Raw genomic sequence first — 56,360 nt, forward strand, 5'->3', positions numbered from 1 at the left:
CCCTGCGCAACGCGAATGGCGAGGTGGTGCAACTGGCGGACTACCAGGGCGGCCCGCTGGTGATCAACCTGTGGGCCACCTGGTGCCCGCCGTGCCGCCGGGAAATGCCGGTACTGGAACGCGCCCAACGCCAACGCCCCGACGTGACCTTCCTGTTCGTCAACCAGGCCGAAAGCATGCAAAGCGTCAGCACCTACCTGGCCACCCAGGGCCTGACCCTGGACAACGTCTTGTTCGACGCCAGCGGCCGCCTCGGCCAGGCCGTGGGCTCCATGGCCTTGCCGACCACGCTGTTCTACCAAGCCGATGGACGCCTGATCAACAGCCACCTCGGTGAACTGTCCCAGGCCAGCCTGGCCCGCGCCATGGAACCCTTCGACATCGCCACTGAAAGGAAACCGACATGCCTCGCCTCCGCCACTTGCTGACCCTGCTGCCACTCACGCTGGCCGCCACCCTGGCCCAGGCCGAAGACTGGCCGGCACCGATCAAACAGATCGAAGCCAAGGGCGCCAAGATCCTCGGCAAGTTCGACGCTCCCAGCGGCCTCACCGGCTACGCCGCGCAGTACCAGAACCGCGGCATGGCGCTGTACCTGAGCGCCGACGGCAAAAGCGTGCTCGCCGGCACCCTGTATGACGCCCAGGGCAATGACCTGAGCAACGCGCCCCTGGAAAAACTGGTGTACGCGCCGATGGCCAAGGAAGTCTGGGCCAAGATGGAAAAAAGCAGCTGGATCCAGGACGGCGACACCAACGCGCCGCGCACGGTCTACCTGTTCAGCGACCCCAACTGCCCGTACTGCAACATGTTCTGGGAACAGGCGCGGCCGTGGGTCAAGGCCGGCAAGGTGCAGTTGCGCCACATCATGGTCGGCATCATCCGCGAAGACAGCCCAGGCAAATCCGCCGCCCTGCTGGCCAGCCAAGACCCGCAAAAAGCCCTGCAAGCACACGAAGCCGCCGGCAAGGGCAGCAAGTTGCAGGCGCTGGACAAAATCCCTGCCAATATTGAAGCCAAGCTCGATGCCAACATGAAGTTGATGGAGGAACTGGAGTTGTCGGCGACGCCGGCGATTTTCTATCTGGATGACAAGGGCGGGTTGCAGCAACAGCAAGGGGCGCCGTCGCCGGATAAGTTGGTAAAAATATTGGGTGTCAAAGAATAACGCATCGCCCTGTATTAAACGAATACCCGCAAAAATGCGGGTATTCACTTTGGGGATATTTAAACTTCCTCAACCAAAAAATCATCCATATAGTAGTCATTCCCTGACAGTTCTGCAGCGGCTTCATGGCTGTAAATATCCAGTAACACAGTCGCAGAGGCAGCCACGAAAGTGAAACTGAGCGTGTGCCATGCCTGATCGACCAACTCTGTGACGCCGGTTTTTTGCACAGAATCTTGACGCAAGGACAACTTCGGCCAAGGATTATTATGGTTAATTCGGCGGGCCTTGACTGAAAAACGATAGGCACGCCCCGTTTCAAGATCCCTAAACGTCCTTTGCAAGATAGGGCCGATATTATTCGTTGAATACGTGTAGTTTTTCACAACAAAGCCATTACCCGCCGGCTCCAGGCTAATATCCCTTGGGTCCGGAGCCCCTGTCCCGACTTCCCAACCGCGAAAATCTCTATCATTGAAGTCAGTTAAATCCCGGTACTCTCTCCCAACCCTAAGACTCAACGTTGGAAAAACCACCGCATCAGTCTCAAGTGAACCTTCATCTGTCGCCACTTTGAAAGTAATAGTCAACGTAGAATTTATAAGCAACTTCTCCAATTCAACGCGAGGCAAAATCCGCGACACTCCGTTCAAGTCGTCTCTTTTTATCGGTTCCCGGGTCATGACTTTTATTGTGTATGGCGAACCGTCCGTTTTGGTCCCCGAACACTGTAACCAGCCATTCTGCCCAAGCAGAATGAACCACCACGGATCGATAGTGATATCAACATCCCCAGGGAAATTACGCAGATCCAACATAGCGCCTTGAACGGCGGGAGGTGTAGCCTGCGGCACAACCGGCATCGGCAGACGCACCGGAACCGGAACGCTGACGTGCAAGTTCAAATCAGCCGAGGTCTGCATCTGGCAGACGCGGGTCACGGTGTAATTGATCTTCACCGTTTTGCCGATGCTCTCGATCACCGCTTCGCGCGGCACGAAGAAGATGACCGCGCCCGCCGTGCTGCCAGGCTCGGCGGCCAACGGCCAGCGACTGCCGTCGGGTCGGGTCCAGTCCACGCTGATGCTCTGGCTGGGGTGGCTGCCGACATAATCCACCGCCACATGTACACCGTCGCGTCCGTTCCAGGCGGTCAAGTCGCTGCCCACCGCCTCGATGACGGTGGGCGCCAGCAACACCATGTATTCCGGAACAAGCTTGAAAGACTTCGGTGTAAATTCGAGGGCCGTCGCCCGATTGCACACGCCATCAAAGCTCGCGGCAAAGTGCAGGACGAACTCGCCGCAGTCCGCCAGTTTTTTCAGTTCTGCCCGTGGGATGGACGCATCAACCCCACCCCTGAGCCACTGCGCCGTCAGGGGTTCATCCCTCAGGATGTCGAACTGGTAAGGACTGTCGTCGGCACTCATACCGCTCACCCACATCCAGCAACATTGCCCCTGCACGGCATAATCCCAGATCGGCACCAGCCCCGTGGCGTTACCCTCAAACGTGGTGAGGTCGACTTCGCCCGCCGTTGCCTCTTCGATACTCGGGGTGGTCAGTTGAGGCGACAGTACTTTGATCGCACGGTCAGGAGAAAACCGAGGCAGGTTATTGTTGAATTGGACGCTGTAGTTCAGCGTCATCGTCTGATTGAACAGGGCTGCGATGATATCGGGAGCCAAATCAAATGACAGGCTCGAATCTTCCGCCGTCACGTCCTGGCAACCCAGGGATACAGGCCCATAACTCGGCCCATAAGCGTGAGCACAAACATGATCACCTTCGGTCATACCTTCATAGGTGATGAATACGTGCCCCCCACTGACCGTATTGATCGGATTGACCTGCCAGTCATCAGGATGCACCTCCACCGACTCGCGCAGGTGAGGCGCAGACAAATCGAGCTGCGGATCAACACGCAGCAACGTCGTCGAGCGCTGGTGGAAATCCTGAGCGTTTTCAGGCAACGGGTTATCAGTCGACACCGGGGCAGCCGGCCCGGTGCCGTCCCAGATAACCCCACAATGGCAGGTCAGGGACGAGTAATCTTCCAGGCGTGAGAGCCAGTCACGCAACAAACTGAACTCGAACACAAACCCCAGATGCGCTTCCGCCTCGGTCACAAGGTGGTCATAGGCCGCCCAGGTAAATCTGAACGGCACCTGATGCTGATTGCCGGCAACCACCACAAACAAACGCTGCCCGGCCTGGATCATCGGCCAGGCTTTGATCCGGATGGTTTCATCGCCCTCGAAGGTGAACATGTTCAGCCACAACGTACTCCACTCCAACTTGGCATGCGCAAACTCAGGCATTGACTCACGCAGATCCTCTTCGCGAACTTGCTGAATCTCAAGCTCAAGCACCAGCGATTCTTTGCGCACGCCACCGACGACGGCCTCGTACCAGATCAACACCGTATGCCCGATGCAGGTACTGATCCATTGCCAGGGAATTTCGGCCACGTCGCCGCTCGCCACATTGATCGGCGGGAATGTCGGGCTGGCCTGGTCTTTGATCGCGAAATGCACAACGACCTGTGTGCTGCCGGCCGGCAGCGTCAGCGTCGCGGTCGTACCTTGGGCCGCCTCCAGGGGATAAAGCACACTGTTGTTCTGGGCGAATTCGATTGTCGCAACGGGCAACTCCGCAGCGGCTGCGTTGGCTGTCGGAGGAGACGCAACCCTCGCCGTTTGCGCGGAAGGTGTAGTTTTAGGGATCGGTTTTTTAGCCACAATAAGACTCCTGTCCAGCGTTATATAAGCATCGGGGCCGGCCCTCGCGGGCCAGAAACTCTGTTTATCTAACGCTTGGATCAAGCACCTTGCCTACTGTCAGAATTGACAGTTGTGCCGCTGACCCACGGTCTTGCCGACAGACGGCTGCTTCAAAATCCCTCCAGCCCCACCATCAAATCACTCAACCAATCCGTTTATTGGATTAAATTCCCATTTGACAATAATTATCATTCATCATAATTTACTGCCCTATGTGTAGGAGGCCTCAGCAAGGACGCCCTCCCCTAAGCTCTTTTTGGCAAGGTGATTTCCATGACGGAACAAGTATCCACAGGCAGGTGCGACTCACCGCTGCTCCAGGCATTCGTCGATAATCGGCTGATTCTGGTGAAGATCGCAGCACGTATTACCGGCTGCCGCTCCCGGGCCGAAGACGTCGTGCAGGACGCCTACTTCCGGCTGCAAGCGGCGCCGACGATCACCTCATCGTTCAAGGCCCAATTGAGTTATCTGTTCCAGATCGTGCGCAACCTGGCGATCGATCACTATCGCAAACAGGCCCTGGAGCTCAAATATTCGGGGACCGAAGAGGAAGGCTTGAATGTGGTGATTCAGGGCGCGTCACCGGAAACTTCGCACATCAATTTCAACACCCTGGAGAACATCGCCGACGCCCTGACGGAACTGCCCCAGCGCACCCGCTATGCGTTCGAGATGTACCGCCTGCACGGCGTGCCGCAAAAGGACATCGCCAAGGAACTCGGCGTCTCACCGACCCTGGTCAACTTCATGATTCGCGATGCGCTGGTGCATTGCCGCAAGGTGTCGGGCAGTCACAGCGATACGTTTGCGCGGCGGATCTGAAGCGCGCCCTTGCACATTTTGATCGCCTGCAACCTCAGGGTACTGCGGTCACATCGATGCGGTAGGGCTCGAATATCTTCAGCAACTCGCCGTCATCGCGCAAACGTTTGAGTAATTCGGCAAACGCCGGCCCGCTGATCGGCGCCTTGGGCCGTAGCAAGGCGTAATGGTGGTACACCTGGTCGACGCGCTGCGAGATCAGGAATTGTGCAGCCATATCGGCGTTGCGCACCAGAAAATCACTCAGGTACGAGCGGGTCACCAGGGCGATATCGGCGCGGCCGCGAGCGACCATCAGCAGGTTGCTGTCATGGGAATAGGTCAACGTCGCGTTGAAGTGCTCGGCCATGAACTTGGGGTCGGCATTGAAGTGGGCGAAGGCGTAGTGATAACCGCTGAACACCGCCAGGCGCTTGCCGCCAAGGCTGGCGAAATAACTCTGGTCGCGATCGGGCTCACGCTGGGCGACGAAGATTTCGGCATCTTCCAGGCCCATGTCGACCGCAGTGTGGGGGATTTTCTGCCAGCCCCAGTCGGGGTTTTCGAAAATCGCCACGTCGACCCGGCCCTGCTCAAAATCGCGAAAGCGCCGCGGGATCGAGGTCGGCACCAGCACGAACTGATAATCGCCTTGCGAGGCGTTCAGGGCTTCGACCAACTGCGGCAGCAACCCGGTGTCGGCGCCCTGTTCGGGGCGCACGGTGTAGGGTGGAAAATGCGCAGCGCCGATCCTCACCAATTGCGCAGCCGAAGCCGGCATCCACGCCGCCGTGCCCAGTGCCCATAAAGTAAGTCCTGCAGCCAATCGCAATGGCGAAAACATTAAGGCACACACCGTTTAACATGCTGATGGCAGTAAGCTAGGCGTTTTCGCCGGTCGAGACAACTTTCCACCGCCAAATTAACAGCCTGCGCCTCAATCAGCCTTCAAAACCATCAACAACGCCTCTTCGGCCAACTGTTCCAGGGTCAGGCTGCCCTCGGCGCGGAACCAGGTGGTGGTCCAGGACAAGGCGCCGGTGAGGAAGCGCCGGGTGATAAACACGTCCCCCTTGATGTAGCCGGCGGCCTTGGCCTCGCCCAGCACCTGCAGCCAGATCGCCTCATACACATCACGCAAGGCGAGCACCTGGGCCTGGCCTTCGGCCGACAGCGAACGCCACTCGTACACCAGCACCGCCATGGCTTCGCCGCTGCCGCCCATAATCGACTGCAATTCGCAGCGAATCAGCGCCAGCACCCGTTCGCGCACGGTGTTCGCTTCTTCCAGCGAAGCACGCATCAGCGCGGTGTTGTAGTGGATGGTTTCTTCCATGACCGCACGCAGGATCTCGTCCTTGCTCTTGAAGTGATGAAAGATGCTGCCGGACTGGATGCCTACGGCGCCGGCCAGGTCGCGCACGGTGGTACGTTCGAAGCCCTTGTTGCGAAACAGGTGAGCCGCGGTTTGCAGCAACTTGCCCCGGGCACTCTCGGGGTCGGTCAATTGGCCGCCGTCGACCATGGTGCGCATCACCCGCAGGGCTTTTTGCTCATCCATGCTGCTCTCCTCTACTTCTACTGACGTCTTGGGCGGCAATTTAGGCCGTGACTGCCAGCCAAGCAAGCGCTTGGCCGAAAACTGTGCCTGGAGTTTACAAACCAAGCGCTTGCTTGGTAGTCTCATCACCTGCCATTCGAGGAAGGATTTCTCATGAGCAAGACGGTTCGTATCGGCTGCGCCAGCGCCTTCTGGGGCGACACCTGCACCGCCGCCGCCCAGTTGGTGCATGGCGGCAAGCTGGACTACCTGGTGTTCGACTACCTGGCGGAAGTCACCATGTCGATCCTCGCCGCTGCGCGGATGAAAGATCCCCAGGCCGGCTACGCCACGGACTTTGTCGACGTGCTGACGCCGCTGCTGGCCGAGATCCAGCGCCAGGGCATCCGCGTGATCAGCAACGCGGGGGGCATCCACCCCCAGGCTTGCGCCGCCGCCCTGCAAGCGGCCTGCGATGCGGCGCAACTGCCGCTGAAAATCGCCGTGCTGCTGGGCGATGACCTGCAACCCCAACTCAAACACCTGCACGGCACCGCCGACATGTTCAACGGCGCGCCGCTGCCGCCGCTGTGCGTGTCCGCCAATGCTTACCTCGGCGCGCCGGGCATTGTCCGCGCCCTTGAGCTGGGCGCGGATATCGTCATCACCGGGCGGGTGGTCGACAGCGCGGTGGTCAGCGCCGCGTTGGTACACGCATTCAACTGGTCGTGGCAGGACTACGACCGCCTCGCCCAGGCGGCCCTGGCCGGGCATATCATCGAATGCGGCGCGCAGTGTACCGGCGGCAACTTCACCGATTGGCGCGACGTGCCAGACTACGAACACATCGGGTTTCCCATCGTCGACGTCAGCGCCGACGGCCAGTTCAGCGTGAATAAAGTCGCGGGCAGCGGCGGGTTGATCAGCGAGCTGAGCGTGGCCGAACAACTGCTCTACGAAATCGGCGACCCGCGTGCCTACTTGCTGCCCGATGTGATCTGCGATTTCAGCCAGGTCAAATTGCAGCAGCAAGGCAAACACAGTGTGCGTCTGCACGGGGCCAAGGGTTTGCCGCCGACCGACCATTACAAGGTCAGTGCCACCTACCCGGATGGCTTTCGCTGCACCGCCAGTTGCCTGATTGCCGGGATCGATGCGGTGGCCAAGGCCGAGCGGGTCAGCCAGGCGATTATCAACAAGACCTCGGAACTGTTCAGCCTGCGCGGCTGGGCGCCCTACACCGAGGTGAATATCGAACAGCTCGGCAGCGAAGCCACCTACGGTGCCCATGCCCAACGCCAGGACTGCCGCGAGGTGGTGGTGAAGCTGGCGGTGCGCCACCCGAGCAAGCCGGCGCTGCTGCTGTTCGCCCGCGAAATCGCCCAGGCCGCGACCGGCATGGCGCCGGGGCTGACCGGTATCGTCGGCGGGCGGCCGACGGTGTATCCGTTGATTCGGCTGTTTTCGTTTCTGATCGATAAATCGTCTTGCGAGCTGGCGATTGATTTCCAGGGTGAGCGTCACCCTTGCGCCCTCCCGGCCACCCACGTACTGGGCACGCTGGCGGCCGCCATCGATCCGCCCAAACCCCAAGGCCGCGCCGACGCCAACGTGCCGCTGGTGAAACTCGCGGTGGCCCGCTCCGGCGACAAGGGCAACCACAGCAATATCGGGGTGATTGCCCGCGACCCGGCATACCTGCCGTGGATTGCCGAAGCCCTGACCCCTGAAGTGGTCGTCGACTGGATGCGCCACGTACTCGATCCGATCCACGGTCGCGTCGAGCGCTGGTACCTGCCCGGCAGCCACAGCCTCAACTTCCTGCTGGAAAACGCCCTGGGCGGTGGCGGCATCGCCAGCCTGCGCATCGACCCGCAAGGCAAGGCCTTCGCCCAGCAGTTGCTGGAGATCCCTATCGCCGTGCCGCAACACATCGCCGATCAACTCACCTAAAGGAGCGTTGCCGTGGCCTTCGACTCGATCTTCAAAGCCGACCTGTCGGATGTCCTCAAAGGGGAGTCATAAACCATGCCGGTGATCGAAACCCTGATCGACGCCCACAGCCCCGACTTCGCCCGCAACCGCGACGCGCTGCTGGCGAGCCTGCAGCACCTGCGCCTGTTGGAGCAGAACCTGTTGAGCAAGGCGCAGCAAGCCAAGCCCAAGTTCGACAAACGCGGGCAATTGCTGCCGCGCGAGCGCCTCAACCTGCTGCTGGACCCTGGCGCACCGTTCCTGGAACTGGCCAGCCTGGCCGGCTACAAACTGCATGATGACAAGGACGGCAGCGCCGCCGGCGGCGGGTTGATCGCCGGCATCGGTTACGTCAGCGGCGTGCGCGTGCTGGTGGTGGCGAATAACAGCGCGATCAAGGGTGGCACCCTCTCCCCCACGGGCCTGAAAAAATCCCTGCGCCTGCAACAGATCGCCATGGAAAACCACCTGCCGGTGGTGACCCTCGCCGAAAGCGGCGGCGCGAACCTCAACTACGCGGCGGAGATTTTCGTCGAAGGCGCGCGCAGCTTCGCCAACCAGGCGCGCATGTCGGCTATGGGCTTGCCACAGATCACCGTGGTCCACGGTTCGGCCACGGCGGGCGGCGCGTATCAGCCGGGGCTGTCGGATTACGTGGTGGTGGTACGCGGCAAGGCCAAGCTGTTCCTGGCCGGCCCGCCGCTGCTCAAGGCCGCGACCGGCGAAGTCGCCACCGATGAAGCACTGGGCGGCGCCGAGATGCACGCGCAAACCGCTGGCACCGCCGAATACCTGGCGGAAAACGACGCCGACGGGGTACGCATCGTGCGCGAGATCGTCAGCCTGCTGCCGTGGAACGAGCGCCTGCCGCTCATCCCGAAACGCACGTATGCCGAGCCGCTGTACCCCATCGACGAACTGCTCGGGCTGATCCCCGACGACCCGAAAAAACCCTACGACGTCCGCGAAATCCTCGCGCGCCTGGCCGACGGTTCGAACGTCCTCGAGTTCAAGGGCGAGTTCGACGCGCATACCGTCTGCGGCCACCTGCACATCCAGGGCCGCGCCGTCGGCGTGATCGGCAATAACGGCCCAATCACGCCCAAGGGTGCGAGCAAGGCCGCGCAATTCATCCAACTGTGCGACCAGAGCCGCACGCCGCTGCTGTTCCTGCACAACACCACCGGCTTCATGGTCGGCACCGAGGCGGAACAGCAAGGCGTGATCAAGCACGGCGCGAAGATGATCCAGGCGGTGGCCAATGCCCGCGTGCCTAAACTCACCGTGGTGGTCGGCGGCTCCTACGGCGCCGGCAACTACGCCATGTGCGGCCGCGGCCTCGACCCGCGCTTCATCTTCGCCTGGCCCAACAGCCGCACCGCCGTGATGGGCGGCGCCCAGGCCGGCAAGGTGCTGCGCATCGTCACCGAAGCCAAACAACTGAAGGACGGCCTGGTACCCGACCCCAAGATGCTGGACATGCTGGAACAGGTCACCGCACAGAAACTCGACAGCCAATCCACCGCGCTGTACGGCAGTGCGAACCTATGGGATGACGGCCTGATCGACCCACGGGATACCCGCACATTGCTGGGATTCCTGCTGGATATCTGCCATGAAGCCGACATGCGCGCGTTGCAGCCGAACAGCTTTGGCGTAGCGCGGTTCTAAAGTAATCAAGACAACGAAACACTGCGTTTGCTCTGCTGTTGCTCTGCTTTTGATTTTGATTTTGATCTTAGGCGCCCCGTTAAACCACGCTGGCCGAACGCAGGCTTGAATCCGTGGGCAACCCGGCAGGACGCCGGGTTAGCCGTCCTGGGCCAGGGATGGCCCATGACGGCGGCCCACGGATTCAAGCCTGCGTTCGGGCACACCGAGCCTAGGCGAGGTGCCGAGTGGTGGGGCAAGAGCCCATTTGGTTACTTTTGGGGCTCTTTTCCAAAAGTGACCCGCTGTAAGAGCGGAACCTATAGCAGCCGTTACCAAAGAAACGGATATGTACTCAACCCAAAAAAATGGTCGGCCCAGAGGCCGCCATCGGGGGCAAGCCCCCTCCCACATTTGGAGCGAGGTGAGCCCAATTTCGAGCGAGGTGAGCCCATTGGATATCTACCCGCTGTAAGACCGCCAGCAAACCAGCTCCCGCAGATGGAGCCATGCACGCCCGAAGAACGCCCACAGGGAGAACAATAAAAATGATCTTCACCCAAGAACACCAGGCACTGCGCCGCACCGTCCGCGCCTTCGTCGACCGCGAGATCAACCCCCACGTCGACGCATGGGAAAAAGCCGGCCGCTTCCCCATCCACGACCTCTTCCGCAAGGCCGGCGACCTCGGCCTACTGGGCATCTCCAAACCCGAACAATTCGGCGGCATGGGCCTGGACTACAGCTACTCAATCGTCGCCGCCGAAGAATTCGGCAGCATCCACTGCGGCGGCATCCCCATGTCCATCGGCGTACAGACCGACATGTGCACCCCCGCCCTCGCCCGCTTCGGCTGCGACGCACTGCGCGAAGAATTCCTGCGCCCGGCCATCCGCGGCGAGCAAGTCGGTTGCATCGGCGTCTCGGAAGCCGGCGCCGGGTCCGATGTGGCCGGGCTGAAAACCCAGGCACGCAAGAACGGCGACGACTACGTGATCAACGGCAGCAAAATGTGGATCACCAACTCGCCGAGCGCCGACTTCATGTGCCTGCTGGCCAACACCTCCGACGACAAGCCGCACATCAACAAATCGCTGATCATGGTGCCGATGAACACGCCGGGGATCAGCGTCAGCCCGCCCTTGGAAAAACTCGGCATGCACAGCTCCGAGACCGCCCAGGTGTTCTTCGACGACGTGCGCGTGCCGCAACGCAACCGCATCGGCCACGAAGGCGCCGGTTTCATGATGCAGATGCTGCAATTCCAGGAAGAACGCCTGTTTGGCGCGGCCAATATGATCAAGGGCCTGGAGTCCTGCATCGACAGCACGATCGAATACTGCAAAGAGCGCCAGACCTTCGGCAAAGCACTGATCGACAATCAGGTGATTCACTTTCGCCTGGCCGAACTGGCCACCGAAATCGAATGCCTGCGCGCCCTGGTCTACCAGGCCACCGAGCAATACATCAAGGGCCAGGACGTCACGCGCCTGGCCTCCATGGCCAAGCTCAAGGCCGGGCGGCTGGGCCGCGAAGTCAGCGACAGTTGCCTGCAATACTGGGGCGGCATGGGCTTTATGTGGGACAACCCGGTGGCCCGCGCCTATCGCGATGTGCGCCTGGTGTCGATTGGCGGCGGCGCCGACGAAATCATGCTGGGCATTATCTGCAAACTGATGGGCACCCTGCCGGGGAAAAAACCATGAACACCCTGCTGCTCGAACCCCATAACGGTGTGCTGCACATCACCCTCAACCGGCCGCAAAGCCGCAACGCGATGAGCCTGGAGATGGTCAATGAACTGCGTGCGGTGCTGGCGCAGTTGGACGATCAGGTCCGCGCCCTGGTGATCAGTGGCGCGGCCGGGCATTTCTGTGCCGGGGCGGACGTCAAAGACCTGCTCAGCGCTGACGACAAGGCGCAATTGCAGGCGTTGAACCGCGCATTCGGCACCTTGCTGCAGGAAGTTGAAGCCGTGCCCCAAGTGGTGATCGTGGTGCTGCAAGGCGCGGTGCTGGGCGGCGGCTTTGGCTTGGCGTGCGTCAGTGATATCGCGCTGGCCGATCACCAGGCGCAGTTCGGTTTGCCGGAGACCAGCCTGGGCTTGCTGCCCGCGCAGATCGCGCCGTTTGTGGTCAAGCGCATCGGTTTGACGCACGCACGCCGGCTGGCGCTGACGGCGGCGCGGTTTGATGGGGTCGAGGCTGAACGGTTGGGCGTGGTGCATTTTGTCGAGCGCGATCCGCAGGCGTTGGCCGAACGCCTGGATGAAGTACTGGGCCAGGTGTTGCGCTGCGCGCCGGAGGCCAATGGGCGGACCAAGGCGTTGTTGCTGGCCAGCGTGGAGCAACCAACGGGGGCGTTGTTGGACCAGGCCGCCGCGTGGTTCGCTGAAGCGGTGACGGGCGAAGAAGGGCTCGAAGGCACCCAGGCCTTTGTGCAAAAGCGCAAGCCACGGTGGGCCGAATGAACAAGATCCTGATCGCCAACCGCGGCGAAATCGCCTGCCGCATCCAGCGCACCGCCCAGGCATTGGGCTACCGAACCGTGGCGGTCTACAGCGACGCCGACGCCCAGGCCGCGCACGTGCAGATGGCCGACGAAGCCGTGAATATCGGCCCGGCGCCGGTGCAGCAGTCCTATCTGAATATTCCAGCGATCCTCAGCGCGGCCCACCGCACGGGCGCCGACGCGGTCCACCCCGGCTACGGCTTTCTCTCTGAAAACCCCGATTTCGCCCGCGCCTGCACAAGCGCCGGGCTGACCTTTATCGGCCCCAGCGTCGAGGCCATTGAGCTGATGGGCAGCAAACGCCTGTCCAAACTCGCCATGCTCGAGGCCGGCGTACCGTGCATCGCCGGCTATCAAGGCCGCGCCCAGGACGACGCCACGTTGCAAATAGAAGCCGAACGCATTGGCTACCCGCTGATGATCAAGGCCAGCGCCGGGGGCGGCGGTCGCGGAATGCGCCTGGTGCATCAGCGCGAACATTTGCATGAGCAACTGCGCACCGCCCGCTCCGAAGCCCTGAATGCGTTCGGCAGTGACGAACTGATCCTGGAACAGGCGCTGATCGAGCCGCGCCATGTCGAAATCCAGCTGTTCGGCGACAGCCACGGCAACCTGATCTACCTCGGCGAACGCGACTGCTCGGTCCAGCGCCGCCATCAAAAAATCATTGAAGAAGCGCCCTGCCCGGTGATGACCCCAGCCCTGCGCCAGGCCATGGGCGACGCGGCGCTCAAGGCCGGGCGTGCGGTGAATTACGTCGGCGCCGGCACGGTGGAGTTCCTGCTCGACCGCGACGGCCGGTTCTACTTCCTGGAAATGAACACGCGCCTGCAAGTCGAACACCCGGTCACCGAGTTGATCAGCGGCCTCGACTTGGTCGACTGGCAACTGCAAATTGCCGCCGGCCAACCACTGCCGTTAACGCAATCTGAAGTCAGCCTCAGCGGCCACGCCATGGAAGTGCGCCTGTACGCCGAAGACCCGGCCCAGGGCTTTTTACCGCAGACCGGCGCGGTGTTGCGCTGGGAACCCGCCGCGGGTGTGCGGATTGACCATGGTGTTCTGGAAGGTCAGCGCATCAGCCCGTTCTATGACCCGATGCTCGGCAAGATCATCGCCCATGGCGCCACCCGCGAGGAGGCGCGGCGCAAGCTGCTGCGCGCCGTGGAGGACAGCGTGCTGCTGGGCGTGACGACCAACCAGCAGCTATTGGCCGACCTGCTCAAGCACCCGCAGTTTATCCAAGGCGATTTCAGCACCGCGTTGATCGCCGAGCACTTCAGCGACATTCGCCGCACGAACGCAACCGCCGAACAGTTGGCCCTGGCGGCCGCGCTGTTTTATCAACACAGCGCTCAGGCCCATGCCCCGGCTTTATCGGGGTGGCGTAACAGCGCTGACGTGCCGTGGACCTATCAGTTGGCCGTCGACGATGAGGTCCAGGACATCACGGTCAGCGTCCTGGCCGACCATCGTCTGCAAGCCAACGGCATCGAGATCCGCCACCTCAGCAGCGACGGCCGCTGGGCCACCGCGGTGATCGACGGCATCCGCCGCCGCAGCGCCTACCACCTCGACGGCGCCCAGCTGTGGCTACCCGGCGTGAGCGTGACCAACCGCACCCAACACGTCGCCAGCCGCCAGCCGCCGGCCAACGGCGGCATGGTCAAGGCACCGATGGACGGGGCCATCGTCGAGGTGCGCGTGCGTGCCGGTGAACGCGTGACCCAGGGGCAACTGCTGCTGGTACTCGAAGCGATGAAAATGGAGCATCCGCTGAAGGCCGGCATCGACGGTGTGATCAAGGCCGTGCTGGTCATGACCGGCGATCAGGTGCGCAATCGCCAGGTGTTGCTGGAGATCGAATAAAGCCTGGGCGGAACTACACGGCCGGGCTACGCTCTATCCCCATCAGGACGGGAAGAGTACGGGAACCTGCACGATGCCTCATTGGCTGATTATTGACCTTGAAGCCACAACGGATGAAGGCGGCTGGCCCGTGACAGAGATGGAAGTCATCGAGATCGGCGCGAGCCTGGTCAACCGCCAGGGTCGCGAGCGCGATCATTTCCAGCGCTTTGTGCGGCCGCAGCGTCGGCCATTGCTGACGCCCTTTTGCCGCAAGCTGACCCATATCACCCAGGCGAATATGGACGGCGCCGCGCCCTTCAGCGAAGTGTGGGCGCTGTTCGAGCGCTGGCTGGGCCAGCATCAGGCGCGCCTGGAAGGCTGGGCCAGTTGGGGCGACTACGATCGCCAGCAGCTCGAACTGGAGTGGCAGCGCCATGGCCTGAGCAGCGCGCTGGCCCAAACCCCCCATGTCAACCTCAAGCAACGCTTCGCCAAGGCCCGGCGCCTGGACAAGCCACCGGGGCTCAATGGCGCCCTGCAATTGGCGGGGATGCAGTTCCAAGGCCAGCAACATCGGGCGCTGGAGGATGCACGCAACACCGCACGCCTGTTGCCGCTGATTTTGCCGGTCTAGGCAGCTCCCCTGCCCTTGGGCATACTGGCTGACCTTTCCAGACCCTTTTCCGAGGATTCGCCCATGTTTAAAGTCAACGAGTACTTCGACGGCACCGTCAAGTCGATCGCTTTCGGCACCGCAGAAGGTCCGGCGACCATCGGCGTCATGGCCCCGGGCGAATACGAATTCGGCACCGCCCAGCGTGAAATCATGCACGTAGTGTCCGGCGCGCTGAGCGTCAAACTGCCCGACAGCAGCACCTGGGAAACCTTTGCCGCCGGCAGCCTGTTCCACGTTCCGGCCAACAGCAAGTTCCAGTTGAAGGTCGCCGTCGACACTGCTTACCTGTGCGAATACCGCGGCTAAGCGGTTCCGCAGCGCGAAAAAAATGCCCGTCTCCTGCGAGACGGGCATTTTTTTGGCAGGCCAATTACTCGAGGACAGTCACCGGCATGCCCACTTCGAGGCGGCCCACGCCATCGTTGACCAGGTTCTGGCCGAACATCGCGCCGTCTTCGGTCTTGCGATAGGCCTCCAGCGTCACAAAGGGTTCGCGGTCGGCACTGCGCTCGCCGGTGTGCGGGTCGATGGTGGTGAGAATGCAGCGTGAGCACGGTTTGACCACGCGAAACTCGACATCGCCGATACGCAGGCGTTTCCAGCCGTCTTCGGCGAACGCGTCGGCGCCGTCAATCACCAGGTTGGGGCGAAAACGCAGCATGTCCATAGGCCGGCCGACATGCCGGGACAGGTCGTCCAGGGAGGCCTGGCCGATCAACAGCAACGGGTAACCGTCGGCAAACGCGACCTGATCATCGTCCTTGCCATAACCGGCTTGTGTGGTGCGAGCGCGCTCCAGCGGGACGTGTACCAGCCGCGTCGGCTTGCCGATAAAGTCGCTGACCCAGGCGCCGGCTGCATCGCCCGCATCCGGCACGCGCAAGGTGTCGCGCCAGATGGTCACACCGCGCAGCTCGGCCGCGCTGCCGGGCAGCGCCACGTCCAGCGCCGCGTAGCCAGGCGAACTGAGGGTCAGGCCACCGCTGCGGTTCCACAGCGCCGACAACTGGCTCATCTTCGCCACGGCGCGCTGCGTCAAAAAGCGCCCGCTGGCCTCGTCCACCAGCATCCAGCGTCGATCACCGTCCAGGCCGAGTTTATCCAGGCCGATCTGCTGCAAGATTTCAGCCTTGCCGGATTTCAAGGGGTAACGGTACAGCGCGCTGAGACGAAGCATGGGCCTGCATTCCTGAGGGGGCAAAACCGTCACCCTAAGGTCAAGCCGATACGACGTCCAGCATCAGTCGCTCGCGCACCACATCTACCAGCTTGTCCGGCTGGAATTTGGACAGGAAATTGTCGCACCCGACCTTCTTCACCATCGACTCGTTGAAGCTGCCCGACAGCGAGGTGTGCAGCACCACGTACAGCCCACGCAGGCGCGCGTCGCTGCGGATTTCGGTGGTCAGGCGGTAGCCGTCCATCTCGGGCATTTCGGCGTCGGTGAAGATCATCAGCAATTTGTCGGTCATCACCTGGCCGGTGTCGGCCCAGGCCTTGAGCATGTTCAGCGCCTTGAGGCCGTCGCTGGCGATGTGCATTTTCACCCCCAACTGGCCCAGGGTGTCGCGTAACTGCGACAGCGCAACATTGGAGTCGTCCACCAGCAGCACTTCACGGCCACGGGCGCGTTCCAGTATCGGGTCATCGAGTTTTTCGCGGGAGACCTTGGCGTTGTACGGCACGATCTCGGCCAGGACTTTTTCCACGTCGATGATTTCCACCAACTGGTCATCGACCTTGCTGATGGCGGTGAGGTAGTGCTGGCGCCCGGCGCTGGTCGGCGGCGGCAGGATGGCTTCCCAGTTCATGTTGACGATGCGGTCGACGCCGCCCACCAGGAACGCCTGCACCGAGCGGTTGTACTCGGTGACGATGATGGTGCTGTTGGGCCCCGGCACCAACGGGCGCATGCCGATGGCCTGGGACAGGTCGATCACCGGCAGGGTCTGGCCTCGCAGGTTGACCACGCCGCACACAAACGGGTGGCGCTGGGGCATCAAGGTCAGCTTGGGCAGTTGCAAGACTTCCTGCACCTTGAATACGTTGATCGCGAACAGCTGCCGCCCGGCCAGGCGAAACATGAGAATCTCCAGGCGATTCTCACCCACCAGTTGCGTGCGTTGATCTACCGTGTCGAGAATGCCGGCCATTAAAAGCTCCTGATATGCGCGCAGGTCGCGCTAAGGGATTATGCGGTTCACTAAGCTTGTTATCGGCGGCAAGCGCCAGACCTTGACCCCTGTAAAGTGCCACGCAAATCGATTGATGTCACACTGACATCATGCTTTACTGCGCAGGCCTCATTATTTGGCAGAACGGCAACATTGCGCGACATTTAAATCGACGCGAGGTTCCGCCGTGTAAGGGATTCCCCTATGCGCAATCAGGTCCAACCTGATATTCGCGATATCTAATAGCCATTAATGTGACGCCATTCTCATTGCATGAATGGAGTCAGGCTTTTGTTTGCCATCGCAAGCCCACGGCCCACCGGTCTTACAGACACTCACGTGTCGGCAATCGAAGTTGTGCAATCGACCCGGATGACGAGGACGGTTCGCGCCTCGCACGATCATTCAAATAAACGTCCTACTAAAATCTCAGAAGCGACCTACAGATTTCAGTCATCTTTCAGCGGTAGTTTTACGCCATTCACGCGGTGCGACATCTCATCACCCGACCTTACGTTGTGGAGACTTGCCTGATGAATAGCGCGAACGAGTGGCAAACTGCACTTCCCGAGTTCCTGCTGGAGGCCGAAAAGCTGCTGAGCAAGTCGGAAGAGTGCCTGAGCCATCTGCATTTGATTCGTAATGACAGCGATGCCATCGACTGCATGAATTACAGCCTGACGAAGCTCGCCGAAAAAGCCGACGACCTGGCCTTGCAGGCGATCAGCGAGTTCTCGCGGCATATCCAGTACCTGATTGCCAACGCAGAGAGCCCTTTGCAACTGCACGACCAGGCTCTCGATGCCTTGCACAATTGCCTGACATTACTGGCGTGGCAACTGGAGCTGATCGACACCCGCACCGGTGAACTGCGTTTGGACGAAAGCGAACAAACCTCACTGATTGCGACGGTCACTCTCCAGATCCCGCAAAAGGACTTCGCCAATAAGCCACAGCAGCGCCTGCTCCATGTCCCATGAAAGGCTGCACCGTTAACCGCTAAGGTGTCGCTTTTATCCAGCGTCTTGCCCAAAAACGACAAGAATAACTAATGTGCCCTGCAATAAGTTGCAGGCAACCAAGTTGCCTGCGCTATAAAGACAATCGATACAAAACAACCGCCGATAGACAACTTTTCTGAATAGGCATGCGCCCCACACTGTACGAATGACGCCTGGCGACCAACGGTAAGCAAAGTGGTACCATGCCGCCCTCGAAGTGACCCAACTTCATGATGCATAAAACGTGAAAAGCATCCGCTATGTACGCCAGCCTCAAGTCACTCCTCGCCAAATCCGCCTCCCGCAGCAATGCCCGTCGACTGGTTCTCGTGTTGTGCCTGTGCTCGCTGTTGCTGGGGCTGTGGGCCTACGCCCGCTCCGCCCCCTTGCCGTTGACGGTGCTGCTACTCAACCTGGCCACCCTGGTGGTGTTGGGCCTGCGGCATTGGAATTCACGTAAATCGATCAAGTTCCAGCCCCAGGAACTGGCCGACCGCCTGTTGCAGGTCCAGGAAAACGAGCGGCACCGCCTCAGCCGTGAGCTACACGACGATATCGGCCAATTGCTCACCGCCGCCAAGCTGCAAAGCGAATGGCTCAAGCGCCGCCTGCCGGAAGACCTGCAGGGCCAATGCACGGTGCTGTGCAACACCCTGAACGAGACGCTGGCCAAGGTGCGCGACGTGTCCGCCATTCTCAACCCACGCCAGTTGGCCAGCCTGGGCCTGGAAGCCAGCCTGCGCGCGCACCTGCTCAAGACCCTGGAAAACACGCCGATTCACTGGAGCCTGGAATGCCAGCAGCGGCTGACCGGCATTCCCGAAGAAATGGCCGTGGCCGCTTTTCGCATCACCCAGGAAGCGGTAACCAACATGCTGCGCCATGCCCAGGCGCAAAACCTGCTGGTACGCCTGCAACGCCTGCCCCAGGGCCTGTCGCTGTTTATCAGTGATGACGGCCTGGGCTTTTCGCCCGCCATCAACCCAGGCCTGGAAGGCCAACGGGGCATGGCCGGCATGTCCGAGCGGATTGATCAACTGGGGGGCTCGTTGTCCGTCAGCAGCCAACCAGGCAAAGGCACGCGGATCGACGCGCTTTTCCCCTGGGCGCCGCGCGCCCTCGAACGGGCCAGCTCCCGGAAGGTTCTCGAGTGACCCGCACTTTACTCCTGGTGGATGACCACGCACTGATCAGGGCCGGCGTACGCGCACTGGTCCAGGATATTCCCGGCTACACCGTGATTGGCGAAGCCAGCGATGGTGCACAGGTGCTGGAAACATTCAGCGCCCTATTGCCGGATATCGTGCTGCTGGACCTGTCGATGAAACACACCGGCGGCCTGGATGCGTTGCGTCAACTCAAGACGGCCTATCCCAAGAGCAAGGTGCTGATCCTGTCGATGCACACCGACCCAGAGCTGATCATGCGTGCGCTGGAGTCCGGCGCCCACGGCTACCTGCTCAAGGACACCACCGCCAACGAGCTGGAGCAAGCACTGCTGGCGCTGAGCAACGACGAGCGCTACCTGAGCCCGGCGATTGCCCACACCGTGATCAAACAGGCGCTGGTGCGCAACCAGGCCCCGGCCTCTGCGGTCGCCCACAACCATAATCTCACCGCTCGCCAACTGGAAATCCTGCGCCTGATCGTGCGCGGCAAATCCACCCGGGAAATCGCCCACGGCCTGGGGCTGAGCATCAAGACCGTAGAAGCCCACCGCTCGCAAATCATGAAGCGCCTGCAGATTTTTGATGTGGCGGGCCTGGTGTTATTTGCCGTGCGCGAGCAGATCATCAGCCTGGACGACTAGCGGCGAGCCCGGCGGCAAGTGCACGCGCAGGGCCTTGGGCACGATCTCGAAGTGCAGGTCATCGCCCTCCAGCGGTTCGCCATCCAGGTTGATGTACAAGCCTTGCGCGACCTTGATGTTGACCCACGGCAGGCGCGCGCGGACAAACATGGTGTCCAGGCCCCAGCCATTGTTCATCAGTTCACGCAAGGTGCCGACCACTTCCTGGGGCGCCGGCAAAATGCTGATATCCAGCAACCCATCGTCCACCAGTGCGCCAGGGCACAGCACATGCCCACCGCCTGCCTGGCGGCCGTTGCCGATACCCAGCGCGAGCAGCTCGCCTTTCCAATGGAAACCCGGGCCTTCCAGCTCGCCATACGCCGCCTTCAGCTCGCTGAAGCGCGACAAACCGGTGAACAAATAGGCCGCGCCGCCCAGCACTTTCTTCAGTTCTTCGGAGGTGTTGGCGGTGACCTGGCTGCCAAAGCCACCGGTGGCCATGTTGAGGAAGACTTGCCCACCGACACGGCCGAGGTCGATCGCCCTGGCCGGCACGTCCAGCAGCGCCAGGGCCTGATCGGGCTGCAGCGGTACACCGGCGGCGCGCGCAAAATCATTGGCGGTGCCCAAAGGCATCAGCACCAGGCTGGCGTCGGTCTCGGCCTGGGCCATCGCCTCGGCCACATCACGCAAGGTGCCGTCACCACCGCCGGCAATGATGCGCGTGTACCCGCCGTCGAGGGCCTCTTTGACCAACCGCTGTGCGTCGCCGCCCTCCCACGTCACCCGCACCGCCAGCTCCCAGCCCTGCTCACGCCGAGCCAGCACGGCGGCGCGCACCTCCTCGTTGAGGGCTTGCTTGCCGTGGAGGATCAACAGGGCTTTGTGGGCGGTCATGGGGGAACTCTCCTGGGGTCAAAGGTACTTGAAGGATGTTGACCTTTGAGGAGATGAAAAAAGCCATCGGGTTTGGAATTTAATTGGCTGCGGGCAACACCCAGCGCCTACCGTTGGATAGGTATAAACCTGCCAGGCCGCAATCAGCTTTTGTGCAACTTGCTCATCAACTGCGCCTCAGCCTGGGTCAACCCACACGACTGCGTCAGTTCATCCACGGTCGCGCCCATGCCCACCAGCTTCGCCGCCTGGGCAAAAGACAGGTTCGCTGGATCACGCTGTTCCAACTGCTCCAACTTATCCGGCATGGGTGCGAGGATCGCGCGCAATTCATGCACCTCATCCCCGACCCGCACGGCACTTTGCTGGAAGTGATCAACGCGCTTGGCCAACTCGACCACGCGCCGATCACGCACGGCGTCGCGTTCGGCCTGTTGCGCCACCCACTCGCGTTGCTGGCGCACTGAGCGCAGCAAAAACGCCAATGTCCCGGCCCACAACAGGGCCAGGACGATCACCGCTGCTTCAAGGAACAATCAGATGCTCTCCAGATCCGACCATTCTTCTTCGCTCATCATCTTGTCCAGCTCGACCAGAATCAGCAGTTCGCCGTTCTTGTTGCAGACGCCCTGGATGAACTTGGCCGACTCTTCGTTACCCACGTTCGGCGCGGTTTCCACTTCCGATTGGCGCAGGTAAACCACTTCGGCCACGCTGTCGACCATGATCCCGACCACTTGCTTGTCGGCCTCGATGATGACGATACGGGTGTTGTCGTTGACTTCGGTCGGTATCAGGCCGAAACGCTGGCGGGTGTCGATCACGGTCACCACGTTGCCGCGCAGGTTGATGATGCCCAGCACGTAGCTTGGCGCCCCCGGAACCGGAGCGATTTCGGTGTAGCGCAGCACTTCCTGCACGCGCATGACGTTGATGCCGTAGGACTCGTTGTCCAGTTTGAAGGTAACCCATTGCAGGATCGGATCATCCAAACCTTGTGCGGACGCTGACTTATTCATACCCCTGACCCCTTCAAATGCCGTTGGACACGGCGTGTGTGCTTCTTCGCTGTGGCCGCACAACCGTGCGGCCGATCTTGTTCAATTAACTGCGTTGCTGGCCCGGCATCGACTTGACGGCGCCGCTGGCGATCAGCTCGGCCAGTTCGGCGACGTCGAGCAACGCGCACATGTGTTCGATCACGGTGCCCGCCAACCAGGGGCGCTGGCCCCGGTGGCTGCGCCATTTGATTTCATTCGGGTCCAGGCGCAACGAGCGGCTGACTTGATGCACTGCCAGCCCCCACTCGTAGCCCTGCACCGAGATCACGTATTGCAAGCCCTGACGGAAGTCATCGCGGTAGCGATCGGGCATCACCCAGCGCGCGGTGTCCAGCACCTTGAGGTTGCCGGCCTGGCTGGGCAGGATGCCAAGGAACCATTCCGGTTGCCCGAACAGCGGCGTCAACTCCTGACCTTCCAGCGAGTAGATCGAGCCCAGGCACACCAGCGGCACCGCCAGGGTCAACCCGGCGACGTCAAACAGCAGGCATTCGAACGGCTCTGCGGCCCACGCCGGACGGCCGTCACCGGTGACCGGCGGCGGTGTGATGCTCGGCGGCATGTGAACTTCAACCACCGGCTCGACCACCACAGGCGCAACCACAACAGGTGCAATCGTCGGCACCACAACTTGCGCATCACGCGCCTGTTCTTCCAGCACCGCCAACTGGAATTCATCCAGTGTGCTTGGCGCTTCGACGACGGGTTCAAGAGCCAGGATCGGTTCCGGCAGGTCTTCGGCGGTCGCTTCCTGCAGCAAGGCATCCAGGTAGGATTCCAGTGCCAGTTGCGGCCGGGTCTTGACCTTGAGTTCGACGGGACGGTTCATCACGCCACCTGCGCCACAAGTTGTTGCGACAGCAGGTGCTTGAGCAGCGCGCGATACGCCAACACGCCGCGACTTTTACCGTCGAACTGCGAAGGGGTCAGGCCCGCACGGCTGGCGTCGCGCAGGCGCGTGTCCACCGGAATGTAGCCTTCCCAGATGGTGTCCGGGTAGGCATCGCGCAGTACGCGCAAGGTGCCGAGGGACGCCTGGGTGCGGCGGTCGAACAACGTCGGCACGATGCTGAACGGCAGCGCCTGTTTGCGTGAGCGATTGATCATCGCCAGGGTGCTGACCATACGCTCCAGGCCTTTGACCGCCAGGTGCTCGGTCTGTACCGGGATCACCAATTGCTGGCTGGCCGCCAAGGCGTTGACCATCAGCACACCGAGCAACGGCGGGCTGTCGATGATCGCGTAGTCGAAGTCCTGCCATAGCTGCGCCAGGGTCTTGGCGATCACCAGGCCCAGGCCGCTCTGCCCCGGCGACTGGCGCTCAAGGGTGGCCAGGGCGGTACTCGACGGCAGCAGGGAAATGCTTTCATTGCTGGTGGGCAGCAGCAGTTGCCCGGGCAGATCGCTCGGCACGTTGCCCTTGTGCAGGAACAGGTCATAGCTGCTGTGCTCCAGCGCGTCCGGGTCGTAGCCGAAATAGCTGGTCATTGAGCCGTGGGGATCCAGGTCGACCACGACCACGCGCTTGCCCGCATCAGCCAGCAAGCCGGCTAAGGCGATGGAGGTGGTGGTCTTGCCGACTCCACCTTTTTGATTGGCAACTGCCCAGACTCTCATTCGGTTGGTTCCTCCCGGTAGGCACAGGCGCGACCGAGACAGTGCATAAGTTATTGAGCCGGTGACGGAGAATTGACGGAGCTTTGCCGTACCGGCGGCTTTGCAGAGGCCGGTGCAGTTTGTGTGCCAGCCCGCTTCAATGCTGCGTCCGGGCTCGCATTTGCCGTGCCGGTGCCGGTCAGGCTGCGGCGGACATCCAGGTTGCGCGAGACCACCAGCACCACCCGGCGGTTGCGGGCGCGGCCTTCGACCGTGGCGTTATTGGCCACCGGCTGGAACTCGCCGTAGCCGACCGACGCCAGGCGACTGGGGTTCACACCCTGCATCGCGAGCATCCGCACGATGCTCGCCGCCCGGGCCGACGACAGCTCCCAGTTGGTCGGGTACTGCGCGGTACTGATCGGGAAATTGTCGGTAAAGCCTTCCACGTGGATCGGGTTTTCAAACGGTTTGAGGATCGCCGCCACCTTGTCGATGATGGTGAACGCCTGGTCGCTGGGCATGGCATCGGCGCTGGCAAACAGCAGGCTCGAATTGAGCTCGATCTCTACCCACAACTCATTGCCGCGCACGGTCATCTGGTTGGAGCTGATCAGGTCGCCAAACGCGGCACTGATATCGTCGGCGATGCTTTTCAGCGGGTCGCCGGTGCCGCCCATGCCGGCGGAGGTCTCATCGCTGTCGTTGACCAGCGGCTTGGCCGGGGTCACGGTCTTGGGCCGCTCTTCGCCGATAGGGATCGGCTTGAGCGAACGGTCGGCGTCGTTGAACACGCCGATCAGGGCTTGGGAAATGACTTTGTACTTGCCTTCGTTGATCGACGAGATGGAGTACATCACCACGAAAAACGCAAACAGCAAGGTGATGAAGTCCGCGTAGGACACCAGCCAGCGTTCATGGTTGACGTGTTCTTCAGGCTCGCGACGGCGACGGCTCACAACCAATACCTCCCATCAGTCCATGAAGCCCTGGAGCTTCAATTCGATGGAGCGCGGGTTCTCGCCCTCGGCAATCGACAGGATGCCTTCGAGCAGCATTTCACGGTAACGCGACTGGCGCGTGGCAATCGACTTGAGCTTGCTGGCGACCGGCAACAACACCAGGTTGGCACTCGCCACACCGTAGATGGTGGCGACAAACGCCACAGCAATGCCGCTGCCCAGTTGCGACGGATCGGCCAGGTTGCCCATCACGTGGATCAGGCCCATCACCGCACCGATGATGCCGATGGTCGGCGCGTAGCCGCCCATGCTTTCAAAGACTTTGGCGGCATTGATATCGCGGCTTTCCTGGGTGTAGAAATCCACTTCCAGGATGCTGCGAATCGCCTCCGGCTCGGCGCCGTCCACCAGCAATTGCAGGCCTTTGCGCGCGTAGCTGTCGGGCTCGGCGTCGGCCACGCCTTCCAGGCCCAGCAGGCCTTCCTTGCGTGCGGTGAGGCTCCAGTTGACCACGCGGTCGATACCACCGGCCAGGTCGACACGCGGCGGGAAAATGATCCAGATCAGGATCTGCATGGCTCGCTTGAACGAACTCAAGGGCGACTGCAGCAACGCCGCGCCGACGGTGCCACCGATCACGATCAGCGCCGCCGGGCCGTTGGCCAGGGCACCGAGGTGCCCGCCTTCGAGGTAGTTGCCGCCGATGATCGCGACAAATGCCATGGTGATGCCGATCAGGCTCAGTACATCCATCAGAGGCAGGCCTCCACCAAATGCTTGCCGATATCGTCCAGGCTGTAGACGGCGTCGGCCAGGTCAGCCTTGACGATAGCCATCGGCATGCCATAGATCACGCAACTGGCTTCGTCCTGGGCCCAGATTGCACTGCCGCCCTGTTTGAGCAGGCGCGCGCCTTCACGACCGTCGGCGCCCATGCCGGTGAGCACCACCGCCAGAACTTTGTCGCCGTAGGACTTGGCTGCCGAACCGAAGGTGATGTCCACGCAGGGCTTGTAGTTGAGGCGCTCATCGCCTGGCAGGATTTTGATCGCACCACGGCCATCGACCATCATCTGCTTGCCCCCAGGGGCCAGCAGCGCCAGGCCTGGACGCAGAATGTCGCCATCCTCGGCTTCCTTGACGCTGATGCGGCACAGCTTGTCCAGGCGCTCGGCAAAGGCCTTGGTGAACGCGGCGGGCATGTGCTGGATCAGTACGATCGGCGCCGGAAAGTTGGCCGGCAGTTGGGTCAATACCCGTTGCAGGGCGACCGGGCCGCCGGTCGAGGTGCCGATGGCGACCAGTTTATACGCCTTGCGTTTCGGCGCCGGCGAATGGGCGCTGGGCGCAGGCGTGCGCGCAGGTGCTACGGCAGGCCGGGCCACAGGCGCCGGAGCCGGGCGACCAAACGCGGTGCTGGTGGGTGCGGCCGGGGCTGCGACCGGCGCGGGCGCCGGAGCGCTGAACAGGCTGCGACGGTTGCTGCGCGAAATGCTGTGGACCTTCTCGCACAGCATCTGCTTGACCTTCTCGGGGTTGCGCGAGATGTCTTCGAAATTCTTCGGCAGGAAGTCCACTGCGCCGGCGTCCAACGCATCCAGGGTGACCCGGGCGCCTTCATGGGTCAGCGAGGAGAACATCAACACCGGGGTCGGGCAGCGCTGCATGATGTGCCGGACTGCGGTGATGCCATCCATCATCGGCATCTCGTAGTCCATGGTGATCACGTCCGGCTTCAACGCTATGGCTTGATCAATCGCCTCTTTGCCGTTGGTGGCCGTACCGACCACCTGGATCGTTGGATCGGCGGAAAGAATTTCCGAGACGCGGCGGCGGAAGAAACCTGAATCGTCCACCACCAGGACCTTGACTACCATAAACACTCCGTTAGGCGGGGCGGGCAATACCGCCCTGCCCCACCAGAATCAAATACGCCGTGCGGCGTAACGCTTGAGCATGCTCGGAACATCGAGAATCAATGCGATGCGACCGTCACCGGTGATGGTCGCACCCGACATGCCCGGGGTTCCCTGCAGCATTTTGCCCAAAGGCTTGATGACGACCTCTTCCTGGCCGACCAGTTGATCGACGACAAAGCCGATGCGCTGGGTGCCCACGGAGAGAATCACCACATGGCCTTCGCGCTGCTCTTCATGGGCAGCCGAGGCGACCAGCCAGCGCTTGAGGTAGAACAGGGGCAACGCCTTGTCGCGCACGATCACCACTTCCTGGCCGTCCACCACGTTGGTGCGCGACAGGTCGAGGTGGAAGATTTCGTTGACGTTGACCAGCGGGAAGGCGAAGGCCTGGTTGCCCAGCATCACCATCAGGGTCGGCATGATCGCCAGGGTCAACGGCACCTTGATGACGATCTTCGAGCCCAGGCCCTTGGTCGAGTAGATATTGATCGAACCGTTGAGCTGGCTGATCTTGGTTTTCACCACGTCCATGCCCACGCCACGGCCCGACACGTCGGAAATCTCGGTCTTGGTCGAGAAGCCCGGGGCGAAGATCAGGTTGTAGCACTCGGTGTCGGTCAGGCGGTCGGCGGCGTCTTTGTCCATCACGCCACGCTTGACCGCGATACCCCGCAGGATCGCCGGGTCCATGCCTTTGCCGTCATCGGTGATCGACAGCAGGATATGGTCGCCCTCTTGCTCCGCCGCCAGAATCACCTTGCCGCCACGGGACTTGCCCGCGGCTTCGCGTTCTTCCGGGGTTTCTACGCCGTGGTCGACGGCGTTGCGCACCAAGTGGACCAGCGGGTCGGCCAGGGCCTCGACAAGGTTTTTGTCGAGGTCGGTTTCTTCACCCACCAGTTCCAGGTTGATCTCTTTCTTGAGCTGACGTGCCAGGTCGCGAACCAGGCGCGGGAAGCGGCCGAAGACTTTCTTGATCGGCTGCATCCGCGTCTTCATCACTGCGGTCTGCAGGTCGGCGGTGACCACATCGAGGTTCGACACGGCCTTCTGCATGGCTTCGTCGCCGCTGCTCAAGCCCAGGCGCACCAGGCGGTTACGCACCAGCACCAGTTCGCCGACCATGTTCATGATGTCGTCCAGGCGCGCGGTATCCACGCGCACGGTGGTTTCGGCTTCACTGGCGGGCTTGTCGGCCACGGCCGCCGCTGGGGCTCGCGCGGGTGCGGGAGCAGCAGCTGGGGCCGGCGCAGGCTTGGCGGCAGCAGCAGGTGCTGCGGCTTTGGCCGGCGCTGGTTTGGCGGCTACCGGAGCGGCCGTCGCCGCTGCGGCCGGGGCCACTTCGGTGAACTTGCCCTTGCCGTGCAATTCGTCGAGCAACGCTTCGAATTCGTGATCGGAAATCAGCCCGTCGCCGGCAGGTGCTGCACTGGCAGCAGGTGCGGCGGCAGTCGCAGCGACTTCCGGCAAGGCATCGGCAGCAAAGGCGCCCTTGCCATGCAACTGGTCGAGCAAGGCTTCGAATTCGTCGTCGGTAATGTCGGTGCCGGCGGTGGCCGCCGGCGCTTGCGGCGCAGCGGTGGGGGCAACGGCGTCGGCGGCGAACTGGCCTTTGCCGTGCAACTGATCGAGCAGGGATTCAAATTCTGCGTCGGTAATATCTTCGCTGGTCGGCGCGGCGGGCGCAGCGACTGCTGCAACTGCTGCAACTGCTTGCGGCGCTTCGGCTTCGGCCTTGACCGCATTGAGGGAGTCGAGCAGTTGCTCGAACTCGCTGTCGGTGACATCCACTTCGGCTTCGACCACAGGCTCCGGAGCCGCTTCCACCACCGGCGCGGCCGAGGTGTCGGCAGGTTCAGCCAGGCGCGCCAGGGCGGCCAGCAGTTCCGGAGTGGCGGCGGTGATCGGGGCACGTTCGCGGACTTCGCTGAACATGCCGTTGACCGCATCCAGTGCTTCGAGAATCACGTCCATCAGCTCCGAATCAACGTGACGCTCACCCTTGCGCAGGATGTCGAACACGTTCTCGGCGATGTGGCAGCACTCCACCAGCTCATGGAGCTGGAGGAAGCCGGCGCCCCCTTTTACAGTGTGAAAACCGCGAAAAATTGCATTGAGCAGGTTCGCATCATCCGGTCGGCTTTCCAGCTCGACCAGTTGTTCGGACAGTTGCTCTAAAATTTCGCCGGCCTCTACAAGGAAATCCTGAAGGATTTCTTCATCGGCGCCGAAGCTCATGGGTGTGCTCCTTAGAAGCCTAAACTGGATAACAGGTCATCTACGTCATCCTGACCTGACATAACGTCTTCACGTTTATCGGCATGAATCTGCGGACCTTCACCCTTGGCGAGATGTTTTTGTGGATCTTTTTCCGAGAGGATCGCTTCGCGGTCATGTTCGATGCCGGCGAAACGATCGACTTGGCCTGCCATAAGCACCAATTTGAGCAAGTTGCTTTCCACTTCGGTGACCAATTGGGTCACGCGCTTGATCACCTGACCGGTGAGGTCCTGGTAATCCTGGGCGAGCAGAATGTCATTGAGGTTGCTGGACACCGTGTGGTTGTCCTGTTCGCTGCGCGACAGGAAACCCTCGACCCGACGGGCCAACTCACGAAACTCCTCAGCCCCCACTTCCCGACGCATGAAACGGCCCCAGTCAACGCTGAGGGCCTGGGCTTCATTGGCCATGCCGTTGACCAGGGGCGTGGCGTTTTCCACCAGATCCATGGTGCGGTTAGCCGCCGCTTCAGTCAGCCTGACCACATAGGACAGGCGTTCAGTAGCATCGGTGATTTGCGAAATTTCTTCGGCCTGGGGCATGTGCGGGTCAATCTGAAAATTGACGATCGCACTGTGCAGCTCGCGCGTGAGCTTGCCCACTTCCTGATACAGGCCGCGGTCACGGGTCTGGTTAAGCTCATGGATTAACTGCACCGCGTCGCCGAACTGGCCTTTTTCAAGGCTCTCGACGAGTTGGTGAGCATGCTTTTTCAGGGTCGACTCAAAGTCCCCCTGTGACGTTTCTTTATGCTCCATAGCTCCCCCGCGATGGCATTAGCCGTGGATGCGTTCGAAGATTTTTTCGATCTTCTCTTTCAAGGCCAATGCAGTGAATGGCTTGACCACGTAGCCGTTGACCCCGGCCTGGGCGGCTTCGATGATCTGCTCACGCTTGGCTTCGGCGGTCACCATCAACACGGGAAGAGTGCGCAGTTTTTCATCGGCGCGCACATGACGTAGCAAGTCGATACCGGTCATGCCGGGCATGTTCCAGTCGGTTACCAGAAAGTCGATGCTCCCGCTGTTGAGGATCGGAATCGCCGTAAGGCCGTCATCCGCCTCGACCGTGTTGGTGAACCCAAGGTCACGCAACAGGTTTTTTATGATCCGCCGCATCGTTGAGAAGTCATCAACGATGAGGATTTTCATGTTCTTGTCCAATTCGACCTCCAAGCAGTCTTAAACGCGCCCAGCACCTGGACGCGCCATTTCAATCAACAGGCGTTACACAAAAAGGACTGCCCAGGGCACCACGAAACTCACCCGCGAAGACCAGGGCCCTCACGGTAGTGTTTGCAGTGTCCCCACACTGCCTGTCAGCGCGCGCGCCATTCTCCCAGGCGTCCCCGCAAGCGGGCTGCGCACTGGCTGTGCAGTTGGCTGACACGCGATTCGCTGACCCCCAGGACCTCACCGATTTCCTTGAGGTTCAGCTCTTCGTCGTAGTACAGCGCCAACACCAGTCGCTCACGCTCCGGCAAATTGGCAATCGCGTCCGCCAGCGCCCCCTGAAAGCGTTCATCTTCCAGGTCACGCGACGGCTCGAGATGAGTACTCGCGCCATCCTCGTGCAGCCCTTCGTGTTCGCCGTCCTGCAACAGGTCGTCGAAACTGAACAGGCGGCTGCCCAAGGTATCGTTCAAAATCCCGTAATAATCGTCGAGACTCAATTGGAGTTCGGCCGCAACCTCGTGATCTTTAGCGTCGCGACCGGTTTTTGCTTCAATTGCACGAATTGCGTCACTGACCATGCGCGTATTGCGGTGTACCGAACGCGGCGCCCAATCCCCTTTACGCACTTCATCGAGCATCGCGCCACGGATACGGATACCCGCATACGTCTCGAAACTCGCACCTTTGCTCGCGTCGTATTTGGTCGACACTTCGAGCAGGCCGATCATGCCGGCCTGGATCAAGTCTTCGACCTGGACGCTGGCGGGCAGGCGTGCCAGCAAGTGATAAGCAATGCGCTTGACCAGGGGCGCATAGCGCTCGATCAATTCACCTTGGCAGTCACGTGCCGATTTCTTGTAAAGGTTATAGCCGCTGGCTGTCATAGCACCGGTCCTGCGCTCGTCTGATGCACCAATCGCTCGACGAAAAACTCCAGATGCCCCCGTGGGTTGGCGGGCAATGGCCAGGTATCGACCTTCTGAGCAATAGCCTTGAACGCCAAGGCGCATTTCGAACGAGGGAACGCTTCGTAGACTGCACGCTGCTTTTGCACAGCCTTGCGTACACACTCGTCATAGGGAACTGCGCCGACGTATTGTAAGGCGACATCGAGAAAGCGATCTGTGACCTTGGTCAACTTGGCGAACAGGTTGCGCCCTTCCTGCGGGCTCTGGGCCATATTGGCCAGCACGCGGAAGCGGTTCATGCCGTAGTCACGATTCAGTAGTTTGATCAGGGCGTAGGCGTCGGTGATCGAGGTGGGTTCATCGCAGACCACCAGCAGGACTTCTTGCGCGGCGCGCACGAAGCTGACCACGGACTCGCCGATCCCGGCGGCGGTGTCGATCACCAGCACGTCGAGGTTGTCGCCGATATCGCTGAACGCCTGAATCAGGCCGGCATGCTGCGCCGGGCTCAGGTGGACCATGCTCTGAGTGCCCGAGGCGGCCGGCACGATGCGGATGCCTCCAGGGCCTTGCAGCAGCACATCGCGCAGCTCACAGCGGCCCTCGATCACATCGGCGAGGGTATGTTTGGGCGTGAGCCCCAGCAAAACGTCGACGTTCGCCAATCCCAGGTCAGCATCCAGCAGCATGACACGACGGCCAAGCTCTGCCAGGGCCAGGGACAAATTCACTGACACGTTAGTTTTCCCGACGCCACCTTTGCCGCCGGTCACCGCGATCACCTGTACGGGATGCATGCTGCCCATTTTATTTCTTTACCTTGTCTTGCTTAGACGCAGGCTACATGGGTTGGCCGCGTGAATCGCTGCAGACCATCGATGTAGATACAATTCAGGGTGTTCATGCTGACCTCAACCCACCCGTTTTGCCGGGTTGTGGTAAAGGTCAGCGAACATATCGGCCATCGCTTCCTCGCTAGGCTCTTCTTGCATTTGCACGCTGACGGCACGGCTGACCAACTGATGACGGCGCGGCAGATGCAAATCATCTGGAATCCGCGGCCCGTCGGTCAGGTAGGCGACCGGAAGTTCATGACTGATCGCCAGGCTCAACACCTCACCCAGGCTCGCGGTTTCATCGAGCTTGGTGAGGATGCATCCGGCCAGGCCACAGCGCTTGTAGCTATGGTACGCAGCGGTAAGAACTTGTTTTTGGCTGGTGGTTGCAAGCACCAGGTAATTTTTCGACTTGATACCACGCCCGGCCAGGCTTTCCAGTTGCATGCGCAACGCCGGGTCGCTGGCTTGCAGGCCGGCGGTATCGATCAACACCACACGCTTGCGCAGCAACGGATCGAGGGCGTTGGCCAGGGACTGGCCCGGGTCAACGTGGGTCACCGACACATTGAGGATACGGCCCAGGGTCTTGAGCTGCTCCTGGGCACCGATGCGGTAGCTGTCCATGCTCACCAGCGCGATATTCTGGGCGCCGTACTTGAGCACGTAACGCGCGGCCAGCTTGGCCAGGGTGGTGGTCTTGCCCATGCCGGCAGGGCCGACCATGGCGATCACGCCACCCTCTTCCAGGGGTTCGATTTCCGGGGTCACGATCATCCGCGCCAGGTGGGCCAGCAACATGCGCCAGGCCTGGCGAGGTTCTTCGATTTCGGTGGTCAGCGCCAGCAGGTCGCGGGACAACGGGCCGGACAGGCCGATGCGTTGCAGGCGACGCCACAGGTTGGCCTGTTGCGGTTTGCTGCCCTGCAGTTGGGTCCACGCCAGCGAGCCAAGCTGCACTTCCAGCAGCTCACGCAGGCCGTTGAGTTCAAAACGCATCGAATCGAACACACGCTGGTCGACTGCGGCGGCCGGGGCTGGCGCGGCAGGACGCGGCGGTTCGATGAACGTCGGCTCGATCAACGGCTCGGCGGCGGTCAGCGGCAGGCCGGCGAACAACTGGCGATTGGTGGTCGCATCACTGTCGCCACGCATGCTCAGTTCGGCCTGGGCCGAGACAATGCGCGAGGCCGTCTTGCGCAGCTCGTCTTCAAGCTCCATGTTCGGGACACGCGGGGCCAGCGCCGAAGGGGTGTAATCCAGGGCAGCCGTCAGCTCGACACCGCCGGCAATACGACGGTTACCGATAATCGCAGCGTCGGCGCCCAGCTCGTCACGTACCAGTTTCATGGCCTGACGCATATCGGCGGCGAAAAAACGCTTTACTTGCATAACCCACTACCTCAGCCGTTGGGCCCTACTGTCGCGACGATAGTCACTTGCTTGTTGTCAGGGATTTCCTGATAAGCCAAAACGTGCAAATTCGGCACTGCCAGGCGTCCAAACCGCGACAACATCGCTCGGACCGGACCTGCCACCAGCAGAATCACCGGTTGGCCCTGCATTTCCTGGCGCTGTGCGGCGTCGATCAACGAACGCTGCAGTTTTTCAGCCATGCTTGGCTCCAGCAGAACGCCCTCTTCCTGACCTTGTCCTGCCTTCTGAATACTATTGAGCAATATTTGTTCCAACCTTGACTCCAAGGTGATCACAGGCAGCTCAGACTCAACCCCTACAATGCTTTGCACGATAGCGCGGGACAATCCGACGCGCACCGCAGCCACCAGGGCGGCGGTATCTTGACTCTTGGCGGCATTGTTGGCGATGGCCTCGGCGATGCTGCGAATGTCGCGCACCGGCACTTGTTCGGACAGCAGCGCCTGCAGCACTTTGAGCAATTGCGACAGCGACAGCACGCCCGGCACCAGCTCTTCGGCGAGTTTTGGCGACGCCTTGGCCAGCAACCCCATTAATTGCTGGACTTCTTCGTGGCCGATCAGCTCGTGGGAGTGCTTGTACAGAATCTGGTTGAGGTGCGTGGCGACCACGGTGCTGGCGTCCACCACCGTGTACCCGAGGGACTGCGCCTGGCTGCGCTGGCTGACTTCGATCCAGACCGCCTCCAGACCAAAAGCCGGATCTTTGGCGGTTATACCGTTCAGCGTGCCGAACACCTGGCCTGGGTTGATCGCCAGCTCGCGGTCGGGGTAGATCTCGGCTTCGGCGAGGATCACGCCCATCAGGGTCAGGCGGTAGGCGCTGGGGGCCAGGTCGAGGTTGTCGCGGATATGCACGGTGGGCATCAGGAAGCCCAGATCCTGGGACAGCTTCTTGCGCACACCCTTGATCCGCGCGAGCAATTGGCCGCCCTGGTTGCGGTCGACCAATGGAATCAGGCGGTAGCCGACTTCCAGGCCGATCATGTCGATCGGGGTCACATCGTCCCAGCCCAACTCCTTGGTTTCCTGGGCGCGGGCCGGCGACGGCAGCAGTTCCTGCTGACGCGCGATTTCTTGCTGGGCAGTCACTTTGATCACGTTCTGCTTTTTCCAGAACAGGTAGGCGCCGCCGCCGGCCAAAGCCGCCATGCTCAAGAACGAGACGTGGGGCATGCCGGGCACAAGGCCCATGATCGCCATGATGCCTGCCGCCACGGCCAGGGCCTTGGGCGAGGCAAACATCTGCCGGCTGATCTGCTTGCCCATGTCTTCGGAGCCCGACGCACGGGTCACCATGATCGCCGCAGCTGTGGATAACAACAGTGATGGCAATTGCGCCACTAAACCGTCACCAATGGTCAGCAAGGCGTAGACCTTGCCCGCATCGCCAAAGGTCATGCCGTGCTGGAAGATCCCGACCGCCATGCCGCCGATCAGGTTGATGAACAGAATCAACAGGCCGGCGATGGCATCGCCGCGCACGAATTTGCTGGCACCGTCCATGGAACCGTAGAACTCGGCTTCCTGAGCCACTTCCAAGCGGCGCGACTTGGCCTGGTTCTGGTCGATCAGGCCGGCGTTGAGGTCGGCGTCGATGGCCATCTGTTTGCCGGGCATGGCATCGAGGGTAAAGCGCGCGCTCACCTCGGAAATCCGCCCGGCGCCCTTGGTCACCACCACGAAGTTGATGATCATCAGGATCGCGAACACCACGATACCGACCACGTAGTTACCGCCGATCACCACCTCACCGAAGGCCTGGATCACCTTACCCGCGGCGGCGTGACCGTCCTGGCCGTTGAGCATCACCACCCGCGTGGACGCCACGTTCAGCGCCAACCGCAGCAGCGTGGCGATCAGCAGGATGGTCGGAAAGACCGCAAAGTCGAGCGGCCGCAGGGCATAGACGCAGACCAGCAACACGACGACGGACAAGGCAATGTTGAAGGTGAAGAACACGTCGAGCAGGAACGGCGGTATTGGCAACATCATCATTGCCAGCATCACCAGCAACAACAACGGCACACCCAGATTGCCCCGCGACAAGTCAGTCAGGGTGCCACGGGCCGTGTTGAGCATTTGAGAGCGATCTACCACCGGTATTCCTCGCGTTCCTTGAAGCAAAGTTTTGACGCCAGAGGGCGTCCTGAAGGCGGTATTGCAAGAAGCCTTCCAACTTTTGCGTGAGGTCGCAGATCCCTTATGACGAGGACTGACTGACGGACGAGCAGGTCGGGGATCAACTGATTCAAATGACCGAAGACCTGCTGGCAGGCCTCAGCGAAACACTTGCTTGAGCCAATGGATTGCTCAATGACTTTTCGTTTGAGCAGGAAGGGATTCGACGCGAGGGGGCACGAGGAATTGCACAATTAGTCGAACTGGCCCAGTTACTGGCAGAGCGGGCGCTCAATAGCACCACCGGTGGAACGATCGCGGGCACTTAACGACCTGATGGTGGATCGCTCCGACGCTCTGCGTGGGAACGATCAAACCAGCCGACGTTATTTAGAGAGGGTTTTCACGCTCGTGGCCTGATCGCCCTTAGGCCCTTTTTCGACGAGAAACTCCACTTTCTGGCCCTCTTCAAGAGACTTGAAACCCTCTGCCTGGATGGCGGAAAAATGGACGAACACATCGCCGCCGCCATCCTGGCTGATAAACCCAAACCCCTTCTCCGCGTTAAACCATTTCACAGTGCCCGTTGCCATGGCCGTTCTCCGCACACTTCAATCAAGGACTTACACAGGTGCCGTCAGATCAGTTCGATATCGCATGCATAGATGCCATCGGGTCGATGGATCATCCGGAAGGCCACTTTCTGGCCTTGCGAAAGCAGACGTCTATCCGAACTGCACAGATCTACCGACACCTCCTCTCCCCCACTATCCAGCGCAATCGAACCCAATCCGGTCTGCTGGTCATAAGACTTAACCCAGCCTGTGAATAGCTGCATCGCTCCACTCCCGGCATTTTGCTGCGCAGTACCTGAGGCAATAGAACCGCGAGCAAGCGATGCTGGCTACTGTCAAAGTTGACAGGTCAGGAAGGCTTTACGACGAATGGCACAGTGCCAATTTGAACGACCCGTCAAGAATCGCGGCGCAAGTCCGGCGGAATCGGCAGGTCTTTAAGCGGATCAGGCCGCTTGCCTTTGCCCGCACGGTACTGGCGAATCTGATAGACATACGCCAACACCTGCGCCACCGCCAGGTATAGCCCGGCAGGGATTTCCTGGTCGAGGTCGGTGGAGTAGAAGATCGACCGCGCCAGTTCCGGCGATTCCAGCAACAGAATGTCGTTGGCCACGGCGATTTCGCGGATCTTCAGCGCGGTGAAGTCGCTGCCCTTGGCCAGCAGCATCGGCGCGCCGCCCTTCTCCGGGTCGTACTTGAGGGCCACCGCGTAGTGGGTCGGGTTGGTGATCACCACGTCGGCGTCGGGCACCGAAGCCATCATCTTGCGCTGAGACATTTCGCGCTGCAGTTGGCGAATGCGCTGTTTGACCTCGGGGCGACCTTCCTGGTCCTTGTGTTCGTCGCGCACTTCCTGCTTGGTCATCAACAGTTTCTTGTGGCTTTCCCACAGCTGGATCGGTGCATCCACGGCGGCGATCAGGATCAGCCCGGCAGCCAGCCATAACGCACTCCAGCCCACCACTTGCACGCTGTGGATGATCGCTGACTCCAGCGGTTCATGGGCGATGCGCAGCAGGTCATCGATGTCGGAGGACAATACCGCCAGCGCCACGAACAGAATCAGGATGAACTTGGCCAACGCCTTTAGCAGTTCCACCAACGCCTTGGCGGAAAACATGCGCTTGAGCCCGGCGGCGGGGTTCATGCGGCTGAATTTTGGCGCCATGCTGCTCGCAGCGAACAGCCATCCGCCAAGGGCGACGGGGCCGATCAGCGCAGCCAGGAGCAAGGTGATCAAAATCGGCTGCACCGCCAGTATGGCGATTTTTCCCGAATGCAGCAGGTACTGCCCCATGGCGCCGGGGTTGAGCAACACTTCGCGGGGCAAGGTGAAGTTGTGTTTCATCAACTCCATCAGGTCGAGCGCCAGGCCGCCGCCGTAGATCAGCAAGGCGCCGGAACCGGCCATCATTGTCGCAACGGTGTTGAGCTCTTTGGAGCGGGCAATCTCACCCTTTTCCCTGGAGTCCTTTTTACGCTTATCCGTGGGGTCTTCTGTTTTGTCCTGACCACTCTCGCTCTCGGCCATGGCTCAGCGCGCCCGTGCCAGATCACGTAGGAACTGCAAGGCGTCGGTCGCCAGCGGTTGATACTGATTGAGAATGTCGGCCATGCCGATCCAGAAAATCCCCATGCCCAACACCAGGGTCAACGGGAAACCGATAGAGAAGATATTCAGTTGCGGCGCCGCGCGGGTCATCACGCCAAAGGCGATGTTGACCACCAACAGCGCAGTGATCGCCGGCAGCACCAGCAACAGTGACGCGCCCAACACCCAACTGAGGCGCCCCACCAGTTCCCAGAAGTGATTGACCACCAGCCCCGAGCCGACCGGCAAGGTGGTGAAACTTTCGGTCAGCACCTCGAACACCACCAGGTGGCCGTTCATGGCCAGGAACAGCAAGGTCACCAGCATGGTCAGGAACTGTCCGATCACTGCTGCCGACACGCCGTTGGTGGGGTCGACCATGGACGCAAAGCCCATGCCCATCTGGATTGAGATGATTTGCCCGGCAATCACGAAGGCCTGGAAGAATAGCTGCAGGGAGAAGCCCAGCAGCGAGCCGATGAGGATCTGCTCGGCAATCAGCATCAGCGCACTGAGGTCCAGTGCGTTGACGGGCGGCATCGGCGGCAAGCCCGGCACCAGGACCACGGTGATCGCCACCGCGAAATACAGGCGGATGCGCCGTGGTACCAGGGTGGTGCCGAACACCGGCATGCTCATCAGCACCGCCGTGACCCGGAACAGCGGCAGGATAAACGAAGCCACCCAGGTACTGATCTGGGTGTCGGTCAACGCCAGCAGCGATTGCATGCGGTCAGCCGATCAACTGCGGAATACTGCCGTACAACTGCAGGATGTATTCCATGAAGGTCTGCACCAGCCACGGGCCGGCGACAATCAACGTGACCAGCATCACCAGCAGGCGCGGCAGGAAGCTCAGGGTTTGTTCGTTGATCTGGGTCGCGGCCTGGAACATCGCCACCAGCAGGCCGACCAACAGGCTCGGCACCACCAGCACGGCGACCATCATGGTGGTCAGCCACAACGCTTCACGGAACAGGTCGACGGCAATTTCTGGGGTCATTGCCCTACACTCCGCCGAAACTGCTGGCCAACGTGCCGATAATCAGCGCCCAACCGTCCACCAGCACAAACAGCATGATCTTGAACGGCAACGAGATGATCAGCGGCGACAGCATCATCATCCCCATGGCCATCAGCACGCTCGCCACCACCAGGTCGATGATCAGGAACGGGATAAAGATCATGAAACCGATCTGGAACGCCGTCTTCAATTCCGAGGTGACGAACGCCGGCACCAGGATCGTCAGCGGTGCCTGATCCGGGGTGGCAATGTCGGTGCGCTTGGACAGACGCACAAACAGCTCAAGGTCGCTGGAGCGGGTCTGCGACAGCATGAAGTCCTTGATCGGGCCCTGGGCCTTGTCGATGGCGTCTTGCGCCGTGAGCTTTTCCGCAAGGTAAGGCTGCAGGGCTTGCTGGTTCACCTTGTCGAATACCGGCGCCATGATGAACATCGTCAAGAACAGCGCCATGCCGGTGAGGATCTGGTTCGATGGTGTCTGTTGCAGGCCCAGGGCCTGACGCAGGATCGAGAATACGATGATGATCCGGGTGAAGCTGGTCATCAGCATGACAAACGCCGGGATAAAACTCAGCGCCGTCATGATCAGCAGGATCTGCAGGCTGACCGAATACTCCTGGGCCCCGGCCGCGTTGGTGCCCAGGGTAATCGCCGGGATCGACAACGGGTCGGCGGCGAACGCCAATGGCGCGGCCAGCCACAGCATGAGCGTCAATAAAACGCGCATTACTTCTTATCCTTCTGATCCTTGCCCAGCAACTCCATCAGGCGCTGGGCGAATTCTGGCGTGGCGGCCTGGGTCGGGGCGACGTTGACCGGGGTCTTGAGCACGTGCAGCGGGGTGATGCGGCCAGGCGTGATGCCCAGCAGGATCTGTTCCTCGCCGACCTGCACCAGCACCAGCCGATCACGCGGGCCGAGGGCGCGCGAACCGATCATCTCGATGACCTGGGCGTTGCCCGGACCGATGCTCTGCACACGGCGCATCAGCCAGGCCAGCACGAAAATCAGCCCGACCACCAGCAACAGGCCCAGCACCAACTGGGTCAGTTGGCCACCGATGCCGCTGCTCACCACGGGGGCGGCGGCCGCTTGCGCGACCGGCTCGGCCGCCAGGGCGCTCAATGGCAGCGCCAGAAACAGTCCCGCCATCGAATACTTCATGTCAGCGCAGCTTCTTGATGCGTTCGCTCGGGCTGATCACGTCGGTCAGGCGAATGCCGAACTTTTCGTTGACCACCACCACTTCGCCATGGGCGATCAGCGTGCCGTTGACCAACACGTCCAACGGCTCACCGGCCAGGCGATCCAGCTCGATCACCGAGCCCTGGTTGAGCTGCAGCAGGTTGCGGATGTTGATGTCGGTGCTGCCGACTTCCATCGAGATCGACACCGGGATGTCGAGAATCACGTCCAGGTTCGGGCCGTCGAGGGTCACCGGGTCGTTGTTCTTCGGCACGCTGCCGAATTCTTCCAGAGGCAGGCGGTTACTGGCCGGCGCGGTGGAGGCATCGGCCGCCAGCAGCGCGTCGATATCGTCCTGGCCAACATCGCCGGTTTCTTCCAGGGCCGCAGCCCATTCGTCAGCCAGGGCCTGGTCTTCGGCGGAAGTGTTTTCGTGTTCGGTAGCCATTACATGTCCTCGGCGGAGCAAACATTCATAAATAGGGGTGCATCAATACGGGTGACTCAGCGCCGGTTGATCGGCTCCACCACTTGCAGTGCCAGGTTGCCCTTGTGCGAACCGAGCTTGACCTTGAACGACGGCACGCCGCTGGCGCGCATGATCAGTTCTTCCGGCAACTCGACGGGAATCACGTCGCCCGGCTGCATGTGCAAAATATCCCGCAGGCGCAACTGACGACGGGCCACGGTGGCGCTCAGGGGCACGTCGACGTCCAGCAGGTCTTCGCGCAGGGCCTTGACCCAGCGTTCGTCCTGATCGTCGAGGTCGGACTGGAAGCCGGCGTCGAGCATTTCGCGCACCGGTTCGATCATCGAGTACGGCATGGTCACGTGCAGGTCGCCGCCACCGCCATCGAGTTCGATGTGGAAGGTGGACACCACAATGGCTTCGCTGGGGCCGACGATGTTGGCCATGGCCGGGTTCACTTCCGAGTTGATGTACTCGAAATTGACCTCCATGATCGCCTGCCAGGCTTCCTTCAAGTCGATGAAGGCCTGCTCCAGCACCATGCGTACCACGCGCAGCTCAGTAGGGGTGAACTCGCGGCCTTCGATCTTGGCGTGACGGCCGTCGCCGCCGAAGAAGTTGTCCACCAGTTTGAACACCAGCTTGGCGTCGAGGATGAACAACGCAGTGCCGCGCAATGGCTTGATCTTGACCAGATTGAGGCTGGTAGGCACGTACAGCGAGTGTACATATTCGCCGAACTTCATCACCTGCACGCCGCCCACCGCCACGTCTGCCGAGCGGCGCAGCATGTTGAACATGCTGATGCGGGTGTAACGGGCAAAACGCTCATTGATCATTTCCAGGGTCGGCATGCGTCCACGGACGATGCGATCCTGGCTGGTCAGGTCATAACTTTTGACGCTGCCGGGCTCGGCAGCCATTTCGGTCTGTACCAGACCATCGTCCACGCCATGCAGCAGCGCATCGATTTCATCCTGGGACAGCAGGTCTTGCACGGCCATGTCGTGATCCTACTGCAATACGAAATTAGTGAAGAGCGCCTGCTCGACCACCACTTTGCCGAGCTCTTTCTGGGCCACTTCCTGCACGCTGGCAGTGACCTTCTGGCGCAACATTTCCTGGCCCACCGGGGTGGCCAGGCTGTCGAAACTTTGCGCGGAAAACAGCATCACCAGGTTGTTGCGGATCACCGGCATATGCACCTTGAGCGCCTCAAGGTCCGCCTGGTTGCGCGCCAGTAAGGTGATGCTCACCTGCAGGTAGCGTTGACGACCGTTCTGATTGAAGTTGGCGACAAAGGCCGGAAGCATCGGCTCGAAGATTGCCGGTTGCTTGACGTTACTGGCAGTTTCGGCGGCGGGTGCCGGTTTGCTCGCACTGCTGTGCATGATGTACCAAGTGCCGCCCACGGACGCGCCGATCGCCAGGACCAGGCCCAGGACAATCAACAGGATAAGCTTGAGCTTGCCCTTGCCCTTACCTGCGGGTGCTTGTGCTGCGTCTTCGCTCTTCGCCATGCCAATAATCCGTCACTATTTGGGGATTCATAGATCTACGGAAAGGCAAGAGCAAGTGTTATGCCAGAGTTGTCAGCCACAGCAGGACAGCGGCCACGCCACAGGTCCTTTGTGGGAGGGGGCTTGCTCCCGATGGCGGTGTGCCCGTCAACGAATCGGTCGACTGGAACTCCGCTATCGGGGGCAAGCCCCCTCCCACACTCAGGCCGGTGTTGAGCCTGAATCAGGCGTAATAGTCAACGGCGCTGGAGCCGATCACGGTGGCCGTCACCGGCGCGACGGCCGCGGCCACTTCGGCATGATCGGCAACGTCGCCGCTGTCACCCCGACCGCCACGGCCACTGACACCGTTCGCCTGGCTCTGGTTCTGTTGCTGTTGGCCCTGGCCCTGCCAGCCACGGGACTGGTCGGACACATTGACGTCGACCTGCCCCATGCCCTGCTGGGCAAACATCTCGCGCAAACGGCCGGACTGGGTTTCCAGTGCTTCACGCACCACCGCGTGACCACTCATGAAGGTGACTTGGGCCTGCTGGTCGGCCGTCATGTTGACCTTGATATCCAGGCGCCCGAGTTCGGCCGGCTGTAGCTGGATCTCTGCCGACTTGAGGTTGGCGCTGGACAGGTACATCACGCGGTTGACGACTTCCTCGGTCCAGCCGCTCTGATGCATGGCCAGCGGTGCGTTGGTCACCGGCGGCAAAGCGTTGGCGGTTTTCGGCGTGGCGGCCTGGGTCAGTGCGGCCAGGCGGTTGGCGAAGTCATCGACACGGGTGTCGCTGCTCGCGCTCTTCAAATCCTTGAGGCCGTCTTCGATCAGCCCGCTGAAGGCTTTGTCACCACCCTGGTCGGTGCTGTCCTTGCTGGCTTGCTGATCCACCATGTTAGCCATGCCGGTGGCGAAGTTCTGCGCGGCGGTCGGCTGGTCCTGGGACGTCGGTGCGGCGCTCTGCGGGGTCTGACTGCTGGCGGACACATGGCCGCCCTGCTCCATCGCCAGGCGTACCGCTGGCATGGCGTCCAGAGGGTCTGCCGTGGGATCGAAGGCCGGCTTGGCCACATCGGTCGCTGCCAGCGCTGCCGTGACCACCGGCTGGGCCTTGCTATCCTTGGTGGCGGCAGCCGAGGCTGGCGTTTCCACCGGAACCGGCACAGCAACCGGCGTGACCGTGACAATCAGCGCCGGATCAGCCACCGGGTCTGCCGCAGGCTGCTGCGCCAGGGCCGGGTCGGCGGGCGGGTTTTGATCACTGCTGGCGCTGTCGGCGGGGTTGGCGGGGTTGGCGGGGTTGGCGGGGTTGGCCGGCGGGTCGGCAGGCAAGGGTTTGCCGCTATCGGCAACCGCTGGCGTACCGGCGGCAGGTTTATCGTTGTTCGCGACAGGCTTATCGTTGCCGGCAACAGGCTTGGCACTCGCGCCAGCAGGCTTGTCGCGCGCGGGTTTGGCCGCGTTGTCGTCGGCCTTGGCCGAGGGCTTCGAACCCTGGCTGGCGAACACCTGAGCAAAGCCAGGGCCCTTGTCCTGCGGCTCCGCGGCCGCCGCCGGTGGATTGGCGGCAGGTGCTTGAGACTTGGCCGCAGGGGCAGCCTGAAGGAGCGAATTAGGGGCGACTGGCATAGGTAAGGTCTCCACTGCATGGGAATCGGGGATGCAGTATCAGGAGATAGAGCAAGAGTCGGGCCAGCTCTTCGGAAAAGCCCTGCCACGCCTGAAATTAAAGCTGGAAGCGCTGGCGCTCCGACTCATACAGCGGCTTGACCAGCGCAAACTCATGGTCGATCTGATCGACCAAGGCCCCCAGGTCCGCTGCAGCCTCGACGGACTCAGACTCCAAGCGCTGGCACAAGTGCGCCAACCGCACCGCACCGAGATTACCACTGCTGCCCTTGAAACTATGGGCGATGCGCGCCAACGCCTTGGCATCGTCACGAGCCTTGCGCAGCGCTTCGACGCGCTTTTGCGAATCATCGAGAAAGGTATCGAGCAATTTGGGGTACTCGCCTTCCATGACTTCCTGCAAACCCGATAACACGTCCGGGTCCAGATGAACCTCAACCACTTGTTCGCTCCTTGATCAAGAATCGGCGGATTATGCCAGAGCCTCCCAGCAAAACTCCACGCAGACACTGCGCCCGCCGTCGGACCAGCGTACATCGCTGCTCAGTTGACGCACCAGGCCCAAGCCGCGACCAGACAGACGGTCAACATCCAGCGGGCGAGCCAGTACCTGTTCCACATCGAATCCGGGGCCGCTGTCTTCGATGCGCAAGGTCAACCTGCCGCCCGTAGCGGTGGGCTCTACCTGCACATGCACGCGCACATAACCGCTGTTGAGTTGCACCAGCCGCTCATTGCGCTGGCGGTAATACTGCGCAAAACCTTCAGCATTGCGCTTGAGCCGCGAGTCCAGGCCCAGCACGCCATGCTCCAGGGCGTTGGAATACAGTTCGGCCATCACGCTGTAGAGCGCCCCGCTCTGCTCGCGCAGGCCGTGGATCTCCAGCAGCAGTTGCAACAGATAGGGCAACGGGTTGTAACGCCTGAGGGTCTCGGCGCGAAATTCGAAACTCACCGACCAATCCAACGGGCACGACTGGCCGCTGTCGGCATACAGCGGCCCCGTGGCACGTATCGACTGGCCGGCCTGCAAGGTGATCTCAACCATGCTCACGTCATCCCGCGCCTCACCGCGAAACGCCGCCAGGGCCTGCTCGATATCCTCGAACAAGCGGTCAGGCTCACGATTGGCGGCAAACACCTGCTGCAAGCGCTCGGCGCCGAACAATTGTTCGTTGGCATCGGCGGTATCCAGCACGCCATCGGAGAGCAGAAATACGCGGTCGCCCAGGGCCATCGGCCAGACTTCCGTGCGATCATCGAACGCCTGCGCTGACAGCACGCCCAACGGCAAGTGCCGTGATATCAGCGGCGTGCGCTTAGCCGTGGCGACTTCATGCACATAGCCCTCGGGCATGCCGCCATTCCAGACTTCCACCGCACGCCGTTGCGCACTCAGGCACAACAGCGTCGCGCAGCAGAACATGTCCACCGGCAGGATGCGTTTGAGCTTGGCGTTCATCTCCCGCAGGATCTGCGTCAGCCCGTAGCCCTTGGCCGTCATGCCATAGAACACTTCGGCCAACGGCATGGCGCCGACCGCCGCTGGCAGGCCGTGCCCGGTGAAGTCGCCGAGCAGCACATGCATGTCACCCGCCGGCGTGTAGGCCGCCAACAACAAGTCGCCGTTGAACAGCGCATAGGGCGATTGCAGGTAGCGAATGTTCGGCGCCGCGTTGATGCAACCCGAATGGGCGACCTTGTCGAACACCGCTTTGGCCACGCGTTGCTCATGCAGCAGGTAGTCATGGTGCTTGGCGATCAGGTCACGCTGCTGCAACACCGTGGCCTGCAGACGGCGCAGGCGGTCCATCGCATTGATCTTGGCCGCGAGAATCAGCGGGTTATAGGGTTTGGGCAAGAAGTCATCGCCACCGGCATCCAGGCATTGGGCCAGGGCTTCGCTTTGGCGCAGGGAGGTGAGGAAGATGATCGGCACCAGGGCCTCGCCCGCCAGTTGCTTGATCCGCCGCGCGGCCTCAAAGCCATCCATCACCGGCATCAGGGCGTCCATCAGCACCAGTTGCGGGCGTTCGCGGGCAAACAGCTCGACGGCTTGTGCGCCGTTGCTGGCAGTGAGCACCTGGTGGCCCTGGCGCCGGACGATGGTCGACAGCAACAGCAGGTCGGCGGCGCTGTCTTCGGCGATCAGGATGGTCAGCGGTTCGAGGACCGGGGCCAGCGCGCTCAATGGATATCGAACAGTTTGTCGAAGTTGGAAATCGCGAGGATCTTGCGCACATCGGCGCTGCTGTTGATCACCCGGACTTCCGCATCATCCCCCCCGGCATGATCGCGCAGCAGCAGGAGCATGCCCAGGGCGGAACTGTCCATGTAGGTGGCGTCTTTCAGGTCGACGATATAAACCTGCGGCACCTTGTAGAAACGCTCGTAGGCGTCGCGAAAGAGTTGATGGCTGCCGAAATCGAACCGGCCCTTGATTGCGATCGTCAACTTCTTCCCATCCAGGGATACTTCTGACTCGATTGACATGTGACTGCTTCCTTGTCATAGGCCTAGATACAAGGTGTAGCAGGCTAACCGGATGTGGGCAACACATTGAGTAGAGGGCTTGGCGCTAGTAGGGATTCTGGCGCGGCAGGCGCTGGGACAACTCATCGAGCAGTTTTTGCTCGCGCTTATCCTCAAGCGCCCGCGCCTCGTCGATATAGCGCTGCACCAGCTTGCGCAACCCTTCGACCCGGGCATACGCCTGCTGCCAGCTCTCGCGGGCCTTGTCGAGGTTGTTCTGGTGCCAGGCCAGGCTCTCGCGCTGCTGGCCGACAGCGGTTTCAAGCTGGTTGAGAAAGCCCTGGTAGCCCATCAGCCACTGGCCGGACACGCCTTTGGTGCCGCGCTCGATCCACTGCTGCTGGTACTCGCCGCGAAAGCGCTCCAGGTCGCCGAGCTTACTTTGTGCCAGGCGCACCTGGCCCTGAAAGTAACCCAGGCGCTGGACCGCGGTTTTTTCGGCCTTTTCGGCCATGTCCACCACCGGGGCCAAGCGTGAGGAGCGGCTGCTGGCCATGGCTTAGCCGCCTGGCGCGGGGGCGAAGATGGACTGCAGGTGCGCTTCGCTTTCGCCCATGCTGATGTTGTCGTTGAGGCCTTGGCGCAGGTAGGTGACCAATTGCGGTTGCAGGGCAATCGCCAGGTCGGTCTCACGATCGCCGCCGGCCACATAGGCGCCAACGCTGATCAGGTCGCGACTTTGCTGGTAGCGCGACCACAACTGCTTGAACTGCTGGGCACGGGCCATGTGCTCCGGCGTGACCACCGACGGCATCACCCGGCTGATGGACGCTTCGATGTCGATCGCCGGGTAGTGCCCCTCTTCCGCCAGGCGCCGCGACAGCACGATGTGGCCGTCGAGCACGCCCCGCGCCGAGTCGGCAATCGGGTCTTGCTGGTCATCGCCTTCAGACAACACGGTGTAGAACGCGGTGATCGAGCCGCCCCCCGCCTCGGCATTACCGGCGCGCTCCACCAGCTTGGGCAGCTTGGCAAACACCGACGGCGGATAGCCCTTGGTGGCCGGAGGCTCGCCGATGGCCAGGGCGATTTCCCGCTGGGCCTGGGCGAAACGCGTGAGGGAGTCCATCAGCAACAGGACGTTCTTGCCCTTGTCGCGAAAATATTCGGCGATGCGCGTGCAGTACATGGCGGCGCGCAAACGCATCAGCGGCGCATCGTCGGCCGGGGACGCAACGACGACGGAACGCTTGAGGCCTTCTTCACCGAGGCTATGCTCGATGAACTCCTTCACTTCCCGACCCCGTTCGCCGATCAGCCCCACCACAATGATGTCGGCCTCGGTAAAGCGGGTCATCATGCCCAGCAACACCGACTTACCCACGCCAGTACCGGCGAACAGGCCGAGGCGCTGACCGCGACCGACCGTCAATAAACCGTTGATGCTGCGAATGCCCACGTCCAACGGCTGGCTGATGGGGTTGCGCTTGAGCGGGTTGATGGTGGGGCCATCCATCGGCACCCAGTCTTCGGCCTTCATGCCGCCCTTGCCGTCCAGCGCACGACCGGCACCGTCCAGCACGCGGCCGAGCATGCTCATGCCCATGGGCAGGCGGCCGGTATCGGCCAGCGGCACCACGCGGGCGCCGGGGGCGATGCCCGCCAGGCTGCCCACCGGCATCAGGAAAATCTTGCTGCCGGAAAAGCCCATCACCTCGGCTTCGACCTGCACCGGGTGGTAGCTGTCGTCGTTGATCACCAGGCAGCGGCTGCCCATGGCGGCGCGCAGGCCTTCGGCTTCGAGGGTCAGGCCAACCATGCGCAGCAAGCGCCCTTCGAGGATCGGCTGGCCGGGCAACTTGGTGGCCTCGGCATACCCGCTCAGGCGCTTGGCGAAGCTGGTGCGATCAAGGCGCATCGGGGGCGTCCAGGTCCACGCTCATGTCAGGTTCGGCCGGGTTCAGGACCTGCTCGTGAACCTGGTCCAGCAACTGGGCCATGATCTGGCTGATGCGCGTTTCCACCGTGGCGTCGATGCGGCTGTATTCGGTCTCGACGCGGCAACCACCGGGCTGCAGCGCCGCATCTTCGACGATGCGCCAGGTTTCTTCATGGCGCTCGCGCAGGGCTTTGACCTGTTCGAAATCCTGCGGGTTGATGTGCAGCCGCACATTGCCGACACCCAGGGGCAGCAGCTTGAGGGCTTCACGCATGACGCTTTCGATCTGACTGGAGTCCAGCACCAGCTCACGCTGGATCACCTGGCGGGCGATGTGCTCGACCAACCCGACCATGGCTTTTTCGATCTGCGAATCCTGCTCGGCGATGGGTTCGAACAGGCTGCCCATCAGGCGTTCGAGGCTGGCCAGCTTGACGCTCAAGGCGGCCTCGGCTTCCTGGCGCACCTTGAGCGTGGTGCTGCGAAAACCATCTTTTTCGCCAGCGGCGAAGCCTTCGTTGTAGGCCTCCTGGCGAATGCTTTCCAACTCTTCAAGGGTCAGCGGCTGGACTTCATCCAGCGGCACTTCTTCCATTTCCACCGGTGTTTCCACCACTGGCTCAGGTTCGGGCTCCGGCACATGCGGGTCGAAGCTGGGCAACGACCAGATGTCGAACCCGCCCACGTCCCGCGCGCGAATCAGATCGCTGGGCGACTCATCTTTGTTCGACATGGAAAGCGCCTTAGATCATTTCTTCGCCGCCCTTCCCGCCGAGAACGATTTCTCCGGCTTCGGCCATACGGCGGGCAATCGTGAGGATTTCCTTCTGGGCGGTTTCCACGTCGCTGACGCGTACCGGGCCTTTGGCTTCCAGGTCGTCGCGCAACAGTTCGGAGGCGCGCTTGGACATGTTCTTGAAGATCTTCTCCTTGACGCCTTCGTCCGACCCCTTGAGGGCCAGCACCAGCACGTCGGAGGAGACTTCGCGCAGCAGCGCCTGGATGCCACGGTCGTCGACATCGGAGAGGTTGTTGAACACGAACATGAGGTCTTCGATCTGGCCGGACAGGGTGTCGTCGATCTCGCGGATCGAGTCCATCAACTGGCCTTCGACCGAGCTGTCGAGGAAGTTCATGATGTCGGCTGCGCGCTTGATACCGCCCAAGGTGGTGCGCGCAGCATTCGAATTGCCCGAGAACTGCTTCTCGAGAATCGTGTTGAGTTCTTTCAGGGCCGCCGGCTGCACGGTGTTTAACGACGACACGCGCAGGATGATGTCCAGGCGCACTTTGTGGTCGAAGTGGCCGAGCACTTCGCCGGCCTGGTCGGGGTCGAGGTACGCCACCACGATCGCCTGGATCTGCGGGTGCTCGTAGCGGATCACGTCGGCGACGGCGCGCGGCTCCATCCATTTCAGGCTGTCGAGGCCGCTGGTGTTGCCGCCCAGCAGGATGCGGTCGATCAGGCCGTTGGCTTTGTCTTCGCCGAGGGCCGAGGTGAGCATCTTGCGGATGTAGCTGTCGGAGCCGACGCCCAGGCTGGTCTGGTCGCCGACGATCTCGACGAACTCGCTCATCACCTGCTCGACCTGCTCACGGTGAACGTTGCGCATCTGCGCCATGGCCACGCCCACGCGCTGGACCTCTTTGGGGCCCATGTGGCGCAGCACTTGTGCGGCGTCGGTTTCACCCAGGGACAGCAGCAGGACTGCGGCTTTGTCGACCTTGGTGAGTTTGGCAACAGCGGCTCGATTATCACTCATCTGCGTTAATCCACTCTTTCACGACCTGGGCCACACGGCCCGGGTCTTCTGCCACCAGACTCTTGATTGCGTTCAACTGAGCGTCATAGCCTTCGCTCGGGCTTGGCAACAGGATGCTTTGCGGGCCGCCGAGGCTGACGCGGTCGTTGGCCAGTTCGCCGTCCAGGCCGCCCATGCCACCCAACTCGACATCGCTGCCAGCGAAGGTTGCCAGTTGTTTCTTGCCATTGCCGGTGATGTTGTTGAGCACCGGACGCAGCACGCCGAACACCAGCAGTACGATGAACAACACGCCCAGCACTTGCTTGACGATGTCCCAGAACCACGGCTGGGTGTAGAACGCCGCTTCAGCAATGACTTCGCCACGCTCGGCGGAGAACGGCATGTTGATCACGCTGACGCTGTCACCCCGGCTGGCGTCGAAACCGACGGCATCCTGCACCAGGCGAGTGAAGCGCGCCAATTCGTCGGCGCTCCACGGGGCGCGTGTGACGGCGCCATCAGCGGCGGCGATCTTGACCTGATCATCGACCACCACCGACACCGACAGGCGATTGATCCGGCCCTGTTGCTGCTTGGTGTGGCTGATGGAGCGGTCGAGTTCGAAGTTCTTGGTCGACTGGTTACGCTTGTCCGCCGGGTAGGGCGCGAGCATCGGCTGACCGGTGGCCGGGTCCATGATCTGCTGACCGTTGGCGTCCAGCAGTGGCTGGCCAGCGGCAATGGCGCCAGCGGTCGCGGCGGCACCGCCGGTGGTCTGCGGGGCCGAAGCCGGGGCTGGCGGCTGATTGCTCAGGGCTCCCGGCACACCTTGCGGGCCGCTGCTGGCGGTGCGTTGTTCGCTGGTCGATTGCTCGCTGCGCAGGGCCGGCTGGTCCGGGTTGAACTGCTCGGAGGTCGATTCGACCGCGCTGAAATCCACGTCGGCGGACACTTCGGCCTTGTAGCGATCGTTACCCAGCACCGGTTGCAGGATGTTGTGGACACGCTGGGTGAGCATGCTTTCCATGCGGCGGCTGTAGTCGAACTGCTTGCCGGCCTGGGTCAGCGCAGAGTTTTCCGCCATGTCGGACAGCAGGTTGCCCTTCTGGTCGACCACGGTGATTTGCGACTTGCTCAATTCGGGAACGCTGGTGGCCACCAGGTTGATGATCGCCAGCACTTGGCCAGGCTCCAGGGAGCGGCCGGAAAACAGTTCGACCAATACCGAGGCACTTGGCTTGCGCTCATCACGCACAAACACCGAGCTCTTCGGAATCGCCAGGTGGACGCGGGCGCCCTTGACGTTGTTGAGGCTGGAGATGGTGCGTGCCAGTTCGCCTTCCAGGCCACGACGGTAGCGGGTCGCTTCCATGAACTGGCTGGTACCCAGGCCCTGGTCCTTGTCGAGGATCTCAAAACCGATATTGCTGTCGGACGGGGTCACGCCGGCAGCGGCCAGCTTCATGCGGGCACGGGCGACATCATCGGCCTTGACCAGCAGCGCCCCGGAGTTTGGCTCCACGGTGTAGGCGATGTCGGCGGCGGCCAGGGTTTCCATGATCTGTTTGGAATCCATACCGGCCAGGCTGCCGTACAGCGGCCGGTAATCGGGTTGCTGCGACCACAGCACCACGGCAAAACCAATCGCCACGCTGGCAGCCAGGCCGACCATCAGGCCCACCTGACGCAACATGGTCATTTCCGAGAGGTTTTCCAGGAACGACAGGCCAAACAGCGGCGGTTTGCCGTCTGTCTTGGCGGGTACGTTGTCCACGACTGCTTCTGCCATGACTTAAATCTCGCCCTTAAACCGGCATCTGCATGATGTCTTGATAAGCCTGAACCAGTTTGTTGCGCACCTGGGTCAAGGCTTGAAAGGACACCGTGGCTTTCTGCGAAGCGACCATCACGTCGGTCAGGTCCACGCCGCTCTTGCCGATCTCGAACGCGGTCGCCAACTGGCTGGAGGCTTGTTGGGTGTCACTGACTTTGTTGACGGCCTGGCCGAGCATGTCGGCGAAACTGCTTTGGCTCAATTCCGGCGCTTGTGCGACGGATTTCGGTTGAGCCATGGCGTCCATTTGCATGGAGCGCATATCCAACATCAACCGATTGAACTCAATACCCTGGCTCATGACCTTCTCTCTCCGACGACCCGCATTTTTTTGACACTACGCAGCAGTTACTAGGGGTGGTAGCAACAAGGGTGCCAGCTCTGTAGCAACTTGTAAGAAAAGGCGACAAAACTTGTCGACCTTGTTACCGATCAGGTGGCGAAAAGGTAGCCTTCCACGTCCATCCCAGCGTCGCGCATCTGCGCCAGCTTGTAGCGCAAGGTGCGCGGGCTGATGCCCAGGCGCTCGGCCGCTTCTTTGCGGCGGCCGCGTTCGGCGCGCAGGGTGTCGATGATCATCTGGAATTCGCGGCGGCGCAGGTCGTCGCCCAGAGCGCCTGCGGACTCGGCTTCAGCGACCAGCGGCGCAGGCGCCAGGCTCGGCAACGGCGCGGCGCCGCTGCCCATGGCCAGGCAGAAGTCCTGGGGCTGGATCAAGCCACCCTGCTGCAAAATCAACGCGCGCTGAATCGCGTTGTCCAGTTCCCGCACGTTGCCGGGCCACGGGTAGCTGATCAGGCAGGCCTGGGCTTCGGCCGACAGCCGCGCCTGGGCGTGCTTCATTTTTTTGACGTGGTTGTTCAGCAGACGCTCGGCCAGCGGGATGATGTCCGCCGGGCGCTCGCGTAGTGGGCGCCAGGCCAGGGGGAATACCGAGAGACGGTAGAACAAGTCTTCCCGAAAGCGCCCCGCCGCCACTTCGCCCGCCAGATCGCGGTTAGTGGTGGCGACCACGCGGATATCCAACTGGATCGGCTTGCGCGCACCGACACGCTCCACTTCACGCTCCTGCAACACCCGCAGCAACTTGGCTTGCAGGCCCAGGGGCATTTCCGAAATTTCGTCAAGCAGGATGGTGCCGCCGTCGGCCTGTTCGAACTTGCCCGCCTGGGCCGCGATGGCGCCGGTGAACGAGCCCTTTTCGTGGCCGAACAACGTGGCTTCGAGCATGTTGTCGGGAATCGCTGCGCAATTGATCGCGATAAAGGGCTGTTGGGCGCGGCCCGACTGCTGGTGGATATAGCGCGCCAGCACTTCCTTGCCGGTGCCCGACTCGCCGGAAATCAACACGGTGGAGTCACTGCGCGCCACGCGGGCCGCAAGCTCCAGCAATTGTGCACTGGCGGGCTCGAAGGCAATCGGGCCGTCGCTCTCACCGGCCGGAATCACCCCCAGAGCATGCCGCGCCACCAGCTCGATCAACGCCTTGGGCTCGAACGGCTTGACCAGATAATCCGCCGCGCCCTGGCGCATGGCGTCCACCGCGCGCTCGACGGCGCCATGGGCGGTCATCAGCAACACCGGCAGTTGTGGCTGGCGCGCACGTAGCAGGCCGAGCAACTGGTGACCGTCCATGCCAGGCATGTTCACGTCACTGACCACCAGGCTGAAGGACTCTTGCTCCACCGCCTCCAAGGCTTCCTCGGCAGAACCGACCGCCCGATAGTCATGGCCCGCCAGCAACAGCGTGTCAGCCAATGCCTCACGCAGGGCACGATCGTCTTCCACCAACAAAACCTTGATAGCCATAGCCTTTTACTCCGCGCTTGCCGCGCATGAAAACAGCGGCAAGGTCATCAATGCACAGGTGCCACGCCCCAAGCGGGAACGCAGTTGCAATTCGCCCTGATGGGCACGTGCCACTGCCTTGACCACCGTCAGGCCCAGGCCCGTACCGTTGGTCTTAGTAGTAAAAAACGGTTCGCCGAGGCGCTGCAGCACCCCCGGCTCGATGCCGCTGCCGCTGTCGCTGATGCACAGGCGCAGGGTTTGCGCGCGGGCATACACATGCACCTTGAGCTGCGCGCCGGGGCCGCTGGCCTGGGTCGCGTTTTCGATCAGGTTGAGCAGCGCGCCCACCAGCGTGTCGCGGTTGCACAACAATTCGCCTTGGTGGCTGTCGCACTGCCAGCGCACATTGGCGTCCTGGACGTGGGTGGCGGCCGCCGCTTGCAGCGCCTGCATCAGGCCGGACGGCGTGAGGCGGTCGGTCAGCGGCAACTCTCCGCGGGCAAACACCAGCATGTCGCGCACCTGGTGCTCCAACTCATGCAGACGCTCCTTGAGTCGCCCGGCAAACCGCTGCTGGGTTTCGGCGGGCAATTGCTCATCAGTCAAATGACTGGCGTAGATCAACGCCGCCGACAACGGCGTGCGGATCTGATGCGCCAAAGAAGCGACCATCCTGCCCAACGACGACAAGCGTTCATGGCGCGCCAGTTGGTCTTGCAGGTGACGGGTTTCAGTCAGGTCGTTGAGCAGCACCAGTTGGCCGGGTTCGGCATCCAGGGAGCGCGTGGCGATAGACAGGCGGCGCCCATCCTTGAGCGAGATTTCATGGCCGTCATCGTCACGCGGCGCGAAGCAGCGGGTGATGACATGGCGCCATAGCTCGCCTTCCAACGGCAGCCCGAGCAGGTCGCAGGCGGCCGGGTTGGCTTCGCGCACGCGGCCCTGGTCGTCGATGACGATCACGCCGCCGGGCAACAGGTCGAGGAGGTTCTGCAGACGGTTGGCCAGGCGCTCTTTCTCGGCCAGCTCTTCCATGCGCTGCGCACTGACCACTGCCAGTTCGCCCTTGAGCTCGGAGACTCGCGCTTCCAACAGGCTATAGGAGTCATTCAGTTGGCTGGACATCTGGCTGAACAGCGAGAACGCCTGCTCAAGGCCATGTCGGCTGAGCTGTTCGGCGGTCGGGACAGGCCCCTGGAGCTCAGGGGCCGAAGATAGTTGGGCGGCGTGGGGCATCATGCTCTCTCGCTTGGCTGACCGTCAGTTAAACGGAACGTTGCGAGGGCTGTAGCAATACCCGTGCCTAAAAAAAACCACCTATAAAACAGTGGCTTGAAAAACAGGCGTCAATCATCTGCCTGTTCATCACCGTCTCGACGACTCATCCCGTACTTGCGCATCTTCTCCACCAGGGTGGTTCGACGGATGCGCAGGCGCTCGGCCGCACGGGCGACGATGCCGTTGGCGTCGTCCAGGGCTTGCTGGATCAGCCCTTGTTCGAGGTTGCCGAGGTAGTCTTTGAGGTCAAGGCCTTCGGGCGGCAGCATGGCGTTGGCACCGAAGTCCGGGGTATGGCCGTTGATGGCAATCCGCTCTTCCATGTCACTGCGCAGGCTGTCCACCAGATGCTCGTCTTCTTCGTCGACGTAGCGGAATTTCTTCGGCAGCTCGACCACGCCGATCACACCGTAGGGATGCATGATCGCCATACGCTCCACCAGGTTGGCCAGCTCGCGGACGTTGCCCGGCCAGGCGTGGCGGCACAGGGACATGATCGCCGCCGAATTGAAGCGAATCGAGCCGCGCTTTTCGTGCTCCATGCGTGAGATCAGTTCGTTCATCAGCAGCGGGATGTCTTCCACGCGCTCACGCAGCGGGGCCATCTCGATCGGGAATACGTTGAGGCGGTAGTAGAGGTCTTCGCGGAAGCTGCCGACCTCGATCATGCTTTCGAGGTTCTTGTGGGTCGCCGCAATGATGCGCACGTCGACGCTCTGGGTTTTGTTGCTGCCCACGCGCTCAAAGGTGCGCTCCTGCAGCACGCGCAGCAGCTTGACCTGCATCGGCAGCGGCATGTCGCCGATTTCGTCGAGGAACAGGGTGCCGCCGTTGGCCAGCTCGAAACGCCCGGCACGGCTGGTGATCGCCCCGGTAAAGGCGCCCTTCTCGTGGCCGAACAATTCACTTTCCAGCAGCTCCGCCGGAATCGCCCCGCAGTTGACCGGCACAAACGGCCCGTCGCGGCGCTTGGAGTGGTAATGCAGGTTGCGCGCAACCACTTCCTTGCCGGTGCCCGACTCGCCGAGGATCAGCACGCTGGCGTCAGTATCGGCCACTTGCTGCATCATCTGGCGCACGTGCTGGATCGCCCGGCTGGTGCCGACGAGGCTGCGAAACAGATTGGGTTCACGGTGGCGACCACGCTCACGGGCCTGGTCGTACATTTCGCGATAGACCTGGGCGCGGTGCAGGGAGTCGAGCAATTTGCTGTAGCTGGGCGGCATTTCCAGGGCGGACAACACGCGGCGGCGCTGGTCTTCCGGCAGGTCGAGCGAAGAAATATCGCCCATCAGCAACACCGGAAGGAACTCATCCCAGGTTGACAGTGTCTTTAACAAGCCCAGAACTGCGCCAGGAGCGTTTACCGTCCCAATCAGCACACAAAGGATTTCACGGCTCGACGACAACGAGCTGACCGCCTGCTGCCAATCGTGGCTACCGCAGGGAAGATTTTCTTCGCCGAGAAAATTCAAAATCACCGCTAAATCGCGGCGGCGGACGCTATCGTCATCAATCAGCAGAATTTTGGTTTCACGCCACATGCAATAGCAACTTCCCTAGTAAAACGCTCCGCCCAGAGTGTGGGCTATCTAGATGCCTGTAAGACTTCTTACCTTACTAGACGTCTGAAATCTGAAAACAGCACTAGTTAAGTCAAAAATGCTGGCACAGTCAAATATATGACGCGCCGTTCGGATTAACTGCGCCCGTTCAACCGAACAGATGGTAAACCTTTGACGCATTTTTCGCTTGGTTGATCTGCGACATCTCTTCGAAAATTGCCTGGCGCTCGCCCATCGTTACTTCGAGCAATTGCTGGTAAACCACAAGCAGGCTCTCCAGCTTCTCCCGCAGCGCATCTTCGTCCACTGGCGCGTCGCTGAGCACTTCATCAATGACCGCGCGGCAACCCAGGTCCAGCTCGCCGACAGCCTCCCAATTGCGTTCAGCCAGTGCGCCGATCAGAGCTTCGCGGGTTTCATCGATGCGTTGCAGTGCGTGGCTCATGATATTTACCTCAAGGCCTCAAGCCTTATTGTGGAGCGATGGCATCCCAGCCGGTCTTTACCGTAATCAGCAGGCGAGCGACTTCGTCGATCATCTCGACATCATTCACGCGATTGGCTTCCACCAAGCGATTACTCATGTAGTCATACAGGGCGTCCAACCGCTGCACGACGGCCGGGTCTTCGGCCTTT

The 56,360-nt window shown here is 61.6% G+C and carries 59 protein-coding genes (2 of these 59 cut by a window edge); 14 read left to right on the forward strand and 45 right to left on the reverse strand.

Annotated elements, in window-relative coordinates:
- Together J2Y83_RS19950 and dsbG are read left to right on the forward strand one after the other, a co-directional pair.
- On the forward strand, positions 1-428 hold the 3' portion of the coding sequence (locus J2Y83_RS19950) for a TlpA disulfide reductase family protein (protein WP_247406818.1). The gene continues 418 nt to the left of window position 1, outside the view; 428 of the gene's 846 nt are visible here — the last part of the coding sequence; its start codon lies off the left edge, out of view; it ends in the stop codon at positions 426-428.
- Entirely contained in the window at positions 404-1,168 is a 765-nt protein-coding gene (gene dsbG / locus J2Y83_RS19955; RefSeq protein ID WP_198718008.1) for a thiol:disulfide interchange protein DsbG, read from the forward strand. The genes J2Y83_RS19950 and dsbG overlap by 25 nt, the downstream gene beginning before the upstream one ends.
- Positions 1,169-1,227: 59 nt before the next feature.
- Here the strand turns inward: dsbG and J2Y83_RS19960 are convergent, their stop codons facing one another.
- Positions 1,228-3,909, reverse strand: a complete 2,682-nt coding sequence (locus J2Y83_RS19960; protein WP_253397671.1) for a hypothetical protein — start codon at positions 3,907-3,909, stop codon at positions 1,228-1,230.
- A gap of 315 nt (positions 3,910-4,224) precedes the next feature.
- Here J2Y83_RS19960 and J2Y83_RS19965 point away from each other — a divergent pair, with 315 nt between their 5' ends.
- On the forward strand, positions 4,225-4,776 hold the full coding sequence (locus tag J2Y83_RS19965; RefSeq protein ID WP_198718010.1) for an RNA polymerase factor sigma-70: 552 nt from the start codon (positions 4,225-4,227) through the stop codon (positions 4,774-4,776).
- Positions 4,777-4,810: 34 nt separating this feature from the next.
- Here the strand turns inward: J2Y83_RS19965 and J2Y83_RS19970 are convergent, their stop codons facing one another.
- Both J2Y83_RS19970 and J2Y83_RS19975 read right to left on the reverse strand, forming a co-directional pair.
- A complete protein-coding gene (locus tag J2Y83_RS19970; protein WP_253397673.1) occupies positions 4,811-5,599 on the reverse strand; it encodes a substrate-binding periplasmic protein in 789 nt (262 codons plus the stop codon).
- Positions 5,600-5,692: 93 nt separating this feature from the next.
- A complete protein-coding gene (locus tag J2Y83_RS19975; RefSeq protein ID WP_253397679.1) occupies positions 5,693-6,316 on the reverse strand; it encodes a TetR/AcrR family transcriptional regulator in 624 nt (207 codons plus the stop codon).
- A 153-nt stretch (positions 6,317-6,469) separates the two neighbouring features.
- Between J2Y83_RS19975 and J2Y83_RS19980 the strand changes: the two genes are divergently transcribed.
- The 7 genes from J2Y83_RS19980 (at position 6,470) to J2Y83_RS20010 (ending at position 15,263) form a co-directional block, all read left to right on the forward strand.
- A complete protein-coding gene (locus tag J2Y83_RS19980; protein WP_253397681.1) occupies positions 6,470-8,248 on the forward strand; it encodes an acyclic terpene utilization AtuA family protein in 1,779 nt (592 codons plus the stop codon).
- A 75-nt stretch (positions 8,249-8,323) separates the two neighbouring features.
- Positions 8,324-9,940: an acyl-CoA carboxylase subunit beta gene (locus tag J2Y83_RS19985; RefSeq protein ID WP_253397682.1), complete on the forward strand. Its 1,617-nt coding sequence runs from the start codon at positions 8,324-8,326 to the stop codon at positions 9,938-9,940.
- 527 nt (positions 9,941-10,467) lie between these two features.
- Positions 10,468-11,625 (forward strand): citronellyl-CoA dehydrogenase, encoded by a 1,158-nt coding sequence (atuD, locus tag J2Y83_RS19990; protein ID WP_253397683.1) that lies wholly within the window; start codon positions 10,468-10,470, stop codon positions 11,623-11,625.
- Complete coding sequence (locus J2Y83_RS19995; RefSeq protein ID WP_253397684.1) at positions 11,622-12,389, forward strand: enoyl-CoA hydratase/isomerase family protein; 768 nt, start codon at positions 11,622-11,624, stop codon at positions 12,387-12,389. Before atuD ends, J2Y83_RS19995 begins: the two co-directional genes overlap by 4 nt.
- The gene (locus tag J2Y83_RS20000) at positions 12,386-14,299 is read left to right on the forward strand and encodes an acetyl/propionyl/methylcrotonyl-CoA carboxylase subunit alpha (RefSeq protein ID WP_301295031.1); all 1,914 of its coding nucleotides are present in this window, start codon (positions 12,386-12,388) and stop codon (positions 14,297-14,299) included. Before J2Y83_RS19995 ends, J2Y83_RS20000 begins: the two co-directional genes overlap by 4 nt.
- 73 nt (positions 14,300-14,372) lie before the next feature.
- On the forward strand, positions 14,373-14,915 hold the full coding sequence (locus tag J2Y83_RS20005; RefSeq protein WP_198717117.1) for an exonuclease domain-containing protein: 543 nt from the start codon (positions 14,373-14,375) through the stop codon (positions 14,913-14,915).
- 63 nt (positions 14,916-14,978) lie between these two features.
- Positions 14,979-15,263, forward strand: coding sequence for a pyrimidine/purine nucleoside phosphorylase (locus J2Y83_RS20010; RefSeq protein ID WP_198717118.1), 285 nt, complete (start codon positions 14,979-14,981; stop codon positions 15,261-15,263).
- A 64-nt stretch (positions 15,264-15,327) separates the two neighbouring features.
- On the opposite strand, the gene J2Y83_RS20015 is transcribed toward J2Y83_RS20010, so the two are convergent.
- Positions 15,328-16,134 (reverse strand): MOSC domain-containing protein, encoded by an 807-nt coding sequence (locus J2Y83_RS20015; RefSeq protein WP_253397686.1) that lies wholly within the window; start codon positions 16,132-16,134, stop codon positions 15,328-15,330.
- Positions 16,135-16,174: 40 nt separating this feature from the next.
- A complete protein-coding gene (locus J2Y83_RS20020) occupies positions 16,175-17,110 on the reverse strand; it encodes a chemotaxis protein CheV (RefSeq protein ID WP_198717120.1) in 936 nt (311 codons plus the stop codon).
- A gap of 554 nt (positions 17,111-17,664) precedes the next feature.
- Here J2Y83_RS20020 and J2Y83_RS20025 point away from each other — a divergent pair.
- The 3 genes from J2Y83_RS20025 (at position 17,665) to J2Y83_RS20035 (ending at position 19,942) form a co-directional block, all read left to right on the forward strand.
- A complete protein-coding gene (locus tag J2Y83_RS20025; RefSeq protein WP_198717121.1) occupies positions 17,665-18,111 on the forward strand; it encodes a hypothetical protein in 447 nt (148 codons plus the stop codon).
- 281 nt (positions 18,112-18,392) lie between these two features.
- A complete protein-coding gene (locus J2Y83_RS20030; protein ID WP_247406286.1) occupies positions 18,393-19,286 on the forward strand; it encodes a sensor histidine kinase in 894 nt (297 codons plus the stop codon).
- Positions 19,283-19,942, forward strand: a complete 660-nt coding sequence (locus tag J2Y83_RS20035; protein WP_198717123.1) for a response regulator — start codon at positions 19,283-19,285, stop codon at positions 19,940-19,942. The genes J2Y83_RS20030 and J2Y83_RS20035 overlap by 4 nt, the downstream gene beginning before the upstream one ends.
- Here the strand turns inward: J2Y83_RS20035 and yegS are convergent.
- From yegS to flhA, 15 genes are all read right to left on the reverse strand, one after another.
- Positions 19,901-20,821 (reverse strand): lipid kinase YegS, encoded by a 921-nt coding sequence (yegS, locus tag J2Y83_RS20040; protein WP_198717124.1) that lies wholly within the window; start codon positions 20,819-20,821, stop codon positions 19,901-19,903. The two genes, J2Y83_RS20035 and yegS, sit on opposite strands and share 42 nt — an antisense overlap.
- A 143-nt stretch (positions 20,822-20,964) precedes the next feature.
- On the reverse strand, positions 20,965-21,357 hold the full coding sequence (locus tag J2Y83_RS20045) for a DUF2802 domain-containing protein (protein WP_198717125.1): 393 nt from the start codon (positions 21,355-21,357) through the stop codon (positions 20,965-20,967).
- Complete coding sequence (locus tag J2Y83_RS20050; protein ID WP_198717126.1) at positions 21,358-21,840, reverse strand: chemotaxis protein CheW; 483 nt, start codon at positions 21,838-21,840, stop codon at positions 21,358-21,360.
- A gap of 85 nt (positions 21,841-21,925) precedes the next feature.
- Positions 21,926-22,711, reverse strand: a complete 786-nt coding sequence (locus J2Y83_RS20055) for a CheW domain-containing protein (protein ID WP_198717127.1) — start codon at positions 22,709-22,711, stop codon at positions 21,926-21,928.
- Positions 22,711-23,499 carry a ParA family protein gene (locus J2Y83_RS20060; protein WP_198717128.1) on the reverse strand — a complete coding sequence of 263 codons (789 nt, stop codon included), beginning with the start codon at positions 23,497-23,499 and terminating at the stop codon, positions 22,711-22,713. The genes J2Y83_RS20055 and J2Y83_RS20060 overlap by 1 nt, the downstream gene beginning before the upstream one ends.
- 50 nt (positions 23,500-23,549) lie before the next feature.
- Positions 23,550-24,437: a flagellar motor protein MotD gene (gene motD, locus J2Y83_RS20065; protein WP_253397688.1), complete on the reverse strand. Its 888-nt coding sequence runs from the start codon at positions 24,435-24,437 to the stop codon at positions 23,550-23,552.
- 15 nt (positions 24,438-24,452) lie between these two features.
- Positions 24,453-25,193 carry a flagellar motor protein gene (locus tag J2Y83_RS20070; RefSeq protein WP_198717130.1) on the reverse strand — a complete coding sequence of 247 codons (741 nt, stop codon included), beginning with the start codon at positions 25,191-25,193 and terminating at the stop codon, positions 24,453-24,455.
- Positions 25,193-26,317, reverse strand: coding sequence for a protein-glutamate methylesterase/protein-glutamine glutaminase (locus J2Y83_RS20075; protein ID WP_253397691.1), 1,125 nt, complete (start codon positions 26,315-26,317; stop codon positions 25,193-25,195). The genes J2Y83_RS20070 and J2Y83_RS20075 overlap by 1 nt, the downstream gene beginning before the upstream one ends.
- A gap of 48 nt (positions 26,318-26,365) precedes the next feature.
- The gene (locus tag J2Y83_RS20080; RefSeq protein ID WP_253397693.1) at positions 26,366-28,597 is read right to left on the reverse strand and encodes a chemotaxis protein CheA; all 2,232 of its coding nucleotides are present in this window, start codon (positions 28,595-28,597) and stop codon (positions 26,366-26,368) included.
- A gap of 11 nt (positions 28,598-28,608) precedes the next feature.
- On the reverse strand, positions 28,609-29,397 hold the full coding sequence (locus J2Y83_RS20085) for a protein phosphatase CheZ (RefSeq protein WP_017845401.1): 789 nt from the start codon (positions 29,395-29,397) through the stop codon (positions 28,609-28,611).
- A gap of 18 nt (positions 29,398-29,415) precedes the next feature.
- Complete coding sequence (locus J2Y83_RS20090; protein WP_198717133.1) at positions 29,416-29,790, reverse strand: chemotaxis response regulator CheY; 375 nt, start codon at positions 29,788-29,790, stop codon at positions 29,416-29,418.
- 167 nt (positions 29,791-29,957) lie between these two features.
- Entirely contained in the window at positions 29,958-30,698 is a 741-nt protein-coding gene (gene fliA, locus J2Y83_RS20095; protein ID WP_198717134.1) for an RNA polymerase sigma factor FliA, read from the reverse strand.
- Positions 30,695-31,528, reverse strand: coding sequence for a flagellar synthesis regulator FleN (fleN, locus tag J2Y83_RS20100; RefSeq protein WP_003192912.1), 834 nt, complete (start codon positions 31,526-31,528; stop codon positions 30,695-30,697). The genes fliA and fleN overlap by 4 nt, the downstream gene beginning before the upstream one ends.
- A gap of 105 nt (positions 31,529-31,633) precedes the next feature.
- The gene (gene flhF / locus J2Y83_RS20105) at positions 31,634-32,950 is read right to left on the reverse strand and encodes a flagellar biosynthesis protein FlhF (RefSeq protein WP_253397695.1); all 1,317 of its coding nucleotides are present in this window, start codon (positions 32,948-32,950) and stop codon (positions 31,634-31,636) included.
- 11 nt (positions 32,951-32,961) lie between these two features.
- Complete coding sequence (gene flhA, locus J2Y83_RS20110) at positions 32,962-35,076, reverse strand: flagellar biosynthesis protein FlhA (RefSeq protein WP_253400421.1); 2,115 nt, start codon at positions 35,074-35,076, stop codon at positions 32,962-32,964.
- Between the two features lie 227 nt (positions 35,077-35,303).
- Here flhA and J2Y83_RS20115 point away from each other — a divergent pair, with 227 nt between their 5' ends.
- Entirely contained in the window at positions 35,304-35,444 is a 141-nt protein-coding gene (locus tag J2Y83_RS20115) for a DUF6124 family protein (RefSeq protein ID WP_372436518.1), read from the forward strand.
- Positions 35,445-35,501: 57 nt separating this feature from the next.
- On the opposite strand, the gene J2Y83_RS20120 is transcribed toward J2Y83_RS20115, so the two are convergent.
- From J2Y83_RS20120 to fliS, 25 genes are all read right to left on the reverse strand, one after another.
- Positions 35,502-35,708 (reverse strand): cold-shock protein, encoded by a 207-nt coding sequence (locus J2Y83_RS20120; protein ID WP_198717136.1) that lies wholly within the window; start codon positions 35,706-35,708, stop codon positions 35,502-35,504.
- Between the two features lie 44 nt (positions 35,709-35,752).
- The gene (locus J2Y83_RS20125) at positions 35,753-35,953 is read right to left on the reverse strand and encodes a cold shock domain-containing protein (protein WP_198717137.1); all 201 of its coding nucleotides are present in this window, start codon (positions 35,951-35,953) and stop codon (positions 35,753-35,755) included.
- A gap of 134 nt (positions 35,954-36,087) precedes the next feature.
- A complete protein-coding gene (gene flhB, locus J2Y83_RS20130) occupies positions 36,088-37,224 on the reverse strand; it encodes a flagellar biosynthesis protein FlhB (RefSeq protein WP_198717138.1) in 1,137 nt (378 codons plus the stop codon).
- Positions 37,225-37,227: 3 nt separating this feature from the next.
- The gene (gene fliR / locus J2Y83_RS20135) at positions 37,228-38,013 is read right to left on the reverse strand and encodes a flagellar biosynthetic protein FliR (RefSeq protein WP_198717139.1); all 786 of its coding nucleotides are present in this window, start codon (positions 38,011-38,013) and stop codon (positions 37,228-37,230) included.
- 4 nt (positions 38,014-38,017) lie between these two features.
- Complete coding sequence (gene fliQ, locus J2Y83_RS20140; RefSeq protein ID WP_253397697.1) at positions 38,018-38,287, reverse strand: flagellar biosynthesis protein FliQ; 270 nt, start codon at positions 38,285-38,287, stop codon at positions 38,018-38,020.
- A gap of 4 nt (positions 38,288-38,291) precedes the next feature.
- Entirely contained in the window at positions 38,292-39,035 is a 744-nt protein-coding gene (gene fliP / locus J2Y83_RS20145) for a flagellar type III secretion system pore protein FliP (protein ID WP_198717140.1), read from the reverse strand.
- Positions 39,035-39,472: a flagellar biosynthetic protein FliO gene (fliO, locus tag J2Y83_RS20150; protein WP_253397699.1), complete on the reverse strand. Its 438-nt coding sequence runs from the start codon at positions 39,470-39,472 to the stop codon at positions 39,035-39,037. The genes fliP and fliO overlap by 1 nt, the downstream gene beginning before the upstream one ends.
- A gap of 1 nt (position 39,473) precedes the next feature.
- On the reverse strand, positions 39,474-39,941 hold the full coding sequence (gene fliN / locus J2Y83_RS20155) for a flagellar motor switch protein FliN (protein ID WP_198717142.1): 468 nt from the start codon (positions 39,939-39,941) through the stop codon (positions 39,474-39,476).
- A gap of 56 nt (positions 39,942-39,997) precedes the next feature.
- Positions 39,998-40,966 carry a flagellar motor switch protein FliM gene (fliM, locus tag J2Y83_RS20160; RefSeq protein WP_198717143.1) on the reverse strand — a complete coding sequence of 323 codons (969 nt, stop codon included), beginning with the start codon at positions 40,964-40,966 and terminating at the stop codon, positions 39,998-40,000.
- Between the two features lie 9 nt (positions 40,967-40,975).
- Positions 40,976-41,482, reverse strand: coding sequence for a flagellar basal body-associated protein FliL (fliL, locus tag J2Y83_RS20165; RefSeq protein ID WP_247408027.1), 507 nt, complete (start codon positions 41,480-41,482; stop codon positions 40,976-40,978).
- 223 nt (positions 41,483-41,705) lie between these two features.
- Entirely contained in the window at positions 41,706-43,100 is a 1,395-nt protein-coding gene (locus J2Y83_RS20170; RefSeq protein WP_253397701.1) for a flagellar hook-length control protein FliK, read from the reverse strand.
- Positions 43,101-43,197: 97 nt separating this feature from the next.
- A complete protein-coding gene (locus J2Y83_RS20175; RefSeq protein ID WP_198717146.1) occupies positions 43,198-43,542 on the reverse strand; it encodes an Hpt domain-containing protein in 345 nt (114 codons plus the stop codon).
- Between the two features lie 30 nt (positions 43,543-43,572).
- The gene (locus tag J2Y83_RS20180; RefSeq protein ID WP_253397703.1) at positions 43,573-45,291 is read right to left on the reverse strand and encodes a fused response regulator/phosphatase; all 1,719 of its coding nucleotides are present in this window, start codon (positions 45,289-45,291) and stop codon (positions 43,573-43,575) included.
- Entirely contained in the window at positions 45,288-45,593 is a 306-nt protein-coding gene (locus J2Y83_RS20185; RefSeq protein WP_198717148.1) for an STAS domain-containing protein, read from the reverse strand. The genes J2Y83_RS20180 and J2Y83_RS20185 overlap by 4 nt, the downstream gene beginning before the upstream one ends.
- An 85-nt stretch (positions 45,594-45,678) precedes the next feature.
- The gene (fliJ, locus tag J2Y83_RS20190; RefSeq protein WP_198717149.1) at positions 45,679-46,128 is read right to left on the reverse strand and encodes a flagellar export protein FliJ; all 450 of its coding nucleotides are present in this window, start codon (positions 46,126-46,128) and stop codon (positions 45,679-45,681) included.
- Positions 46,129-46,131: 3 nt separating this feature from the next.
- On the reverse strand, positions 46,132-47,490 hold the full coding sequence (gene fliI, locus J2Y83_RS20195; RefSeq protein ID WP_253397705.1) for a flagellar protein export ATPase FliI: 1,359 nt from the start codon (positions 47,488-47,490) through the stop codon (positions 46,132-46,134).
- The gene (gene fliH / locus J2Y83_RS20200) at positions 47,480-48,244 is read right to left on the reverse strand and encodes a flagellar assembly protein FliH (RefSeq protein WP_253397707.1); all 765 of its coding nucleotides are present in this window, start codon (positions 48,242-48,244) and stop codon (positions 47,480-47,482) included. The genes fliI and fliH overlap by 11 nt, the downstream gene beginning before the upstream one ends.
- 10 nt (positions 48,245-48,254) lie before the next feature.
- Entirely contained in the window at positions 48,255-49,274 is a 1,020-nt protein-coding gene (gene fliG, locus J2Y83_RS20205; protein ID WP_253397709.1) for a flagellar motor switch protein FliG, read from the reverse strand.
- Entirely contained in the window at positions 49,267-51,045 is a 1,779-nt protein-coding gene (gene fliF, locus J2Y83_RS20210) for a flagellar basal-body MS-ring/collar protein FliF (protein ID WP_253397711.1), read from the reverse strand. The genes fliG and fliF overlap by 8 nt, the downstream gene beginning before the upstream one ends.
- Before the next feature lie 16 nt (positions 51,046-51,061).
- Entirely contained in the window at positions 51,062-51,391 is a 330-nt protein-coding gene (fliE, locus tag J2Y83_RS20215) for a flagellar hook-basal body complex protein FliE (RefSeq protein ID WP_253397712.1), read from the reverse strand.
- A gap of 131 nt (positions 51,392-51,522) precedes the next feature.
- The gene (locus tag J2Y83_RS20220; RefSeq protein ID WP_253397714.1) at positions 51,523-52,899 is read right to left on the reverse strand and encodes a sigma-54-dependent transcriptional regulator; all 1,377 of its coding nucleotides are present in this window, start codon (positions 52,897-52,899) and stop codon (positions 51,523-51,525) included.
- 6 nt (positions 52,900-52,905) lie between these two features.
- Positions 52,906-54,117 carry a sensor histidine kinase gene (locus J2Y83_RS20225; protein ID WP_253400422.1) on the reverse strand — a complete coding sequence of 404 codons (1,212 nt, stop codon included), beginning with the start codon at positions 54,115-54,117 and terminating at the stop codon, positions 52,906-52,908.
- Positions 54,118-54,227: 110 nt separating this feature from the next.
- A complete protein-coding gene (locus tag J2Y83_RS20230; RefSeq protein ID WP_253397715.1) occupies positions 54,228-55,703 on the reverse strand; it encodes a sigma-54 dependent transcriptional regulator in 1,476 nt (491 codons plus the stop codon).
- Positions 55,704-55,872: 169 nt separating this feature from the next.
- Positions 55,873-56,169: a flagellar protein FliT gene (locus tag J2Y83_RS20235; protein WP_253397716.1), complete on the reverse strand. Its 297-nt coding sequence runs from the start codon at positions 56,167-56,169 to the stop codon at positions 55,873-55,875.
- 25 nt (positions 56,170-56,194) lie between these two features.
- On the reverse strand, positions 56,195-56,360 hold the final stretch of the coding sequence (fliS, locus tag J2Y83_RS20240; protein WP_017845372.1) for a flagellar export chaperone FliS. 224 nt of this gene lie beyond the right edge of the window; 166 of the gene's 390 nt are visible here — the last part of the coding sequence; its start codon lies off the right edge, out of view — the gene reads right to left on this strand; its stop codon occupies positions 56,195-56,197.

It is taken from the genome of Pseudomonas marginalis, from assembly GCF_024169655.1.
Classification (GTDB): Bacteria; Pseudomonadota; Gammaproteobacteria; order Pseudomonadales; family Pseudomonadaceae; genus Aquipseudomonas; species Aquipseudomonas paraveronii.

Excerpts from the sequence above, each read along its gene's own strand:
- dsbG (WP_198718008.1), top strand. The coding sequence starts at position 404 with ATGCCTCGCCTCCGCCACTTGCTGACCCTGCTGCCACTCACGCTGGCC.
- J2Y83_RS19965 (WP_198718010.1), top strand. The coding sequence starts at position 4,225 with ATGACGGAACAAGTATCCACAGGCAGGTGCGACTCACCGCTGCTCCAG.
- J2Y83_RS19970 (WP_253397673.1), bottom strand. The coding sequence starts at position 5,599 with ATGTTTTCGCCATTGCGATTGGCTGCAGGACTTACTTTATGGGCACTG.
- J2Y83_RS19975 (WP_253397679.1), bottom strand. The coding sequence starts at position 6,316 with ATGGATGAGCAAAAAGCCCTGCGGGTGATGCGCACCATGGTCGACGGC.
- J2Y83_RS19980 (WP_253397681.1), top strand. The coding sequence starts at position 6,470 with ATGAGCAAGACGGTTCGTATCGGCTGCGCCAGCGCCTTCTGGGGCGAC.
- J2Y83_RS19985 (WP_253397682.1), top strand. The coding sequence starts at position 8,324 with ATGCCGGTGATCGAAACCCTGATCGACGCCCACAGCCCCGACTTCGCC.
- atuD (WP_253397683.1), top strand. The coding sequence starts at position 10,468 with ATGATCTTCACCCAAGAACACCAGGCACTGCGCCGCACCGTCCGCGCC.
- J2Y83_RS19995 (WP_253397684.1), top strand. The coding sequence starts at position 11,622 with ATGAACACCCTGCTGCTCGAACCCCATAACGGTGTGCTGCACATCACC.
- J2Y83_RS20000 (WP_301295031.1), top strand. The coding sequence starts at position 12,386 with ATGAACAAGATCCTGATCGCCAACCGCGGCGAAATCGCCTGCCGCATC.
- J2Y83_RS20005 (WP_198717117.1), top strand. The coding sequence starts at position 14,373 with ATGCCTCATTGGCTGATTATTGACCTTGAAGCCACAACGGATGAAGGC.
- J2Y83_RS20010 (WP_198717118.1), top strand. The coding sequence starts at position 14,979 with ATGTTTAAAGTCAACGAGTACTTCGACGGCACCGTCAAGTCGATCGCT.
- J2Y83_RS20015 (WP_253397686.1), bottom strand. The coding sequence starts at position 16,134 with ATGCTTCGTCTCAGCGCGCTGTACCGTTACCCCTTGAAATCCGGCAAG.
- J2Y83_RS20020 (WP_198717120.1), bottom strand. The coding sequence starts at position 17,110 with ATGGCCGGCATTCTCGACACGGTAGATCAACGCACGCAACTGGTGGGT.
- J2Y83_RS20025 (WP_198717121.1), top strand. The coding sequence starts at position 17,665 with ATGAATAGCGCGAACGAGTGGCAAACTGCACTTCCCGAGTTCCTGCTG.
- J2Y83_RS20030 (WP_247406286.1), top strand. The coding sequence starts at position 18,393 with ATGTACGCCAGCCTCAAGTCACTCCTCGCCAAATCCGCCTCCCGCAGC.
- yegS (WP_198717124.1), bottom strand. The coding sequence starts at position 20,821 with ATGACCGCCCACAAAGCCCTGTTGATCCTCCACGGCAAGCAAGCCCTC.
- J2Y83_RS20050 (WP_198717126.1), bottom strand. The coding sequence starts at position 21,840 with ATGAATAAGTCAGCGTCCGCACAAGGTTTGGATGATCCGATCCTGCAA.
- J2Y83_RS20055 (WP_198717127.1), bottom strand. The coding sequence starts at position 22,711 with ATGAACCGTCCCGTCGAACTCAAGGTCAAGACCCGGCCGCAACTGGCA.
- J2Y83_RS20060 (WP_198717128.1), bottom strand. The coding sequence starts at position 23,499 with ATGAGAGTCTGGGCAGTTGCCAATCAAAAAGGTGGAGTCGGCAAGACC.
- J2Y83_RS20070 (WP_198717130.1), bottom strand. The coding sequence starts at position 25,193 with ATGGATGTACTGAGCCTGATCGGCATCACCATGGCATTTGTCGCGATC.
- J2Y83_RS20075 (WP_253397691.1), bottom strand. The coding sequence starts at position 26,317 with ATGGTAGTCAAGGTCCTGGTGGTGGACGATTCAGGTTTCTTCCGCCGC.
- J2Y83_RS20080 (WP_253397693.1), bottom strand. The coding sequence starts at position 28,597 with ATGAGCTTCGGCGCCGATGAAGAAATCCTTCAGGATTTCCTTGTAGAG.
- J2Y83_RS20085 (WP_017845401.1), bottom strand. The coding sequence starts at position 29,397 with ATGGAGCATAAAGAAACGTCACAGGGGGACTTTGAGTCGACCCTGAAA.
- J2Y83_RS20090 (WP_198717133.1), bottom strand. The coding sequence starts at position 29,790 with ATGAAAATCCTCATCGTTGATGACTTCTCAACGATGCGGCGGATCATA.
- fliA (WP_198717134.1), bottom strand. The coding sequence starts at position 30,698 with ATGACAGCCAGCGGCTATAACCTTTACAAGAAATCGGCACGTGACTGC.
- fleN (WP_003192912.1), bottom strand. The coding sequence starts at position 31,528 with ATGGGCAGCATGCATCCCGTACAGGTGATCGCGGTGACCGGCGGCAAA.
- flhF (WP_253397695.1), bottom strand. The coding sequence starts at position 32,950 with ATGCAAGTAAAGCGTTTTTTCGCCGCCGATATGCGTCAGGCCATGAAA.
- flhA (WP_253400421.1), bottom strand. The coding sequence starts at position 35,076 with ATGCTCAACACGGCCCGTGGCACCCTGACTGACTTGTCGCGGGGCAAT.
- J2Y83_RS20120 (WP_198717136.1), bottom strand. The coding sequence starts at position 35,708 with ATGGCAACGGGCACTGTGAAATGGTTTAACGCGGAGAAGGGGTTTGGG.
- J2Y83_RS20125 (WP_198717137.1), bottom strand. The coding sequence starts at position 35,953 with ATGCAGCTATTCACAGGCTGGGTTAAGTCTTATGACCAGCAGACCGGA.
- flhB (WP_198717138.1), bottom strand. The coding sequence starts at position 37,224 with ATGGCCGAGAGCGAGAGTGGTCAGGACAAAACAGAAGACCCCACGGAT.
- fliR (WP_198717139.1), bottom strand. The coding sequence starts at position 38,013 with ATGCAATCGCTGCTGGCGTTGACCGACACCCAGATCAGTACCTGGGTG.
- fliQ (WP_253397697.1), bottom strand. The coding sequence starts at position 38,287 with ATGACCCCAGAAATTGCCGTCGACCTGTTCCGTGAAGCGTTGTGGCTG.
- fliP (WP_198717140.1), bottom strand. The coding sequence starts at position 39,035 with ATGCGCGTTTTATTGACGCTCATGCTGTGGCTGGCCGCGCCATTGGCG.
- fliO (WP_253397699.1), bottom strand. The coding sequence starts at position 39,472 with ATGAAGTATTCGATGGCGGGACTGTTTCTGGCGCTGCCATTGAGCGCC.
- fliN (WP_198717142.1), bottom strand. The coding sequence starts at position 39,941 with ATGGCTACCGAACACGAAAACACTTCCGCCGAAGACCAGGCCCTGGCT.
- fliM (WP_198717143.1), bottom strand. The coding sequence starts at position 40,966 with ATGGCCGTGCAAGACCTGCTGTCCCAGGATGAAATCGATGCGCTGCTG.
- fliL (WP_247408027.1), bottom strand. The coding sequence starts at position 41,482 with ATGGCGAAGAGCGAAGACGCAGCACAAGCACCCGCAGGTAAGGGCAAG.
- J2Y83_RS20170 (WP_253397701.1), bottom strand. The coding sequence starts at position 43,100 with ATGCCAGTCGCCCCTAATTCGCTCCTTCAGGCTGCCCCTGCGGCCAAG.
- J2Y83_RS20185 (WP_198717148.1), bottom strand. The coding sequence starts at position 45,593 with ATGTCAATCGAGTCAGAAGTATCCCTGGATGGGAAGAAGTTGACGATC.
- fliJ (WP_198717149.1), bottom strand. The coding sequence starts at position 46,128 with ATGGCCAGCAGCCGCTCCTCACGCTTGGCCCCGGTGGTGGACATGGCC.
- fliI (WP_253397705.1), bottom strand. The coding sequence starts at position 47,490 with ATGCGCCTTGATCGCACCAGCTTCGCCAAGCGCCTGAGCGGGTATGCC.
- fliH (WP_253397707.1), bottom strand. The coding sequence starts at position 48,244 with ATGTCGAACAAAGATGAGTCGCCCAGCGATCTGATTCGCGCGCGGGAC.
- fliG (WP_253397709.1), bottom strand. The coding sequence starts at position 49,274 with ATGAGTGATAATCGAGCCGCTGTTGCCAAACTCACCAAGGTCGACAAA.
- fliF (WP_253397711.1), bottom strand. The coding sequence starts at position 51,045 with ATGGCAGAAGCAGTCGTGGACAACGTACCCGCCAAGACAGACGGCAAA.
- fliE (WP_253397712.1), bottom strand. The coding sequence starts at position 51,391 with ATGAGCCAGGGTATTGAGTTCAATCGGTTGATGTTGGATATGCGCTCC.
- J2Y83_RS20220 (WP_253397714.1), bottom strand. The coding sequence starts at position 52,899 with ATGGCTATCAAGGTTTTGTTGGTGGAAGACGATCGTGCCCTGCGTGAG.
- J2Y83_RS20225 (WP_253400422.1), bottom strand. The coding sequence starts at position 54,117 with ATGCCCCACGCCGCCCAACTATCTTCGGCCCCTGAGCTCCAGGGGCCT.
- J2Y83_RS20230 (WP_253397715.1), bottom strand. The coding sequence starts at position 55,703 with ATGTGGCGTGAAACCAAAATTCTGCTGATTGATGACGATAGCGTCCGC.
- J2Y83_RS20235 (WP_253397716.1), bottom strand. The coding sequence starts at position 56,169 with ATGAGCCACGCACTGCAACGCATCGATGAAACCCGCGAAGCTCTGATC.